The organism is Gracilibacillus saliphilus (assembly GCF_010994085.1).
GTDB classification, from domain to species: Bacteria; Bacillota; Bacilli; order Bacillales; family Amphibacillaceae; genus Gracilibacillus; species Gracilibacillus lacisalsi.
Window position 1 is genome coordinate 115343 of the sequence record NZ_WJEB01000004.1, and the last position, 57671, is coordinate 173013.

The 57671-nt window shown below is 37.7% G+C and carries 50 protein-coding genes (1 of these 50 cut by a window edge); 11 read left to right on the top strand and 39 right to left on the bottom strand.

Translation table 11 applies throughout. From position 1 onward, the window contains the following. The 18 genes from GHT08_RS06905 to GHT08_RS06990 all read right to left on the bottom strand — a co-directional run. Positions 1 to 1112, bottom strand: partial view of a sensor histidine kinase gene (locus tag GHT08_RS06905; RefSeq protein ID WP_163580705.1) — the 5' portion only. The gene continues 682 nt to the left of window position 1, outside the view; only the first 1112 of its 1794 coding nucleotides appear in the window; the start codon lies at positions 1110 to 1112; the stop codon falls past the left edge of the window. A gap of 25 nt (positions 1113 to 1137) precedes the next feature. After that, on the bottom strand, positions 1138 to 1980 hold the full coding sequence (locus GHT08_RS06910; RefSeq protein WP_163580706.1) for a carbohydrate ABC transporter permease: 843 nt from the start codon (positions 1978 to 1980) through the stop codon (positions 1138 to 1140). Further along, a complete protein-coding gene (locus GHT08_RS06915; RefSeq protein WP_163580707.1) occupies positions 1980 to 2918 on the bottom strand; it encodes a carbohydrate ABC transporter permease in 939 nt (312 codons plus the stop codon). Before GHT08_RS06915 ends, GHT08_RS06910 begins: the two co-directional genes overlap by 1 nt. A gap of 544 nt (positions 2919 to 3462) precedes the next feature. After that, positions 3463 to 4815: an ABC transporter substrate-binding protein gene (locus tag GHT08_RS06920; RefSeq protein WP_163580708.1), complete on the bottom strand. Its 1353-nt coding sequence runs from the start codon at positions 4813 to 4815 to the stop codon at positions 3463 to 3465. Between the two features lie 452 nt (positions 4816 to 5267). Further along, positions 5268 to 6404, bottom strand: a complete 1137-nt coding sequence (locus tag GHT08_RS06925; protein ID WP_163580709.1) for a Gfo/Idh/MocA family protein — start codon at positions 6402 to 6404, stop codon at positions 5268 to 5270. 28 nt (positions 6405 to 6432) lie between these two features. Continuing rightward, positions 6433 to 8109 (bottom strand): glycoside hydrolase family 2 protein, encoded by a 1677-nt coding sequence (locus GHT08_RS06930; RefSeq protein WP_163580710.1) that lies wholly within the window; start codon positions 8107 to 8109, stop codon positions 6433 to 6435. After that, entirely contained in the window at positions 8106 to 8729 is a 624-nt protein-coding gene (locus GHT08_RS06935; RefSeq protein ID WP_163580711.1) for a YesL family protein, read from the bottom strand. The genes GHT08_RS06930 and GHT08_RS06935 overlap by 4 nt, the downstream gene beginning before the upstream one ends. Before the next feature lie 16 nt (positions 8730 to 8745). Continuing rightward, entirely contained in the window at positions 8746 to 9636 is an 891-nt protein-coding gene (locus tag GHT08_RS06940) for a carbohydrate ABC transporter permease (RefSeq protein WP_163580712.1), read from the bottom strand. Between the two features lie 18 nt (positions 9637 to 9654). Then, entirely contained in the window at positions 9655 to 10545 is an 891-nt protein-coding gene (locus GHT08_RS06945; protein WP_163580713.1) for an ABC transporter permease, read from the bottom strand. A 114-nt stretch (positions 10546 to 10659) separates the two neighbouring features. Next, a complete protein-coding gene (locus tag GHT08_RS06950; RefSeq protein ID WP_163580714.1) occupies positions 10660 to 12354 on the bottom strand; it encodes an extracellular solute-binding protein in 1695 nt (564 codons plus the stop codon). Positions 12355 to 12507: 153 nt separating this feature from the next. After that, entirely contained in the window at positions 12508 to 13908 is a 1401-nt protein-coding gene (locus GHT08_RS06955) for a response regulator transcription factor (protein WP_163580715.1), read from the bottom strand. Further along, positions 13905 to 15641: a sensor histidine kinase gene (locus GHT08_RS06960; RefSeq protein WP_163580716.1), complete on the bottom strand. Its 1737-nt coding sequence runs from the start codon at positions 15639 to 15641 to the stop codon at positions 13905 to 13907. The genes GHT08_RS06955 and GHT08_RS06960 overlap by 4 nt, the downstream gene beginning before the upstream one ends. 234 nt (positions 15642 to 15875) lie before the next feature. Next, positions 15876 to 17867 (bottom strand): O-antigen ligase family protein, encoded by a 1992-nt coding sequence (locus GHT08_RS06965; RefSeq protein WP_163580717.1) that lies wholly within the window; start codon positions 17865 to 17867, stop codon positions 15876 to 15878. Positions 17868 to 17913: 46 nt separating this feature from the next. Then, positions 17914 to 18771 (bottom strand): D-amino-acid transaminase, encoded by an 858-nt coding sequence (gene dat / locus GHT08_RS06970; protein ID WP_163580718.1) that lies wholly within the window; start codon positions 18769 to 18771, stop codon positions 17914 to 17916. Positions 18772 to 19250: 479 nt separating this feature from the next. Further along, a complete protein-coding gene (locus tag GHT08_RS06975) occupies positions 19251 to 25118 on the bottom strand; it encodes a pullulanase (RefSeq protein WP_238343516.1) in 5868 nt (1955 codons plus the stop codon). Positions 25119 to 25549: 431 nt separating this feature from the next. Next, positions 25550 to 26524, bottom strand: coding sequence for an NAD(P)H-quinone oxidoreductase (locus GHT08_RS06980; protein WP_163580719.1), 975 nt, complete (start codon positions 26522 to 26524; stop codon positions 25550 to 25552). A gap of 302 nt (positions 26525 to 26826) precedes the next feature. Beyond that, on the bottom strand, positions 26827 to 27210 hold the full coding sequence (gene gloA2 / locus GHT08_RS06985; RefSeq protein ID WP_163580720.1) for an SMU1112c/YaeR family gloxylase I-like metalloprotein: 384 nt from the start codon (positions 27208 to 27210) through the stop codon (positions 26827 to 26829). A gap of 129 nt (positions 27211 to 27339) precedes the next feature. Continuing rightward, a complete protein-coding gene (locus GHT08_RS06990) occupies positions 27340 to 28623 on the bottom strand; it encodes a purine/pyrimidine permease (protein ID WP_163580721.1) in 1284 nt (427 codons plus the stop codon). A gap of 240 nt (positions 28624 to 28863) precedes the next feature. On the opposite strand from GHT08_RS06990, the gene GHT08_RS06995 reads away from it, so the two are divergent. From GHT08_RS06995 to htpX, 7 genes are all read left to right on the top strand, one after another. Then, on the top strand, positions 28864 to 29382 hold the full coding sequence (locus GHT08_RS06995) for an HXXEE domain-containing protein (protein ID WP_163580722.1): 519 nt from the start codon (positions 28864 to 28866) through the stop codon (positions 29380 to 29382). Positions 29383 to 29512: 130 nt separating this feature from the next. Next, positions 29513 to 30016 carry an RNA polymerase sigma factor gene (locus GHT08_RS07000; protein WP_163580723.1) on the top strand — a complete coding sequence of 168 codons (504 nt, stop codon included), beginning with the start codon at positions 29513 to 29515 and terminating at the stop codon, positions 30014 to 30016. After that, positions 30006 to 30911 (top strand): hypothetical protein, encoded by a 906-nt coding sequence (locus GHT08_RS07005; RefSeq protein ID WP_163580724.1) that lies wholly within the window; start codon positions 30006 to 30008, stop codon positions 30909 to 30911. The genes GHT08_RS07000 and GHT08_RS07005 overlap by 11 nt, the downstream gene beginning before the upstream one ends. 328 nt (positions 30912 to 31239) lie before the next feature. Next, positions 31240 to 34161: a rhamnogalacturonan lyase family protein gene (locus GHT08_RS22380; RefSeq protein WP_163580859.1), complete on the top strand. Its 2922-nt coding sequence runs from the start codon at positions 31240 to 31242 to the stop codon at positions 34159 to 34161. Between the two features lie 114 nt (positions 34162 to 34275). Next, positions 34276 to 34551: a hypothetical protein gene (locus GHT08_RS07015; protein ID WP_018930402.1), complete on the top strand. Its 276-nt coding sequence runs from the start codon at positions 34276 to 34278 to the stop codon at positions 34549 to 34551. 134 nt (positions 34552 to 34685) lie between these two features. Continuing rightward, positions 34686 to 35471 (top strand): SDR family oxidoreductase, encoded by a 786-nt coding sequence (locus GHT08_RS07020; RefSeq protein WP_163580725.1) that lies wholly within the window; start codon positions 34686 to 34688, stop codon positions 35469 to 35471. Between the two features lie 158 nt (positions 35472 to 35629). After that, complete coding sequence (gene htpX / locus GHT08_RS07025; RefSeq protein WP_163580726.1) at positions 35630 to 36535, top strand: protease HtpX; 906 nt, start codon at positions 35630 to 35632, stop codon at positions 36533 to 36535. 63 nt (positions 36536 to 36598) lie between these two features. On the opposite strand, the gene GHT08_RS07030 is transcribed toward htpX, so the two are convergent. The 3 genes from GHT08_RS07030 to GHT08_RS07040 all read right to left on the bottom strand — a co-directional run bounded on the left by GHT08_RS07030 (position 36599) and on the right by GHT08_RS07040 (position 38659). Then, entirely contained in the window at positions 36599 to 37189 is a 591-nt protein-coding gene (locus GHT08_RS07030; protein WP_163580727.1) for a class I SAM-dependent methyltransferase, read from the bottom strand. 76 nt (positions 37190 to 37265) lie between these two features. Further along, on the bottom strand, positions 37266 to 38162 hold the full coding sequence (locus GHT08_RS07035; protein ID WP_163580728.1) for an NAD(P)/FAD-dependent oxidoreductase: 897 nt from the start codon (positions 38160 to 38162) through the stop codon (positions 37266 to 37268). A gap of 83 nt (positions 38163 to 38245) precedes the next feature. Then, positions 38246 to 38659 carry an Rrf2 family transcriptional regulator gene (locus tag GHT08_RS07040; protein WP_163580729.1) on the bottom strand — a complete coding sequence of 138 codons (414 nt, stop codon included), beginning with the start codon at positions 38657 to 38659 and terminating at the stop codon, positions 38246 to 38248. 163 nt (positions 38660 to 38822) lie between these two features. Here GHT08_RS07040 and GHT08_RS07045 point away from each other — a divergent pair, with 163 nt between their 5' ends. Beyond that, positions 38823 to 39737: a VanW family protein gene (locus tag GHT08_RS07045; protein WP_163580730.1), complete on the top strand. Its 915-nt coding sequence runs from the start codon at positions 38823 to 38825 to the stop codon at positions 39735 to 39737. Positions 39738 to 39911: 174 nt separating this feature from the next. Here the strand turns inward: GHT08_RS07045 and GHT08_RS07050 are convergent, their stop codons facing one another. The 5 genes from GHT08_RS07050 to GHT08_RS07070 all read right to left on the bottom strand — a co-directional run bounded on the left by GHT08_RS07050 (position 39912) and on the right by GHT08_RS07070 (position 42080). Beyond that, entirely contained in the window at positions 39912 to 40088 is a 177-nt protein-coding gene (locus GHT08_RS07050) for a hypothetical protein (protein WP_163580731.1), read from the bottom strand. Positions 40089 to 40297: 209 nt separating this feature from the next. Beyond that, positions 40298 to 40936 (bottom strand): LysE family transporter, encoded by a 639-nt coding sequence (locus tag GHT08_RS07055; protein WP_163580732.1) that lies wholly within the window; start codon positions 40934 to 40936, stop codon positions 40298 to 40300. Between the two features lie 138 nt (positions 40937 to 41074). Further along, a complete protein-coding gene (locus GHT08_RS07060; RefSeq protein WP_163580733.1) occupies positions 41075 to 41482 on the bottom strand; it encodes an NUDIX hydrolase in 408 nt (135 codons plus the stop codon). A gap of 35 nt (positions 41483 to 41517) precedes the next feature. Beyond that, positions 41518 to 41691 (bottom strand): hypothetical protein, encoded by a 174-nt coding sequence (locus GHT08_RS07065; RefSeq protein ID WP_163580734.1) that lies wholly within the window; start codon positions 41689 to 41691, stop codon positions 41518 to 41520. Positions 41692 to 41891: 200 nt separating this feature from the next. Then, complete coding sequence (locus tag GHT08_RS07070; protein WP_163580735.1) at positions 41892 to 42080, bottom strand: hypothetical protein; 189 nt, start codon at positions 42078 to 42080, stop codon at positions 41892 to 41894. 156 nt (positions 42081 to 42236) lie between these two features. Here GHT08_RS07070 and GHT08_RS07075 point away from each other — a divergent pair, with 156 nt between their 5' ends. Next, complete coding sequence (locus GHT08_RS07075; protein WP_163580736.1) at positions 42237 to 42677, top strand: YtoQ family protein; 441 nt, start codon at positions 42237 to 42239, stop codon at positions 42675 to 42677. 190 nt (positions 42678 to 42867) lie between these two features. On the opposite strand, the gene GHT08_RS07080 is transcribed toward GHT08_RS07075, so the two are convergent. From GHT08_RS07080 to GHT08_RS07135, 12 genes are all read right to left on the bottom strand, one after another. Then, on the bottom strand, positions 42868 to 43983 hold the full coding sequence (locus GHT08_RS07080; RefSeq protein ID WP_163580737.1) for an ABC transporter permease: 1116 nt from the start codon (positions 43981 to 43983) through the stop codon (positions 42868 to 42870). After that, positions 43980 to 45248, bottom strand: coding sequence for an ABC transporter permease (locus tag GHT08_RS07085; protein WP_163580738.1), 1269 nt, complete (start codon positions 45246 to 45248; stop codon positions 43980 to 43982). Before GHT08_RS07085 ends, GHT08_RS07080 begins: the two co-directional genes overlap by 4 nt. A gap of 12 nt (positions 45249 to 45260) precedes the next feature. Beyond that, complete coding sequence (locus GHT08_RS07090) at positions 45261 to 46193, bottom strand: ABC transporter ATP-binding protein (RefSeq protein ID WP_163580739.1); 933 nt, start codon at positions 46191 to 46193, stop codon at positions 45261 to 45263. Between the two features lie 119 nt (positions 46194 to 46312). After that, positions 46313 to 46945: a response regulator transcription factor gene (locus GHT08_RS07095; RefSeq protein ID WP_163580740.1), complete on the bottom strand. Its 633-nt coding sequence runs from the start codon at positions 46943 to 46945 to the stop codon at positions 46313 to 46315. After that, entirely contained in the window at positions 46942 to 48078 is a 1137-nt protein-coding gene (locus tag GHT08_RS07100) for a sensor histidine kinase (RefSeq protein WP_163580741.1), read from the bottom strand. Before GHT08_RS07100 ends, GHT08_RS07095 begins: the two co-directional genes overlap by 4 nt. Positions 48079 to 48168: 90 nt before the next feature. After that, positions 48169 to 48672, bottom strand: a complete 504-nt coding sequence (locus GHT08_RS07105) for an RDD family protein (RefSeq protein WP_163580742.1) — start codon at positions 48670 to 48672, stop codon at positions 48169 to 48171. A 718-nt stretch (positions 48673 to 49390) separates the two neighbouring features. Next, the gene (locus tag GHT08_RS07110; protein ID WP_163580743.1) at positions 49391 to 50242 is read right to left on the bottom strand and encodes a class II fructose-bisphosphate aldolase; all 852 of its coding nucleotides are present in this window, start codon (positions 50240 to 50242) and stop codon (positions 49391 to 49393) included. An 11-nt stretch (positions 50243 to 50253) separates the two neighbouring features. Continuing rightward, positions 50254 to 51273, bottom strand: a complete 1020-nt coding sequence (locus GHT08_RS07115; protein ID WP_163580744.1) for a carbohydrate kinase family protein — start codon at positions 51271 to 51273, stop codon at positions 50254 to 50256. A 29-nt stretch (positions 51274 to 51302) separates the two neighbouring features. Continuing rightward, positions 51303 to 52301 (bottom strand): ABC transporter permease, encoded by a 999-nt coding sequence (locus GHT08_RS07120; RefSeq protein ID WP_202882519.1) that lies wholly within the window; start codon positions 52299 to 52301, stop codon positions 51303 to 51305. Beyond that, entirely contained in the window at positions 52298 to 53797 is a 1500-nt protein-coding gene (locus GHT08_RS07125; RefSeq protein ID WP_163580745.1) for a sugar ABC transporter ATP-binding protein, read from the bottom strand. The genes GHT08_RS07120 and GHT08_RS07125 overlap by 4 nt, the downstream gene beginning before the upstream one ends. A 442-nt stretch (positions 53798 to 54239) precedes the next feature. Then, a complete protein-coding gene (locus GHT08_RS07130) occupies positions 54240 to 55223 on the bottom strand; it encodes a sugar ABC transporter substrate-binding protein (RefSeq protein WP_163580746.1) in 984 nt (327 codons plus the stop codon). 65 nt (positions 55224 to 55288) lie between these two features. Next, positions 55289 to 56062, bottom strand: a complete 774-nt coding sequence (locus GHT08_RS07135; protein ID WP_163580747.1) for a DeoR/GlpR family DNA-binding transcription regulator — start codon at positions 56060 to 56062, stop codon at positions 55289 to 55291. Positions 56063 to 56250: 188 nt separating this feature from the next. On the opposite strand from GHT08_RS07135, the gene GHT08_RS07140 reads away from it, so the two are divergent. Further along, positions 56251 to 56487 carry a response regulator transcription factor gene (locus GHT08_RS07140; RefSeq protein ID WP_238343517.1) on the top strand — a complete coding sequence of 79 codons (237 nt, stop codon included), beginning with the start codon at positions 56251 to 56253 and terminating at the stop codon, positions 56485 to 56487. A gap of 90 nt (positions 56488 to 56577) precedes the next feature. After that, positions 56578 to 57027 carry a sensor histidine kinase gene (locus GHT08_RS07145; RefSeq protein ID WP_202882520.1) on the top strand — a complete coding sequence of 150 codons (450 nt, stop codon included), beginning with the start codon at positions 56578 to 56580 and terminating at the stop codon, positions 57025 to 57027. A gap of 183 nt (positions 57028 to 57210) precedes the next feature. Here GHT08_RS07145 and GHT08_RS07150 read toward each other — a convergent pair whose 3' ends face one another. After that, positions 57211 to 57648, bottom strand: a complete 438-nt coding sequence (locus GHT08_RS07150; RefSeq protein ID WP_163580748.1) for a cell wall hydrolase — start codon at positions 57646 to 57648, stop codon at positions 57211 to 57213. Between the last annotated feature and the right edge of the window lie 23 nt (positions 57649 to 57671).

The window sequence follows — 57671 nt, forward strand, 5'->3', positions numbered from 1 at the left end:
GACAATTCGTTCGTCATCTGATTAAAGTTCTTTCCTAAAATATCATACTCTTCAACGAAATGGCTTTTCACCTGAACATCGAATTCTCCCTTTTCCACTTTACGCATGGCCTTCACCATATGACTAATTGGTTTGGTAATCCATTTTCCAATACCGTACACAATCGGTATCGATAACAGAATTGCAATTAACCCAATCACTAACACATGAACACCAAGCTCTTGGGTTTCTGCATACAAATCATCAACTGGAATAACCTGTACAAGTCGCCACTGTTCATAATTCGGGCGGGAAATTAATAATAAGTAATATTCATTGTCTTTTTTAATTAATTGATGGTGGTCCGTTAATTCATCATATTCTGGAATTAACCGTTCATATATTTCACTTTCAACAGAAACGGTAATATCATTTAGAATCGGATACTCTTCCCGTGAGTGTGTTTCCGCAATAATTCTTCCACCAGTATTTAATAAAATAAATGGTTCATTAATTTCATCATATAAATCCATATCCACTAAATATTCCAGAAAGTTTTCCGCAAGCACATTGACTTTAATATATCCGACTGTCTCACTGCGCTGGTTTAAAATCCGGTGAACATAACTAATCATTTCTCTATCCATCAGTTCGTCGGTATGCCTTGGCACCCAGCCATTATCAACATTCTCAATAAAAGGTTCAAACCACTCCTGCTCGGTCAGGTTGGATTGTGGCTGTACATTATAGTCATAAAGATACGAATACTCCTGAAAACGATCCGTATATATTTCAACCGAATAAACCTCTTGTTTTAAAGAAGCAACATTATTAGCCAAATTCTTCAGTTCATTACGTTCCACTAATGCTTCATATGGCGTGGTGCCCGTATTTTCGAACATCTCAACAACAGTACGATCAATGGCAATAAACGTTCCCGCCTCACGAATATTTTGGATTACACCTGATAATTTATTAGCGCTTTCATTTAATAACGTCAGTTTTGCCTCACTAATTTCATCAGAGGTAAAATTAAAAAAATATTGGTAAGAAGAATAGCTGACACCTGCAAGAAAGAGGGCATTGACGAAAACAAAACAGACAACCATTATCGTTTTTAATTTTCGAATCATCGATATCCCTCTTTTCTAACCAATACTAACCTTTTATACCAGTAGTTGCTATGCCTTCCACAATATATCGTTGAAAAATGAAAAATACGGTTGTTATTGGAATTAAGGAAAGCACGGACATTGCAAAGACAGATCCCCAGGAGGATTCCCCTTGTGAATCTAAAAATAATCGTAAACCTAATGGAACTGTAAACGTATCAACGGTATTTAAATATAAAATTTGGCTAAAGAAATCATCCCAAGTCCAGATAAAGGTAAAGATCGCTGTCGTAATTAATACCGGGACCGCTAAAGGCATAATGATCCTCGTATAAATCTGATAAATACCGCAACCATCCATGATCGCGCTTTCATCTAACTCACGAGGAATCCCTCTAAAAAATTGTACCATGAGGAAGATAAAAAAAGCATCTGTCGCTAATAATTTCGGGACAGTTAATGGCAAAATCGTATTAACCCATCCTAAATTATGAAAAATTGTATATTGCGGAATAAGCGTTGCATGTGCTGGTAACATAATCGTCATTAGCATACATGCAAACCAGAGCTTTTTCAATGGGAATTTCAACCTAGCAAAAGCATATGCTGCCATCGAACAAGTAATGAGATTGGCTAGTACCGCAATCATACTTATTAAGAACGAATTTTGAAAAAATTGTCCAAATGTAACATTTCTTACTACATTCCAACCATTCGTATAATTATCCAATGTCCACTCTTTCGAAAAAATACTCGGCGACGAGAAAATAAGTGTTTCCGGCTTAAACGAACTCGCGACCATCCATACCACCGGATATAGCATCAATAAACCGAATACGATAATGAAAACATGTGTTAAAATCTTGCTTGTTTTCGTACTTTGATTCATTACAATTTCCCCCCGTCTTCATAATGCACCCAGTATTTTGATGAGAAGAAGATAACCAGTGTCATCACACCTAAAACAAACACTAACACCCATGCCATTGCAGAGGCATATCCCATCTCAAATTGCGTAAAACCTTTCTGGTATAAATAGAGAGTGTAGAATAACGTGGAGTTAATTGGCCCACCTGTCCCCTCACTTATAATAAAGGCTGAAGTAAACACTTGAATTGATTTAATTAATTCAATTACTAAGTTAAAGAAAATAACTGGTGATAATAATGGCAATGTAACACGGAAAAACACTTGACGTTTCGTTCCTCCGTCAACTGCTGCTGCCTCATAAAGTTCTTTCGGAATTTGTTTTAGCCCTGCCAAGAAAATAACCATGGAAGCACCAAACTGCCATGTTGCTAATATAATGATCGTTCCTAATGCATAATCAGGGTGTGAAATCCATCCTTGTCCTTGTATATTGAAATAGGCCAAAACCTGATTGACTAATCCATCAATTTCAAATAAATTTTTCCAAAGAATCGCAATTGCAACACTTCCGCCAAGTAATGAAGGCAAATAATAGGTCGTTCGATAAAAGCCGATACCTGCCATTTTTTTATTCAATAATACAGCTACTAATAAAGCTGCGATTAACTGTGTTGGTACTGCAATAAATACGAAGGTTAACGTGACTTTTGCAGATGCAATCCACCTTTCATCCTGAAACATTGCTTGAAAGTTGGAAAGACCAATCCATTCCGGTGTATTTAATAAGTCAAAACGTGTAAAAGATAAATATAATGAGCTGATCATGGGTCCTAATATCAACCCAAGAAAACCGATTAACCAAGGTAAAAGAAACACATATGCAGCGATATATTGCTTGCGTTTTTCCTTCGATTTTTTCTTTATCATCGGTGTTTCTAATGCTTCTGTACTTTTCATTGTCACCTCTCCTAAATCTTTCTGTGTGTTGAAGTCTTCATCTCAGCAAACCAATCTCTGTTGATTTTCCTGAAATTGAAAAAAACGAGAAAGCCCACCCGGTCCTGTCCAAAGTAGTTATTTTGACATGAATAATAGGCGTAACAACCGCTGCGGCTTGCCCACTTCGCTAATAACGTTCTACATTGTTTTAGCGTACGAACATTACGTCTTTTATTTCACATTGTATAAAACCTCAAAAAGTTAGCTGTCACATACGTTGTAGAGCTGCTTTATAGCGGAGGCCGCCCACTTTCACTCGAGGGCTACTGAAAAACCCCATGGAAGGGGAAGTGGGCAGCCGAAGCGATGGTTATGCGATTGATATATTTCAAAATGACTATTAAAACAATCGTAGATCCACTTAACATTTAGTCGGAGCTAGACAAATACCTAAATTTTATGCTTTCTTTTCAGGCTAAGACTTCAAAAACATGGATGGAACAAAGTGACTCACTAGGAGTCACTTTGTTATCAAGCTTTTTATAATGGACAGTGTTTCACTTTATTCTTCAACCTCTTCATTTTCGTATTTTTCAATATTGGCAAGTAATTCTTCGTAATAGTCTTCTGCAGCTTCATCTACTGATTTTTGGTCGTAATAAATAATTTGCTCTGTTTCCGTGAATAATTGGGTATTTTCATTGTAACCAGGTAAGTTAGGAACAAATGGTGCATCAGATGTTTCACTTACTAAATCAATGTAAGAGTAAACAGCTTCATCTAATTCTGTAGCTTGATCAATCAAGTTTTCACGCACATCAGAATTAACCGGTGCACCACGATCATTACCTAATATTTCAGTAGCTTCGATGTTATTAACGAAGAAATCCATAAATTTTGCCGCTTCTTCTGGATGCTCTGTATCCTTATACGCCGCAAAATACTGACTTGGTCTTAGGGATACGCCGTTTTTACCCGTTTCTGAATTAGCTGGGTAAGGATATAGTTCAAACTCATCCTCTGTCGCACCTGTGTAAGCACCGAGCTGGTTACTTGCAACAGATTCAATCGCTACGTCACGTTGCACAATCAAGGATTGTTCTGGAGTTTGGGATGCTGACACTTGTACCTCCGGAATAGCAGCGCCGCCACTTTCACGAAGTTCTTTCCATAAGTTGAACCATTCTTTAACATCATCTGCTTCAAAACCAACTTCACCATCTAAATAGGTATACTTATCTGTTTGTGCGAGAAATACACCAAAACCATCTTCACCAAAATCCCCTGCACCATATGTTCCATCCAGATTCTCAGATAATTGAGGTGTTATCTCTTTAAAATCTTCCCATGTCCAGTCTTTACTTGGCATTGAAATACCAGCTTCTTCAAACGCTGTTTTATTTAACAGTAAGCCCCATGCTGTTGTACCAAGTGTCACCCCATACAATTGGTCATTAAATGTTGCCGAATCCAACATACTTTGATCATGTAAGCTTATATCTAATTCATTTCCTACGTAATCATCTAATGGTAAAATTACGTCTCGAGCTACAAAGTCGTTTAAATTACCACCAAATTGTATAACGTCGGGAGCATTTCCAGCTGCCAGTTGTGTATTTAATTTGTCAAAATAACCATCAAAACCAGAATACTCAGCCTCAATCGTTACATGAGGATTTTCCTCTTCGTACATTTCAATCACTTGTAATGTGCGGTCATGTCGCTCCTGACCACCCCACCATGCTACTCGTAAAGTGACCTCTTCACTATCTGATGCCCCTTCGTCATTTTCTGTCTCTGTTGTATCTTCTTCAGATCCTGTATTTTCCTCATTTTCATTAGCAGAATCCGAACTACAGGCAACCACCAATGCAGTAAAAAATGCTAAAACTAAAAATAAATACCACTTTTTCATCACTAATAACCCCTTTCCAATTAAGTTAAGTTCATTTTATATTGTAAGCAGTTTCAATTAAATAAATAAAAGTAAGGGCTTACATAAGAAATCTTAGGTAGATTGAAAAATGGATATGTTTTGATTTCTTGGTTAAATAGAGGAACCTGGAGGGTATAAACAATTTTTCTGCAAACATTCATAAACATTTTGCAGGTGCACATATTAAAAAGGAAACATATCACGGGTTAATAACCGTGACAAATAAGCCATAAGAAGGAGTTGAATACTGTGCCAAAGAGGAAATATAACCTAAAAAATGTTAGAGCAAATACAGAACGTAATTTCTTAGCAACGAATACAACATTGCCACAAAATAAAAATAAATCAAAATAATGTAAGCTTTAAAATGTCGTTTTTCCTGAACTTACCAGCAGATAAATTGCATATAGAAAGAGAAGACCATATCCGGTTCAGCCTTCTCTTTCTTTTTCCATTATGGCATGTAATTTTTCAAGATAAAGCGATTGGTCAAAAGGTATAGATACTTCTCGCTGCAGCCAGTCCGATAAATAAATAGCATTAATCAGCTCCACATTACGTTCACCATCTACTTTTGTCGCAAATAACCGAGTATTTTCTGTTATGCTTTCCATGAAATTTTCCATGATGCTAACATATGGATTTTGCTTAACCTCCCTATAATCCAACATCTTTTCTTGATAATACGGGGGATTTTGCTCCAACGTCTTGAACTCTGCTAAACTTAACTTCTTACTCCAGAGCTGTTCCTCTTGATCAAAAACTTTCATGTTCATCCAATCCCCGTTTTCTATCATAATCTTGCCTTTATCTCCCAGGATCTCAAGCCGATCTGTTCCGAAAAAATCATGAGTACGGGATGTAAAAACACCTGACATACCGTTCGTATAAGTAAAGACAGCTATTACATCATCATCAACTGTAATGTCTCGTTGAGATCCATACTTAAGGTGTGCAAACACTTTTTCAGGCATCCCAAATAACCAAGTGATTAAATCAATGTGATGTGATGCTTGATTGATTAAGACGCCGCCACCTTCTCCATTCCAGGTTGCACGCCACTCATTCTGTTCATAATAGGCTAGCGGACGCCATGTTTTGGCAGCTGTCCATTGCCAGTTTCTAATATTACCGATAATACGTTCCACCAATACATCCTTCAGCTTTTGATAAACTGGCTTTGTCCGTTGATTAAAAATGATACCAAAACGCAAATCCGGTTTTTCTTCGGCTAATCGATTTAGTTCTTCAAGCTCTTTGGTATGTACACTGAGCGGTTTTTCTACCAATACATGTTTGTTATGGGCAAGTGCTTCCATAGCAATTGCGACATGCTGAAAATGAGGAACACAAATGATAACAGCATCAATTGCTTCATTTTTTACTAAATCGTGATAATCCTGATAAAATAACACCTCTTTAAAGTGCTCCTGTACGTAGTCTCTTTTCTCCTCGCTTCGTGAATTGACGGCTGTTAATGCCATTCCTTTTACTTTCCCGTCATGAATGAGTGATGCGTATTTTGTACCTTGGAGACCGAGTCCGATAATTCCTACTTTGATTGACACTGCTTGATGCCTCCTTTCCGACATATTCTTAGCCCCATTTGTTTTTAACAATATGGTAGGCTTGTTTGGGTTGACGGTAGCCATTAACAATACCTTTGTTGTTTTGCGTACCGGCTCTTGTCATAAACCACTCTTCCTCTGTCACTCGACAGTCAGCAAATTGCCAGATGAACATACCAGATAGATAATCTTTTTTCATATAAGCAGCTAAATTAGCCTCGATAATCATTGCCTGCCGTTCTTCTGTTCCTTTGACTGCAGTTGAACAGCGATAACCATATAACCCATCAGCACCAAACTCACTCATTATCATCGGTTTTCCTGCCCCACCTGACTCATCTGCCCACTTTCTGGCCTGGTCAGCTAGATCACTTGGATCTTCATCTGTGTACCATTGTGGATAGAGGTTGAACGATACGATATCTACCAAGTCAAAACATAGTTCTGCCGCTCGATGATGGGAAGCAAAAGTCAGAGGACGACTTTGGTCGAGTGCCCGAATTTGTTCGAGCTGTTCCTGATATATTTCACGTCCTTGTTCGGTATTACTGGCACACTCGTTTAAAATCCCCCAAATAATAATAGAGGGATGATTATAATGATTTTCTACCATTTCCCGATTTACTTGTTCACATTGCTTTCGGAAAAGCGGGTGCTGCATTCGTTCTAAGCTTAGTCCACGGGCATGGTTTTCCTCCCAAACAAGAAATCCCAGTTCATCACATAAATCAAGAAAAAGCTCATCATTCGGGTAATGGCTCGTACGAACGGCATTAGCCCCCATATCCTTCATTAGTTCCAGATCCTTTACCATCAGACTAAGTGGAAAAGAAGCACCGACAATTGCATGATCCTCATGACGGTTAAATCCTTTTAACACGATATCTTCACCGTTCACTTGGATCTTTCCATTTGCTGTTGTGACTTCGCGAAATCCGATTCGTTCGATATAATCGTCTACAGCCACTTCATCCGCTTTTCTTACGATTTGAAGTTCTAACTGATACAAATGAGGACTATTTGGTGACCATGCAGACACATCCAACCCTGTTATTGAATGACTAATTCTCTTGTTTTTGTCTGTTTTCTTAAGATCAATCGTAAATGTTTGGTTAGCAATGATTCCTTTTAGATAATAACTGTCCGGACTATCGTCTAATAATTCCATATCAACTTCTAATTCTAAATTCCAACTTTCTCCTACTTTGACTGGGACGCTTTTCACTTGATTTACCATGATACTATCCATTAATTCGACCGCAACCGGCCTTATGATACCCCCATACGTATAATAGTCATTAGGAATATGCAGAGAAGATTGATCCGTGAAACGATTGTCAACGAGGATCACCAGCTCATGCTCACCCTGTTTTACATGTTTAATGACATGAGAAAAAGGTGTATAAGCATTATAATGAGAAGTAACATAACTTCTGTCAAAATAAATTTCGGCCGTGTGACTAATTCCTTTACAAACTAAATGTACATGCGTGTCATTTTGGATGAAGATCTTTTTTCGATAGGCTGCTTTTCCACGATAATTGGCAAAGGATGGATGTGACTCCCAGCAACTTGGTATAGGAAGTTGATAATCATACTTCTCCACATCCTTTATCGTACAATTCTCATCAATCGGCTGAAAATCCCACAGTCCATCTAATTCTTGATATTTTCTTACTTGATGATTGTTAAACAAACGTATCATAATGCGACTTCCTTTCGCTTTCCTTGTATCGTTGTCACTCTTTCAAACGTTCTCAAACTAAAATACATAACAATCAATACGAGACCACTGAGACCACATAAAGGAATAAATCCCGGTATCGTCTTCATCATCATACAAAAGATTGAAACCGTTATCAACAATAACAATGTATTCACCGGATGAACAAATATCAACAAGAAGGCATGTTTTAGAACAGAAAGAAAAGAAGTCCGAAAATGGATATAAACAGGAATGACAAATAAGCATAGGCAAAGGAACAAGATAAAAACCGTTAAGATTGGATAATAGCTTATTTGTATGAGTGAATGGTTGATCACTTCAGCAATCGTTAAATTAATATACAACAATAAACCAACTATTGTTAACAACCATCCGATCCCGTTACTTCTGAGCAATTCCTTTTTAAAAATGCGATAAAAGTTCTTTGTTATTTTTATATCACTATCACCTGTTAACCATTTGCGAACAATATAAAAAGTAGCAGTCACGGCAGGGAACACCCCAAAAACAACTAAGCCTAGCAAACTAAAGAAAAAAGCAAGTAAATTTAAATAAACAAGTTTTATAATAAAATCTGCAAGATAGTACACGCGCTCCATTCCGTCACTCTCCCTTTTATTCTTTAACTGAACCTAACGTGATACCATGAATAAAGTATCTTTGTAAAAATGGGTACACTACTAATACAGGGATCATCGCAATAAAGATTTTGGCAGCATCTAACGTGCGGTTTGATAACTCACTCAACCGTTTATACTGGTCCTCTGTCATCGTTGATGGATCAACCGACACGACCAGCTGTTGAATATACGTCTGTAATGGATAGAATTCCTCTCTCGTCATAAAAATCAAACCATACAGAAATTCATTCCAGTGATAAACAATACTAAAGAGGGATACGGTAGCAAGAACCGGAATAGATAATGGAATAAATACTTTCGTTAAAATATACCAAGGTCCGGCACCATCTACTAATGCTGCCTCCTCCAAAGAAGAAGGAAGATTTCGAAAGAAGTTAATAGTAAGAATAATATTAAACACAATCGTTTGTGCACCGCCAACTAACACTAATGCCCAAATACTGTTCATTAAACCATAGGCTTTAACTGTTAGATAAAGAGGGATTAAACCACCATTAAATAACATCGTAAAAATGAGCGTCCACATTAATACATTACGACCTTTAAAATCTTTTACTGTCTTAGATAACGGATACGCCATCAAAGGTACAATAATAAAATTCAACCCTGCCCCTAACACTACCCGTTGGACCGATATCCAGAAGGACTTAAAAAATTGACTATCCTGCAATAATTGTTGGTAGGAATTAAAATTAAATTCCACTGGCCATAAAGCAACAGCACCAGCTGCCGCAGCTGTCTTGGAGCTTAAAGATAAAGATAACGTATACCATAAAGGTAAAATACAAGTAATCGCAATCGCTACTAAGATGATAATCAGAACAACATCCGCTATTTTAGAAGATAATGACTTACTTTTTAACATATGCTTTTCCCCCTTCCATTAGAAAATCCGATAATTCGTAAATCGATAAGCAAGATAGTATGACAAACTGATTAAAATAAACCCTGCAACTGATTTTAATAAGCCGACAGCCGTTGCCAATTCATACTGCAGATTTAATAATCCTGCCCGGTAAACCCATGTATCGATAATATCACCTGTTGAATAAACGAGCGGATTATATAAGTTAAATATTTGATCAAATCCTGCATTTAGTACATTTCCTAAACTTAATACGGCTAACAAAACCGCTGTAGTGCGAATCCCAGGTAATGTAACATGCCAAAGCATACGCAGTCTTGATGCACCATCGATACCTGCTGCTTCATATAGCGCTGGATTGATGCCGGTTAATGCTGCTAAATAAATAATCGTGTTAAAGCCGAATTCCTTCCAGACATCACTGCCTACTACTAGAAAAGGAAAAAGGTCTTCTCTACCAAAAAATAAAATAGGATCTATTCCAAATGCAGCTAACATTTGATTAATCGGACCACCATAAGCAAAAATATCGAGCAATACTCCACCCAAAATAACCCATGATAAAAAATGGGGTAAATACACAATCGTTTGGATCGACCTTTTTAGCCCCATATATCTCACTTCATTGAGCATTAAGGCAAAAACTAAAGGAACGATAAGATTTCCAATAATTTTCATGATTGCAATAAAGATTGTATTAAAAAATACGTTTACAGTATCACTCAATTCGAACATATACCGGAATGTTTCTAACCCCACAAACTCTGAACCGAAAACGCCTGCTCCAGGATTGTAGTTTTGAAAGGCAATCATAATACCGAACATCGGTACAATACTGAATAAGGTTAACCAGATAAAACCAGGTATCAGCATGAAATAATAATGTTTAGCAAAACCCTTTGACTTCATGAACAATCTCTCCCTTCTTTAGCCAACCAAAAAATCAGACCGTGGGTTGGCGGACATTTAGTGCGTTATTTGCTTAGAAAGGCGCCGAATCACTTCGCCGCCTTTTCTGTTTCATTATTGGTTTACAACTTCTACAACCTCTTCTGTAATCTGCTCTCCTCCTTGTTTTTTCCAATTTTCCACAAATTGATCAAAGGATTCGAGCGGTTCTGTCCCCATAATGATTTTCAAAAATGTTTCATCTTCTAATTTTTTTAGGTTTACCCATCTGTCCTCCATCGTTTCTGTTTGAGAATATATTAAGCTCATGACACCATTGATTTCCGTATCAACTAATGGAGCAGTTCCAACTAACGCTGAGTATGCTCTCGTCCATTGACCTAGATTTGTTTCAGGATCCCAATATTCAATATCCATATTGTCATATGGTTCTAGCTTCACTTCATGAATCGTGTCTACATCAGATTTCAACAATTTATAGGCGGGCATATCATAAAAATCTTCTGGTTCTTTCGTTCCTGCAAGCACTTCTCTTAGTGCTACCGTTGTTACTTCCATTTCGTCTGCAGGTGCATAGACAAGACGTAATGGATAGTAGCCCGGTCCACCAATACTAGGGTCGAATTCAGATTCATTTGCTAATAGATTATTTAAAATCTTCATCGCAGCTTCCGGATGTTCATAGTCTTTTCGGACAACTACAAATTGAGTGGTTGTCGTACTCAAATGAGGTGTATATTCACCATTAGCATCAAGTGGAAGTGCATATGATTGCCAGTTTGCTTCCGGATTATTTGTTACAGCGTCTGTAATAGGTCCATACGGCATCCAAAACGGCCCGAAGAACATGCCAGTATTTCCGCTTATCACAGATTCACCAGAGTCCTCGCGAACACCCATTTCCGGATCAATAAGCCCTTCGCTGTACATATCCCTTAATACAGATAAAGCCTCTTTCGTTTCTGGTAAAATTGATCCGTAGACTGGCTGTCCATCTTCTCCTTCTAACCAATACCCTGGATAAGCATGTAATGCTGAAAAAATCCCATCAAAACCATATAAATTATTGGTTGACTCTAAAAAGTTAGCATAGAGTTTATTACTGGTGTCTGGTCCGGCTAAACCAATCGTATCATCCTGCCCATTGCCATCAGGATCTTGCTCTACAAAAGCTTTTGCTACTTCTTTAAATTCTTCGATTGTTTTAGGTGGCTCTAAGCCAAGATTATCAAGCCAGTCTTTTCTAATCCATAAATTATGGACACCATCGGCACTAGCTTGTGAATTAGGAATTGCCATCATTTTTCCATCAAATGTAACATTCTCAAGTGCAACTCCATCTGAACTATCAATAATTTCCTTTATGGCCGGAGATGCATAATTCTCATAGACTTCTGTCAGGTCTGCAATTTGATCAGCTTCTACCAACTGCCTTAATTCAACTGGACCTACAACCATCGCATCTGGCAAATCATTACTGGCAATTGCAAGACTTACTTTTTGATCGTAGTTGGAAGGAGAAGCAGTAAATGCATGCTCCACTTTGATGTTTAGATTTTCTTTAACATGTCTCGTGTACTGATTATCGAGTGGTGTATCACCCTCTTGTAAACTAGTATCACTTGGATCCACTTCTTGACCAATAGCAATTGTAAGTGTTTCTTCGTAAGCACCAAACGGATCAGCTGGCTCTGAAGAAGTTTCCGTCTCCGTTTCTTCGCCATCACTAGGATCGGAGCTTGCATCATCATCAGAACATGCGACTAACACCAACGCAAATAATAATAAAAATAAGTACTTTCTTAGCATCCTTTTCCCCTCTTTTCCTTGAATTTTATATTCAATTTAATCATACCAATAATGTAAGCGTATTCAATAAGAGGGTTGTTTCGAAAAAAAGGTGGTATTTGTACTTTCCAAACCTACTCTATTCTCCTTTATAAAGGGGAAACAACATTTCTCTTACAACCTAGAAACATTTGACCCCTTTTTATTTAATTTTCGATACTCACTCGGTAAGAGTTCTGTCTCTTGTCTAAATATTTTACTGAAATATTTCATATCAGCATAGCCAACCTTTTCGGAAATAACTGCTATCTTTTCTCTTGTATACAGTAAGTAATCTTTTGCTTTACTAATTCTGGCCATTCGCACATATTCATTAAAGGTTTCACCGGTTATTTCTTTAAAACAGGTTGAAAAATAACTCCTACTCATATTTACTTGTTGTGCAACATATTGGGCTGTCAAAGGTGAAGAGAGCTCACGTTCTATAATAGCGATCGCATTTAAAATACATTGATTGGTCTCTGGAGAATACACTGGGCTAAATAAAGTGGTATACATAACCCGCTGAAATTGTTTAAACCATTGTTCCACATCAGACCAATACTTTACTTCCATAGGGGCATGGATCTGTTCAGGGAGAATATCTCGATAAATTCGCTTATATTCATTAACGAGCCACGATAATAATCCTTCTATTTGATTAATCGAAAAACCAGTTGTATATAAAGCACTTAATAATTCAGTGACTTGCTGTTTATTTGCTAGCCAATCTGATAAAATGATTCTTTCTTTCCAACTTTCCAGTTCTTGCTTGCTTACTTGTAATGGTTGATAGAGATTGTGAAATGCCTTTATTGCTATTGGTTGATCCTGGCTCACTTCATAAAATAATAACTGTTGGTGATCATTTGCTTTCCATTCCTTCATATCGTTAAAATCTACTTCTGTTTCTGGATAAACTAGAAGTAATGGACGGATATCATACTCCGTATCCAATGTTTGCTGTATAATATTCTCTGGTGTTAGTAAATCGCTCTTTACCAGCAGACAATAATCATTCCATTTACATATATCCTCGCTAGGAAAAAACTTGTTTAATGCTCGTTCTACAGCAGATATTTTTTTCGAAATCAGAGCATATCCACTAGTGATTGTTGTTTTTTCGTGATTTGACATAGAAGTTTGTTTTATTAGTTCTTTTTCAATTCTGTGCTGAATGCGAATGAGAATATCATCCATGTCATTCCCGTCTAATTCAATTTTGGCTATATAATCGATTGCTCCTAATCTCATCGTTTCTTGTATATACTCAAAATCCTGATGCAAGGAAAGTACGACAATAAAGATTTCTGGATATTTTTCTTTAACAATCCGAATAAGTTCTATTCCTGACATTATCGGCATTGCTAAATCGGTAATCATCAAGTCCACCTGATGAGCTTCGATAAACTGCAAAGCTTTTTCTCCATTTTTAGCATCTCCAACTATCTCCATGTCAAATTGTTCCCAATTAAAGGAAGAGATGAAACTCTTTCTGACTAATTTGTCATCTTCCACAATTAATACTTTAATCATTTCAAATCACCCTTTATATATGGTATTCTCAAACGGACGACCGTTCCTTTACCGACCATGCTATCCATTTCAATCTCTGCATAATTTCCATACGTTCTTTCCATCATTCTCTTAACATAATTTAAGCCAATACCCATCCCGTTCCTCGTCTGTTTAAAAGATTGATCGTTTAAAATTTCGTTCATTTTCTCTCTCGACATTCCTCTGCCATCGTCGCGGACTTCGATAACAATAATTTCCTCCTCAAGATGTATGTTAATTGCAATGGTTCCTTCATCGACAAGTCCATGATACAGTGAATTCTCTACTAATGGCTGAAGAATAAACCTTGGAACAGGAGCTTGTAAGACTTCTTCAGAGACATTGATACTGGTTACATATTCAAAATCATACCGGATTTGCTGCAACATTAAATATTGCGTCATCGAATCTAATTCTTCTTCCAATGTCGACAATACCCCTAATTTTCCCATATTGTAATAAAGTAATTTATTCAATGAGGTTAATAAACCGGTAAGCTCCTGCTTGTCTCCGGAGATAGCTAACCATTTAGCTGTATCTAACGTATTCATTAAAAAATGAGGATTGATTTGATGCTTTAATTTCTCCACCTCTAAATCAGCACGTTTTCTTTCTTTTTGTTCTATCTCCTGAATCAAACTGACAATTTGTACCCTCATATTACGAAAACGCTTTATCAAATCAACAAACTCGGGAATTTTGGTATGAACAATTTCCGAATGAAAATTGTTGTTGCCCATTAATTTTATTTCATGACGGAATTCGTTTAAAGGCTTGTAAAGTGTTTTCCATAATAACAGGGAAACGACAAGACTGATAAATACAAAAAGAATCGCAATATAAATCATTAAAATAACCCATTGATTCATTTCCTCGTTATACTCCGAGATAGGTATTAACGCGATAATACTCCATCCTTTTTCCGTTGTCTCCTCAAACCAGTAAAATCCATTATGCTTGCCATAACCCTTTTCATTACCACTGAAAGAACTATTGAATGGGAAAGTGTCATTTTCACTATATATGATATGCCTCGTATCATCTAAAAGTATATAATTAGCGTGATTCAATACATTCTCTACTTCTAAAAGGTCATTTGTTAAATCAAGATTCGATTCCAAATAAATATAAATGTCATCAGCATAATTAACATCCAATTTCCTGGCAACAGAGAGTACATACTTATCTTTGTACTGTTCCATGCTTATGTGAGGTCCATAAGTGTGCATATTATATCCTTCATCCAATAATGGTTCATGGTCTAAGGAGAATTCATCTTTTACTCCATGGTTATAAAAAAGATACTCATCATTTTCTTTTAAATAGAGTAAGGATAAACCGATGCTGGGGTTACTAAACTGAATTACATTCAACTCATTTTTAATATCCTCATAAACTTTGACTCTATCGTAAGACGGAGACGAGTGTAAATAATCATCTAACTTAAAGGTGAGATTCTCCGAAAAGGCAATTTGTTGTGCAACATAGTTTAAATCTTCTATTGTATTCTCCATCGATAAGCGGATTTGTTGTAAATTACTATTGAAGGTAGCATGTAATTTATTCGTTAGAATGTTCGACATCGATTGATAGGAAAACATGATCGTAAACATGAGCAGCAAAAAAGTACTTAAAGCAAACACTAAAGAAATTCTGCTTTTCAAACTTAACTTTTCAAAAAAAGAAATCACTCTACTAAACAATTTTTTCAAATCATACCACCTTCCTTTTAATGATAACGATTACATGAAAAGTATCATTACAATAGCATCTTTTAAATGTTTATTCAAGGTAGTATGGTTTCGAAAAGAATCAAAAATATAAGAGCCTAATTCCCCACTATCACTTAGCAGGAATTAGGCTTCTACAATTACTCTATAACGAAAGGACGTACTAGGTATAACTACTCGATATTTTTAGTTAATCCTACCACAACTGATAACTCGCTATTCATGAGAAAGAAAGGTTTTCGCCTTCGCTATATCTTTTTCTATTACATCCGTCATTTCAAATCCGCGTCTATTGTGGTCTTGTCCAATGGGGTTCTTTTCAAATTGCTCATATTGATTTAACATCCTGTCATAGGTTTCGATCGCAATCTTTGCATACCTATTACTTTCATGTTCCCCAGCCAAGTCAACGGAAAGAGAAATAATCCCTTGATAAATTCTTGAATCAAATGGGTCCAATTCTAATGCATTCCGATATTGATATAATGCATCCCTTTTTTCATTTATTTTTTCTAGTAATACGCCGGATTGATAGACGACTTGCGAATTCATCGGTTCCAATGCCACCATTTGATATATCGCATTTTTTGTCTTCCTTTTGTCCTTTTGATTGGTTAATGTATCACTTAGCTTATACCAGTATTCTGTATCAAACCGATTATAACTTGTTGCCTCCTCCAGATACTGTTCACGTTCTATTAGATTATCAGTATTCATGGCTTTTTGATAAGAAAAATCTGCTTGCATAAAACGATAAGCAAAGGTTAAGGCAAATAACAGAATGACTGCATATATCCCTAATGAAAAGAGCGGCCATTTTTTCAGTCGCTTTGGTTCAGCAAATGTTTTTAAACCCATGGCGATTAACCAGAAAATCATAAAAACAACAAATCCATATGCAAAATTAAAATCGATAAAGCTGTGAGCCAAAATCGTAGCTAAACTTAATAAAATCGCAATATAAAACGATCTATCATCAGCAAAGCGCATCGTTTGCCATATGCGCAGGATAAGATAAACTAAAATACTAATCGTGATTAAAAATCCGGGATAACCTATATCTATGATCATTTCGATATATTCATTATGTATTTTCTTAGCTTGATAAGGTAATTGTTGATAATTACGATAGATAGATTCCCAGGCTTTCCCTCCTTGCCCTATCAAAGGGGCATCCAAACTCGCTTCCATTGCATCTTCTACAATAAGCACTCTTTCTCTTGCCGTCGAACTATCACTAATACTTGCCATTCTTTCTTGCAGATTGGCAGGTAGTTGCTTATATATCAATCCTTGATTAGCTAGATCGAAACCAAACAGAACACCGAAAAATATGACGATTACAGGTAAAATACCTCGATGAAACTTTTTCAGTCTAACGTTTAAATCTAGTTGATAAATCCACCAAATGACCAAAAAGGATAGCAAAGACAGGATAACAATGCAGATACCCGTTAGAAACATATTTCCTTGTTGTGAAAGGGTAAATACCAACATTCCACTCAACATGGTTATCATAGTATATAGAATATAACGTAATTGATGAGGAAACGAGAAACAACAAATTCCGATCAACCAAACAACCGGAAAAATAAGATACATACCTCTTGAATAGGATTCTAAAAAAGCTACGATAAAAGCAGTTAACGGAAAAGCGTAAAAGAATATCCTTCGCCAATTTTGCTTTTTATTGAGCAACATAACTAACCCAAACATATAGAAAGCAACCATCACCATGCCAAATGTATTCGGATATTGAAAGACACCAGCAAATCGATCTTTGATAAATGCCCCTGGAACATTTAATAATCCGAATTGATTAAGTAACATATGGAAAGCAATCAGAACACCAGTAGCATAATAAATATAAGGAGCAAGCTGTCTTATTTTAGGATGTTTGTTGATACTCCAATACAATAAATAGAAAAAACTAATATAAGTAGTCCAACGAAAGACCATGTTAAACGCACCTTCGGGATGCTTAGCTTGAATTAATGAGATGAGATAGCATATTGGAATAATTAAGATAAACATAAGATCATTCCAAGTAGTGAAATCCTGATCATATAACACCCTTAGCAACAACAAAAAGGAAAGCACGTAAATGAAAATATGTACCATATACAAATCCGAATCAAAATACAATCCCTGTTGTAAAGGAGAAAACATAAATAGTAACGAAAGCAAAACAAAGAAGAACCAACGCATCATAAACCTCCATCAATTGAATCAACGGGACAGTGAAAATGTCCCGTTATTCTAGAAAATCATATACTCGTTTTCGATAATATTGTTGTAGTCTTTTCGTTATTTCCCCTATCTGATTATGATCAATAGGTTGATGATCGATTTGTGTGATTGGTACTATTTCTAAAGGAGTTGCCGTAAGAAAACATTCATCAGCCTCTTGCAATTCCTCTACTGTTATTTCTCTTTCTTCAACAGGGATAGCTAATTCTTCAGCAAACTTCAGAACTTTTTTCCTAGTGATACCACCAAGTATATAGTTATTGGTTGGATGTGTATGTATCACTCCATCTTTAATCATATAAAAATTAGAAGCACCACATTCCCGAACAATGCCATCGCGATGAAAAAGCGGTTCATGATAGCCATTGCGCTGTGCTTTTGTTCGTGCAAGCACATTACCTAGTAAATTCAATGACTTAATATCACAACGGAGCCAGCGTATATCCTCTTGCAATGTAACCTTTACCCCTTTTTCCCACATTTCTACTGGCTGTTCAAAACGGTCAACCGTCGCATAGAAAATCGCATCTAATTCTTCCATATAGACATGATCTCGGGGCTGCATGCCTCTTGTTACTTGCAAATAGAGTTTGCCATCAGCCGTAAATTCATTTGTTTCGGTAAGTTGCTTTAATAATTGCTTTATTTCAGATCGGGAAAATGGTGCCCGAATTGCCAACTGTTCCATCGAATAAAACAAACGATCTAAGTGCCAATCCAAAGCATGAAGTTTTCCATCATATATTCGAATAACTTCATAAACACCGTCCCCAAATTGATAGCCACGGTCTTCAAAAGAAACCATTGCATTTTCTGCTTTACGCTCCACAATTTCATGGTTCCACAACATATAATCAGTCATTTTCATTACCTCCTTTGTTGTATTATTTTAACATATGAATACGTTGAAAAAGCGGAAGGAAAACAAGAATTTGAAGTTCTTCTATATGAGGGGAGCATCATTGTTGAGACTTCTCCTGATATTTAAAAACCCGCCCAGACCTTATCACTAAATGCTAAGTTGATCTGCGACTCGTATAGAAGCCATTATGACTTATATAGAACGTATAACCATCGCTCCGGTTGCCCACTATCCTTTCCATGGGGTTTATCCTGTCCTTCAGCTAACTTTTTCAAGCAACAACCGCTCAAAAAAGTGGATCTTCAGTTCAAACGTTTCCCACAGGATGAAGTGGCGGCCTCCGCTGAATTGTTTTCTACGACATTTATCAGAGCTAGTTAAATGCTTTCCTTTTCAAAAAGATGCGAGCTGCCATTCTGGCATTTCTCGCATCCTTTTTTGCTACACTTTTTTAATCTTTTAGCATGTAAATTAACGATCTAGTCTTTTTTCCGTTTATAAATTAGGATCCCTATCGCACACATAAGTAGAATTAGTCCGAAAAGAAGATAGTTATATGTGCTAGTTGCTGTGTCTGGTAATCCCGAGCGATCTACATCACCAGAATCCTCAGCTGATTCCTCACCTCTTTCAGGTTCTGAAGAATTCGACTCACCATTAGATCCATTTCCATCAGCATGATTCCCTTGATCTGTTTCGGTTGGCGGTTCTTCTTGATTGGTAATTCGTATTACTGTTGAAGTTAATGGAGCGAGTTTAATACTATCTTCACTAACAGATACTCCTTCTGGATCAGTAATAGTCGTTGTTCCTGCCTGAGCACGATCGACAATCACTTCACCTGCTGTAAGATCTTCTGCCAATGTAAGGTGTCGATCCTCACTATCTGCATTAACAAAAACATAATACGTTTCTTCCCCACTTGAATCATCGACACGGTATCCAATTACCAAGTCTTCCTCCGCTATTTCCGGAGCTTTGACCAGTGACACATTATCACGAACCTCTTCCATTGTCGCATGACGAAATGCATCTGTTGAACGACGCAATTCGATTAAACCTTTCGTATAAGCTACTGTTGTCGTCTCAATTGGATATGCTTTTTGATTTGTCGCCTTTTCCCATTCGAAATTATTGATCGCATCTGTCGAATCATAGGAATCATGAATAAAATACGGATATTCAAAAGGCTCACCATTTTCACTTGTTAAGAATGTTGATTTGTATGGCGGCTCTTCTACTTCTTTTTGGTAATCTTCATGTCGGAACTGTTTGGTGCGTCCATACTCCTGTCCAGCATGAATGAAAGGTGTCCCCTGTGAAGTTAAAACCATCAGATTCCCCAACCGAATACGACTATGGATCTCTTCGGCATGATCTTTCGGGTCTTTTTTTATCGATTGGGCAATGACATCATGTAAGGTTAAATTATCATGTGCTGCAATATAAGGCACAACATCCCCTGGATCATCAGCGATGAAATTAGCTGGATTTGCTGTTAGATTGTTAAAAATTGTTTGTATCTGTCGTGCTCCGCCAGTGAGAAAACGTGGTTGTCCTTCACTGCCAAAGCCAGATTTCAATTCATTACGGAATTCATCTGAGAAGGATGCCACACTATTGGTATCTTGCATCCAATCTTGATCAGCAGGTTGAACATCCGGGTAGTTTTCGTCTCCAGCAAACGTTCTCCAACCTTCCCCAATCATCAAAATATTCGGGTTAAGTGCTTGAGCTTCATCATATGCGATTTGAATACTCTCTGCATCATGATCCCCCATCATGTCGAAACGGAAGCCATCTACTTTAAATTCTTCCACCCAATAGCTGATCGAATCAACTAAAATTCGTCTAGCCATTTTATGGGTGGTACCTAAGCGGCCGCCACCAAAGCTTTCCCGCGGTGTTCCATCTGCATTCATAAAATGATAATAATTTGGTTCTAAATCTTCGAATATATGAACTTGTGCTGTATGGTTGTAAACGACATCTAGTATAACTCCCATTCCACGGCTATGAATCTCGTCAATGAGCAGCTTGAATTCTTCTATTCTCTTTTCCGGGTCTGCCGGGTCTTCAGAATACATACCAGACAAAGAGAAATAGCTGTGCGGGTCATATCCCCAGTTATAGTTATTATTTTCTGAAGAATAGTCTAGTAGTCGTTGATCTTTATCTAATTCATTAGCAAAGTAATAATTCATGACAGGCAGGAGTTGAATATGAGTGACACCGAGTTCTTCGATATAATCCAGCTTTTCGACAAAGGAAGCAAATGTTCCGAACTTAGACTCTAGTTCTTCATCGATACTTGGATCGGAAGTAAAGTCACGGACATGGATTTCATAAATGATTGCATCTTCCCTTTTCTCATATCCTTCAATATCCGCATAGTCCAATTCTGGTCCGATAGCGCTTGGATCTACAATGGCAGCTTTACCAACACCACTATCCGAATCGCTGCTATTCCATGCTGCCATGGACTTTGCATATGGATCCAATGTTAAAACAGTTTCATCATCTCGTTCGATAGCAAAATGGTAATAGTAACCGATTAAGTTACCTAAATGTGTATTGTCTTGGTTTAACTCTACTTCCCATATTCCTTTTTCACCACGTGTCATCTCGATATCATCTTTTACAATTTGCTTCGGATCGTCTTTATCGTAAAGGACAACAGAGACTTGATCTGCACTCGGTGACCAAACTCTCAAACTCACATTGGTTTGATCATGAACTTCTAAGCCTAACTCACCATCATAACCATACATTTCATCTTTTAAGCGCCAGCCGATCGATGCAATGACACTATCGTTCTGATGTGTGATCGTAAAAGGTGCCTTTCCCAGATCAAAATCCCCGTTGACGGTCACAAGGTTGTCCTCTTCAGCAATATTGATCGACTCTACCGGTACCTCGGAATTCTCTATGTCTTTCACTTCTAAATTCTCAGCTAGAACTTCTTCTGATAACCCAGCTAAAGATGTAAATCTGAGTTCTATTTTTTGGTCTGACAATACCTCTGCATGTACCAATCCTTCTTCTTTAACAAAGTAAGGATTCGTATAGACGGTATTATCGCCTTTTCGGACAAAGATCTGACTATGATCAGCCAAATCTTCAAACGTAAAATCTTCAGACTGCCAATCGGTTTCTTTATTTAAGAAAAGGAAGCTGATTTGACTCGGCTTCTCTATTAAGGGAAGATCTACATAAGATCCTTTCATTCCTATTTGTTGATCGGATAAAGAATGGGCAACATCTGGCCAATTATCTGTAGGCTGGGTAACATCTCCCCACGTCCAAAGGCCAAGATCCTGATAAGAACCTTCCTCCTGATAGAAATTCACACGAATCTCCCCTTGATTATCAAGAGGTTCATAATAAAAAACTTGATAATCCTCTGTAATCCAAACCTGGTTCATATCCGGTGAAAGAATGTCAACCATGATATCACCAGATAGATTGTCACCATTTGTATGATTAATAAGCATTCCTACTTGTTCTGCGTTCTCTGCTAATTCCACATCCACAAATCGACCATATTTTGTTTGCTTTTCCTCTTCAAATGGAAAAGCTCCATTAGGCCATGCTCCTCTATCTTCTGATGTGGTTGCTACATCTTCCCAAACCCATAATCCTAATTCGGCAAAACTTTCGTTATTTCCCGGGAAATGGACACGTAAATGCCCCTCTGGTATTTCCTCCGTTTCTGGCTGTCCGCTTGGTTCTTCCGCTGCTTCACCAGAAAGAATATTGCCATTGTTGACAGTTAGCAAAATCGTGCCGCCATCATCGATAGGAGGGATATCTACTGTAATCACAAATTCGCCTGCATTGTTTTCTGTCGTTTGATATGTTTTATCTTGATAATGATCTGTTATGGTTGTTGATGCTTGATCTACTTTTAGGGTTACGCTTTGTGATTTATCCGCAACATTTAAACCGACATAGATATTGTCACCTTGGTAAGCACGTTCAAAAACGAGGAATTGTTCCTGATCAGAACCCGTTACTTTCTGTCGTGTTCCTTTTGCAAAAATATCAGAATAATCCTCCCGGAAGGATAAAAGCGATTGATAGTGAGCTAATATTTGATTGCCTTCGACACTTTCCCAATTTAAATTATACCTATTGTCATATTCCGGCCAGTTATTCGCACCTGATTGACCTAATTCTTCACCATAATAGATAACTGGCTGTCCTTTTGCTGTCATCTGTAAAGATGCTGCAACCTTGAATTTCCCTTCGTCACCTCCAAGGTTGTATAAGAAGCCGTCTTCATCATGACTACCCAGAAATTGACCAAGCATCGCAGTGTTATCAATCGTTTGATTTCTTGCGATAAGTGTTTCGTTGGCACTTTCCAGATTACCATTAACAAAATCGGTAGCTGTTCCTTTGAATTCAAAGTCTAATAGGGAATCCATCATTCCGGAACGAAGATAACCTTGATCATCGTGTTGACCCGCTCCCCACGCTTCGCCTATCAGTTGAAAATCCGGCTTTTCCTTGGTTAATTCATTACGGAAATGCTGCCATGTTGTACCATCGACATGCTTCACCGTATCAACACGATAATAGGCTAATGAATTCCCGTTTGCTGTTGTAGATTTTGAAATCCAATTCTTTTGCCATTCGACAAGCTGTTCACGAACTTGCACTTCTTCTGTTTTGAAATCCGGTAATCCAGATAACTCCATTTTTTCATCACCGGAACCGGAACGATCACGTAACATTCCATCAAAACGAGCTCGGTCATCATCAGTTGGATAGCCAGGAGGCGCATTTGTTAACGATTCTTTTAAGCCATAACCAGGATGGTTTAATACAACATCTGCCATAATCTTCATATCTCGATCAGCAGCTGCGTCTATAAGTGCATGAAATTCTTCTATTGTTCCAAGATGTGGATTTAATTCCTCAAAGTTTTTCGCCCAGTAACCGTGGTATCCGAAATAGGATCCTTCAGACGTATTATAATTCACATCATATCCAATATTTTCTACAATCGGTGTAATCCAAATGGTATTAACACCTAAATCCTCTAAGTAATCTAACTTATCCATAACTCCTTTAAAGTCGCCACCCTGATAGGTCCCACGATCATTATCATAACTGTCATAGTTTAAACCATAAGGGTCATTATTGGCTTGATTACCGTCATAAAAACGATCTGTTAACATAAAATAGATGACTGATTCATCCCAATCGAGATTACTTGTTGAAACATCTCGTTCATTAACTGTAGCAGTTACTTCTGTTTGATAAACACCACCATCTTCGTCCACTACTGTTACTGGGATTATTTTTTCACCAGGTTCGACATCGTGCCGGACAGATAAAGTGACCTCGTTTAACGCTGGTGAAATCGTAAGACGTTCCTCACCACCTAAAGCTGTTGTATCTGCATATATAGAGTCGATTTCTTTCTCTGAATGATTGGTTATGTCTAGCGAAAGCACCGCATGTTCATTATACGTAAAATCACGATTTACCGAGCCTTCTACGCTGATATCATGTTCCCCCTCACTTTCTTCCGGTTCCTCTTCCACCTCTTCTGTCGAGGCATAATAAGGATTAGTAAAATATCCTTCGACACCTTCTTTTAAGAAAATTTGACGATGATTGTCCAGATCATCAAAGCTCATATCGGTAGTCTGCTCACCCGAATCATTCCTTTTCACAAGCAGAAAGCCAATAGAACCAGGGTCTTCTATCAGTGGAATATCAACATATGCTCCATATGGTCCGATTTGTTGATCTAAAAAAGGCTGAGCATCCGTTGGCCATGTTTCCGACGCATCGATTACGCCCCCCCAAGTCCATACTCCCCATGGTTCATGGGAGTCTGCATCTGTAGCAAAATGAACCCTTAATACATTTTCTTCTAAATCTTCCGGCTCATAAAAGTACACTTGACCATCAGTTGTAAGCCATACCTCGTTCATTTGCTCGGATAAAATATCAATCGAGATATCATCTGTCAGGTTTTCACCTGCTCGGTTATTCACGACAAGTCCAATGTTGGCTGCATCTTGTTTGATTTCAACATCTACATACGCACCATATTCATCTGTTCCACCATCTGCAAACCAAGTCCCATTCGGCCATTCATTTGCCTTGTCTGATGGAGTTGTTACATCTCCCCATAACCAAACACCAATGTTGTTAAGTTCATAATCAGCATAATCATAATGAATACGCAAGTGACCATCCTCAATGGAGTCTGAATCATTTCCCTCTGCTTGAAGTGACTGACTCGGAGCAAATCCAGTAAATAAACTAAAAAACATAACTACCACCATCAAAAGCACTAACGGTTTTCTTGTTCTTTTATTAGCCAACCAATCATTCCTCCTCTTTTTCGTGCATTATCCGCGCAAAACTAATGCCACTTTGCGAAAACGTTTGCGTAATTGTTCCAAAAAATATTGCACTTATTTTTAATAAAGATAGTGCAATCGTTTTCTTTATTAGAATACAACACTAAAAATGAAAACGCAACCATTGATACTGAGATATAAATATAAAATCAAAAAACAGTTACATGAAACTGTCAGGGAAATGCATATATAAAATAATGCTAGGTTTCCCTGATAAACATTTATCGAAGCCAATGATTACAATTTTGATCTTTCTGACCTAATACAAAAAAGTTCCGATAATCGGAACTTTTTTATCTGTCATTCACTTCACTAATCTATTTTTCACATTTTTCCATGATATGCAAGCACAAATAATAAAAAATACTTGTGGCTCAAATTCGTCCTATAACTCAGACTTTCAAAGTGATTTTACCAATATTTTTGTTCGCCTCCATATATTGATGAGCCTCAGCAGCTTCAGTAATTGGAAAAGTAATGTCGACTACTGGTCGGACTTTTCCCTGTTCAAAATAGGTGAATGCCTTGCTAATAAAATCTTTGCTTAGTTCTGCTTTATATTCGTCACTTCTTGGCGTCAGTAATGTCCCTGTTAATTGAATTCTTTTTGCCATTATATCCATCAGGCTCACCTGATTTACTGTACTACCGCCCAGTACACCAATCAATACCCATCTGCCATCGACAGCAATACTCTTGTAATTTTTCTCCCAATAGCTTGCTCCCACAAAATCAAGGATTACATCGACACCCTTTTGGTTAGTTGCTTGTAATACTTCCTCAGCAAAATCCTGTTCCTTATAATTAATCACTGTATCAGCACCTAATTTGTGGCAATAGTCCAATTTCTCTTTTGAACCTGCCGTTGTAATTATTTGTGCATTGGACATCACTTTAGCTAATTGAATGGCAGCTGTGCCTACTCCACTTGCTCCTGCATGAATCAAAACAGTTTCAGCTTCTTGTAAATTAGCGATCCAATATAAGGTTTGATAAGCTGTTAAAAATACTTCTGGAATTGCAGCTGCCTCTTCAAAACTTAAGGCATCAGGCATCTTCATAGCTCGGTCTGCTGGCATAGCTACTTTCTCAGCATATCCGCCACCATTCACTAATCCCATGACTCTGTCACCTTTTTTAAAATCTGGATGACCGTTAGATTCTGCAACTTCACCAGCTACCTCTACACCTATAATCGGATTATTAGCATAACCTAATCTGCCTTCACGATTTAAAATATCTGTTCGATTTACCGCTGTAGCGCGGACATCAATTAATAAGTCACCAGGTTCTAATGTCGGCTCAGGCATTTCTACATAAATTAATTGTTCTGCTCCACCTGGTTTTTCTGCTATAATTCCTTTCATATTAATCCTCCTTGTAAAGGTTACTTTAAAAACGTTGAGCAGCTTACTCTACGCTTTTCGATATGCTCTTCGTTCTGCATATTCTACACATTTATAACAAACCGGGATTTTTTCATCCTTGTCATTGTAGTAAAAACTTGGTTTAACAGGCTTCTTCCCACAAACACCACAATTTTTCCTGCGAAATATTCGTGAAAGAAACTTCATATGACCGCTCCTTATTATCCAGTTTGTATCTTTACGAGATACATTATATATTATACCTCATCCACCTCACATCACTAAAGCAATGCGTTTTCTCGCTAACATTCATAAATCTCAATAGGTAACTGATCCGGATCTTGAAAAAAAGTGAAGCGTTTATTTGTGATTGGATCTACTCTTATTTTTTCTACTGGTATCCCCTTTTCTTCGAGAACTGCTGCAGTCTCTTCTACATCCTCCACCGAAAAAGCGAGATGTCTTAATCCACATGCCTCTGGAAAGCTAGGGCGCTCCGGTGGATCCGGAAAAGAAAAGAGCTCCATCACATATCTATCATGTAAAGCCAAATCTAGTTTATAAGAATTACGTTCTTCCCTGTATACCTCTTTTATGATCGATAGTCCTAACTTATTAACATAGAAATCTTTCGAAACCTGGTAATCAGAGCAGATTACCGCAATATGATGAATGTCTCTAAACATAACAACACGCTCCCTGTTAAAGTAAGAATTCTCTCAGTGGATTTTATCAACGTTTGGTACCCCAACACTTTCACGAAACAATTAGCAATAAAAAACAAATACATAGAGGTAGTCCCGTCCTTTTCCCTTCTACTCGCGCCATAATTGCTCAAGAATGATAACAAGTGCTGTCCCTACTAGGAGACCATTACTCATAATGTTCTGTATAAGTAACGGAAATTCAGAAAACACCTCTGGTGGTAGAAACATGGTCCCCATTCCGATCAGATAAGCAACTCCTAAGATTGTCATTCTTCTGTTATCCAATGGCTGGATCGTGACATTGCGTATCGCCAAGCCAACAAGCTGGACAAAGGAGGCCATTAACGCTGCATTTGCAATAGGTGCCGGAATCGCCGAGATAAAAGCAACTATAGGAGGGAAAAAGGCAAACAACATTAACAAAAAAGATGCATAGATAAACGGTGCTTTTCGTTTTTGCCCTGTTAATCCAATAAATCCAGCAGAAGTGGACAACGGCACATTAGCAATCGAGGAGAAAACTCCTGATAAGCCGTGATTGATTCCAAAAACCGCAGTCCCATGATTAATTTCCTTACGGCGGTCCTTCCCTTCATTTCCTAATACTTGATCAACCGCAACTACCGATGCAATCATATTCGAAAGTAAGATCACTGCGATTAGCAATGAAATCGGAATCACGCTAATATTAAAGCTTGGCATACCAAAAGCGAACACGTCTGGCAATGCAAATAGCTGTACATCCCCAATAGCGGGTGCTTCTCCTTCGACGAGAATAAAAATGATCCATCCAATCAATATCCCAATGAACATTGAATAATTTTTCAACCATCCTTTAGCAAAAAAGGATAGACCTAAAACTACTAAGAAGATAAACGTAGCAATCAATGCTTCTTTAACTTGAATATTGCTCGATTCACCTTGCAAACCGAGCATTCCTTCCAAAAAGGTGCCACTTAACTGCACCGTTAACAGGAAGAAAAAAGTTCCTGTAACAAGTGGTGTAAAGATAGGTAAAATGAATTGAGAAATCTTAAAGATACCGAATATAAACAAAAATATGCCAGTCAATATCATCGTTGTTTGTAATAACTGAAGCGTTCCATCAAGTGATCTACCATTTTGCAAGCCGGTAACGGCCATTACCGAAAAAATACTAATCCAAATCCCGGCTGGTCCTTCCATGATCGGCATTTTATGTCCAATGATACTTTGCAGAAATGATGCAAGTCCTACTACAAAAAAAGTCCGTTGCATCAGTCCAGCTATTTCAGCAAAGCTCATTTCAAATATGCCACCTATTACAATTGGTAAAGCAACTGAACTCGCTAGAAGAAAGATAAACCACTGGATTGTTTCCATTGACGTTTTAACTATTTTTTGTGTATTCAAGATAAACGCTCCTACTCTATCTATTTCGCTTCACATATCATATCACGGGTGTGAATTTTTAACAAAATGCTGATACCACTCTTGAACGATCTAAACAACCAACTTTTTATAGGAAGGCTAGATAAGTAATATTATTCACTGGAATTTTGTGTAAATAGCTAGTATAATTAAAATATTAACTCATATAAGACTGACATGAGACATGTCATAAAGTATTAAAAATGATGTAGGGGGAAAAGGATGGATATCCAAACATGGATCGTGTCTTTTTTAATCATATTTATGCTTCATAATCTGGAAGAAATTATCATGATCGAAAGCTGGTTTAAAAAAACTTACCCTCGGGTTAAAAAGAAGATTCCAGCATTTGCTCAAGCGGAGCTCAACCGGTATAAAGACATTACATCCTCTCAGTTTTCTGTCGTTGTTTTTGTGTTTTCTGTTATTATCTCTATCTTTATATTAATCTCTGTCATAACAGAACATTATTTTATATTTTTAGGGGTAAACCTCTTTTTTGCTTTAAATATGTTTACTCACCCATTACAATCATTGTTTTTAAGGTGTTACACTCCAGGTGTCTGGACAACAATATTGCTGATTCTTCCCTATAATATTCTGCTTTTCTACCATTACTACATGGGCGGTATTTTAACGGTCAACACGATTGCTGGCTCATTAGTTGTGATGATTCTTTTAGTACCTGGATTTCTCATCAGCCATAAAATTACCGAGAAGTGGATTAAACCGGCACATTAAATATTCCTTACAAGAAAGGTTCTTTACATAAGAACCTTTCTTTTTTAATGCGCAAAGTGTAATGTTTTCGTATAAACGTCGTCTAATAAGTAAAGAACAACCAAAGACAGACAAACAGGGAGGTCACGAAATGGATGAAGAGTTAATTACCGATTGGTTTGATGCCTATGCTGATGATATCTATCGATTTCTGGTCTACTATACGTCCACGTCAGATGTCGAAGATTTAGTACAAGAGGTCTTCATTAAAGCAATCAATCGATATGATTCTTTCAAGGGAGATTCCAGTCCTAAAACCTGGTTATTTTCCATTGCACGTAATTTAGCGATAGATGAAGCAAGAAAACAAAACCGACAAGATTGGCGCAAACTGATTAAAACCTATGAATATAAAATCGACATATCTCCTGAGGATAAACACCTTTTGACTGAAAAAAAGCTGGAACTGCACAAGGCAATCACAAAACTCAAGCAGGATTACCGGGATGTTGTTATCCTTCGCGGAATCGAGGAGCTATCTGTAACCGAAACTGCAAATATTTTAAAATGGTCTGATTCGAAGGTAAGGGTGACATTCCACCGTGCTTTGAAGGCTTTAAAACTGCAAGTGAAGGAGGTTTATTATGAGTCATAACGAAGACGAATTAATAAAGGAGCTTAAAGAATTGAAAACAAATGCCCAGTTAGATCCAGAAAAGAAAGATTCGATGAAAAAGGCTCTTCAACAACATGCCAAGAAAAAGCGTTCACGATCAAAGGCAAAGCACACCTTCATCTGGCTATCTACTGCTGCTGCTTTGTTGGCTTGCAGTGTTACAGTATATACACTGATCAATAATAATCAAATCACGCTCCCTGCTGGTGATAACGAGCAAAACGAAGAAATTGGTAATGCTGGAGAGGGTGCAAAAGACCCTAATGATATGGAAGGATTAGGTGTCGAAGATCCGGATGCCGATATTTCAGGACGAGTAGAGGAGGAAACACCCGAACAAGATGACCATAGTGGTGAAGGAGTTAGTCAACAGGAATTTAAAGTAGATCAATTAGGTGAAGAAGCGCGAACGATCTCGGTCGAGGGAACGGAAGAAGAAACAACTGTATACAATTATCGCATGGAGCCATATGGTATTGAATATCAGGTTGACGAATTATATAATAAGTATGTTATCGAAAAGAATACAGTAAGATACCATGACGAAGAGGATAAATATGTATCTATTCAAATATACGTGGAAGAACAAGAAACAATAGAAAGTATGGCTAATGAACTTCAAGAACAGTATCTAGAAGAATTAGAAGATGTAAGTGAAATCAGTGAGTCAACAGAAGACGGTAATCCATATCCCGGCTTAACACAGCACGGCTCCCATCCTGTTTCCAATTTGGCACAAGGTTATTATGTTTATCAAATCGAAGACAATGTACTTGTTATACAGTACGAACACACGCCAGATGCCGGAGATGGCTTTTCATCAAGACTTCAGCTGCTAATTGAGTCGATTCGATATAATAAAACTCCAACATAAACAAAATATGTTGGAGTTTTATTATACCCTTTTATAAATAATCACCAAATATCAGAGGTTTTTATATAAAAATCAGAGGTTCGCTTGACGAATCTATTCTACTTCTCTAATCTAAAACGTAATCAAGAAATCCGGATACTTGATTGAAGTTCACGCACTAATTTATTTCTGCAGAAAAATGTAAGCGTTGTCATTAATTAGACCTATGACTTATGGACCCACTAAAAATCCAATAAAGGTGGTGATAAGTACTTTTTCCTCACTAACGCATAGAACCCAACATAAAGTAATCTAAACCAATCCAAAAAATAGGAGGTTTTTTCTTTTGATGAAGAAAATTTCCATCGTCCTGATTACAGTATTAGTGATTAGTCTACTTCCAACCAATCTAACAAATTCTCTTGAGGCAGAAACAACTGATGGTTACTTATTTGACTTTGGCTCAGCCGATAGCCCTGTTGCGGATGGCTACACACAGGTGGCCAATACCTTACTTTATGAGGAAGAAAGAGGTTATGGATTAAGTGATACGGTTGATAACCGTGATCGTGGTAACCCGGATGACATGCGCCGTGATTTCGTAATTGGCTCTGATTACTCTTTTATCCTCGACATACCAAACGGAGACTATTTCGTACGTATTATTGCCGGTGATGATATCGCCTTCAACCGTTCTAGTTTTATCATTAATGGTGAGGATTATGGCAATATAACATCAAATGGTGGTGAATATGCCGAGTTAACAACCGATGTAACGATTACCGATGGAAAACTAACCATTGATATCGGAGAAAATGGGCGAATTAATGGTTTGGAGATTGTTTCTATGACTCAGATTGACAGTCTGACAGTAGACTCTATTTCCTATGCTGCAAATAGTGAAGTAGCTTTGTCATGGCAAAGTGATCCAAACGCTAATCATTATAATATTTATCGCAAAGGAGAAAATGAGGAAGACTTCGAGAAAATAGATGAAACCACAGAGGCAAGCTATACCGATACTACTGTAGAATTAGGCTACAGTTACACGTATGCCGTAACACTTGTGCATTCATCAGGTATCGAATCAGAGAAAAGTAATGAAGTATCTGCTCCGATTGTCAATGAGGATGCGGAAAAACCACAGCCTCCAAGTAATTTGTCTGTAAGCAATGCTGAGCTTGATAACATCACATTAAACTGGGATGCTGTCGATAATGCTAGCCTGTATTATGTGTATCGTGCTAATTTTAACCCAGATGATTATCCAGATGGTGCTGTCGAATTTGAAAGAATCGGCATTACTTCAGATACCAACTTTACCGATGACACGATTTTAACGTATAACAACTACTATTATCAGGTTCGTGCTGTAAATGAAGGTGGTATTTCAAATCCATCGAACACCACAGAATCCCCGGTAACTGAAGTCAAAAAACGTCAGATGGAACAACTGGATCGCGCATTAGTGGCAGTTGAATCAGACGATGGTGTTTATGTCGGATGGAGGATGCTTGGCACCGACCCGAAAGACGTCAAATTCAATTTGTTCCGAGACGGCAAAAAAGTAAACAAGAAACCAATTGAAAACAGTACCAACTTTTTGGATGAGGATGGAACGGCAGATTCTACCTATCAAGTGAAAATCATTAAAGGCAGTGGTGATAAAATTACCAAAGAAGTTAACGTATGGTCTGAGAACTATTTAAGTATTGCATTAGATAAGCCTGAAGGTGGTACAACACCAGATGGAGTCGATTATACGTATAGTGCCAATGATGCTAGTGTTGGTGACCTTGACGGAGACGGTGAATATGAAATTATTTTAAAATGGGACCCGTCCAATTCACAAGACAATTCCCGTTCTGGTTATACCGGCAATGTCTACCTTGACGCTTATAAATTAGATGGCACCAAACTATGGCGACTAGATCTTGGACATAACATTCGAGCTGGTGCTCATTATACCCAGTTCCTTGTATACGACTTTGATGGCAATGGCAAATCAGAAGTTGTGTTAAAAACTGGTGATGGTACCGTCGATGGCGAAGGGAATGTGATTGGAGATCCTGAGGCTGATTGGCGAAATAGCAGTGGCTATATTTTAGAAGGTCCTGAATATCTCACCGTATTTGAAGGGGAAACAGGCAAAGAATTGACAACTACTGACTATACTCCTGCTCGTGGCAACCTTAATGATTGGGGAGATAACTATGGAAACCGTGCTGACCGCTTCCTTGCAGGTGTTGCCTATCTTGATGGGGAACGTCCAAGCATTGTAATGGCACGTGGTTACTATACCCGTTCCGTACTTGTTGCTTACAACTGGCGTGATGGTGAACTAACCCAAGAATGGATTTTTGATAGTGATGATGAAGGTAATCAAGACTATGCCGGACAAGGAAATCACAGCCTTTCGGTAGCAGATGTTGATCAAGACGGAAATGACGAAATTATCTACGGTGCAGCCGTTATTGATCACGATGGTACCGGCCTTCATACAACTGGCTGGGGACATGGTGATGCGCTACATGTTAGTGATTTAAATCCAAATCGCCCAGGACTTGAAATCTTTCAGGTTCATGAAGATAGTTCCATTCCGATTGGTTACGGCATACGGGATGCAGCAAGTGGGGAAAAACTGTTTGGTGTAGACCTTCGAACAGACGTAGGTCGAGGACTTGCAGCAGATATCGATCCTCGCTATGATGGTGCGGAATTCTGGGCATCTGGTGCTTGGGATGGAAGTGCCGGTAATGGACTTCATGCAGCAGATGGTGAATTAATTTCTGAAAACACACCAAGATCAGTTAACCATGCTATCTGGTGGGATGGTGACCTTGGCCGTGAATTGCTAGATCATGATTTCGACTCAAACACTGATCCACACGGAGTCGGTCGAATTGATAAGTGGGATTATGAAAAGGAAGAGCTCGTTAATTTATTAACCCCAGAAGGAACACGCACAAACAACTGGACAAAAGGGAATCCAACTTTACAAGCAGATTTAGTTGGTGACTGGCGTGAAGAAGTGATCTGGCCATCAGCTGACAGCGAAGAATTACGCCTATACACGACGACTGATATAACAGAAGAAAAAATATATACGTTAATGCATGACCCTGTTTACCGTCTTTCAATCGCATGGCAAAATGTTGCCTATAATCAGCCACCACATACCGGCTTTTTCCTAGGTTACAATATGGAAGAGCCTCCACGCCCTGCGATTGAAACTGGTGATGAATTGTTTGGTCCAGAAAAAAATAAGTAATTACCATTAAGGTGAGAGTATATGCTCTCACCTTTTTCAATGTCTTCCCCATGCATAATTACAGAGGTATTTCTGCAAATTATAACTGTGAGGAATTACAGAGGAGGCGTAACATTGAAAAAAGGGAACAATATCTCCAGTTTGCAAGATCAAAATCAGCTTGCGCAAGCTCAACAGTCCATTCTCCATTTACAGCGAGCAATTAATCAGGCTAAAAGTCATATGAATGAAGATATTCTGGAGCAAATCAAACATTCTATGGACAGAGCAGAGCGTTCATTAACTCAAGCAGAGAACGTTACAGATGATCAAAATGCGCTCAACTTAGTGCGCCAAGAATTAGTGCAACAACAACAAGTTTTTCAAGACTTAACACAACAAAACAGGTAAGTGCTGTGACAGAACCATTAACAAAGCTACAGACAATCTTACTGTCTGTAGCTTTCCTCTTTTACCAATCGTATGTGTAAGGAAGATATAAATAGGGAAAGTTTAGGTAAAAGGAACATAAGGAGGCAGTACCCTTGAATCAGCGATTTAAAGATAAAGTAGCTGTAGTAACGGGTGGGAGTTCGGGTATTGGTCGTGCTTCTGCCATCCAGCTTGCAAAAGAAGGTGCAAAAATATGCTTAATGGATTTAAAGGAGGAACAAGCAGAAAAGGTAAAAAAAGAAATAGAAAGAGACCGTGGTGAAGCACTCATTACCGATGTTGATTTATCCGATCCTGTAAGAGTCGAAAAAGGCATGCAAGAAGTAGTTGATGCCTGGGGAAGAATCGATATCATTTTTGCAAATGGTGGTATAAACGGTGTACTTGCACCGATAGAGGATTTAACTCCCGAGGATTGGGACAAAACGATTCATACCAACTTAAAAGGAACCTTCCATACGGTTAAATATGCAATACCTTTTATGAAAGAGAAAGGCGGTAGTGTGATCATCACAAGCTCTGTCAATGGTAATCGCGTTTTTTCTAATTTCGGGATGTCGGCTTACAGTACATCAAAAGCAGGACAAATGGCTTTTGGTAAAATGGCTGCATTAGAATTAGCCAAATATAAAATAAGAGTCAATATTATTTGTCCTGGTGCGATTGAAACTAATATCGGTAAAAACACGGAGAAAACACCTGAACTAGATAAGATTAATATCCCCGTTGAGTACCCTGAAGGAGATAAACCATTAGAACATCAACCAGGAAAGCCAGAGCAAGTCGCAGACCTAGTGGCCTTCCTCGCTTCCGATCAATCGAATCATATCACTGGGACAGAACTATTTATTGACGGTGCAGAATCATTACTGAGATAATCTATTTAGGCTTATCGTTATTGTTATATGGCGATAAGCCTTCGTTCTATGAAAAAAGTGAACTCTCTTATGTTATATAATATCATCAAAATTGTTTCCTAGAGGCAAAAATATGATATGATATAAGATGAAGATTTCACCGAATTGGAGGTTAGGAAATGGGGAAGCGTTTGTTTTTGTTTATCTTGACAAATATCTTGGTGATGACGACGATAGTTATTGTATGGTCAGTAATCACTAGATACACAAATCTTGGTGGTTCCTATTATAATGGCGTAACTATCAATTATACAACTCTCATGGTCTTTAGTTTGGTGGTTGGTTTTACGGGCGCATTCATCTCATTAGCTATGTCCCGTTGGATGGCCAAAATGATGATGAAAGTAAAAGTAATTGACCCAAGCCGCCCAGCATCAGCTCAAGAACGTGCCGTTTATGAAAAGGTAGAGAGATTATCCCGTGCTGCTGGACTGGCACACACACCGGAAGTTGGAATTTACCAATCAAGAGAAGTAAATGCTTTTGCGACTGGCCCAACGAAGAAGCGTTCACTGGTTGCTGTTTCTCAAGGACTGTTAGACACAATGGATGATGATGCCGTAGAAGGTGTTATCGCACACGAAGTAGCACACGTTGCAAATGGCGACATGGTGACAATGACACTTTTACAAGGTATTGTTAACACATTTGTTGTGTTCTTCTCCCGAATCGCAGCCATTATCGTATCGCGATTTGTCCGTTCAGAAATTCAATGGATCGTACAATTTGCGGCGATTATTGTCTTCCAAATTTTATTCTCTATTCTTGGAAGCTTTGTCGTCAGTGCCTACTCACGACACCGAGAGTATCACGCTGACCGTGGTGGAGCCGATCTAGCGGGACGTGACAAAATGGCGCATGCATTACGCTCACTAAAAATGTATGTTGATCGCGCAAAAATTGATGATCGTACCGACGATTCTGCGATCCAAACGATGAAAATCAGTGGAAAAAGCGGCATGATGGCATTAATGTCTTCTCACCCACCACTAGAAGATCGTATTGCAAAACTGGAACAACGATAATACGAGACAAACAAGGAGCTGTCCGGTAAGTTTTAATAACTTATATGGGCAGCTCCTTTTTTTTTACTTCTTAGCAATAATAATGTACAGATCATCAGTCGGTTGCAATTGCTGTATCACTCTAAATCCTACCTTCTTAATTTCTTGTTCCATGAGTGATGAAGAAATTCTCGGATGGTTATCAGGATCTTTTTCTTTCTTTTCAAATTCAACACAAACGAAATATCCACCAGATTTAAGCACTCGCTTCATTTCGTTTAATGAAGCAGACAAATCTTTCACCTCATGTAAAACAATTGAAGCTAATGCGATGTCAACGGAATGAGTAAGGAGCGGTATATTATTGATACTCCCTTTCATCGTTTTGATATTTGTTATATTTTCTTTCTTTGCTTTGGTATGGACATAGTCTAACATTTTAGCATCGATATCTAATGCATATACCAATCCTTCCACCATTCTAGCTGCTGGAATAGTAATATATCCTGTACCTGCTCCTAAATCTAAAATATTATCCTTTTTATCAAGAGGAACCATACGCAGCAGCTGTTCTGGTGGTATATCCCCTCTTTTCTCAGGGTTATCAAGAAATTCAACTTTTTTTGCGAAATGTTCCATTCCTTCAGAATCATACTCTTTTTTATCCACATCCATCAATCTCCTTTTTAAATAATATGTTACTTGAAACTTGTAAAAGAGGCTTACAAACAGTTAGCACGTGATGAAGGTATTAAAAATCTTCGTTAATTAAATCACTTACTACCCCAGCTGCAACTTTACTACCTTCACTTGCCGCGATAATTAATTGAGGCATGGAAAAGGTAGTATCTCCACTAGCATAGATTCCATCAATATTCGTCCTTCCAAAATCATCTGTTTCAATGCCACCCATTTCGGTGATACTACATCCTAATGACTCTGCTAAAGTTGATGTTTGTTTTAATTCGCTAACTACAAACCCTCCTTCCCTCTCTATTTCCATTCCATTTATAAACTTCACTTTTTGTAAGTAGCCTTTTTCTCCATGCAAAGCTTCTATTTCACTTTCCACGATTTGGATATTTTTGTTTTGAAGTAATTGTTTTTCTTCCTCAGAGAAAACCTGCTTTCCGTTTGTACATACCACAAGATCACTACTCCAATTAGAAACCATTTTTGTCAAATGCATAGCACGATCGTTTTCTGCAATAACAACTAGTCGGCGATCTTTTAATTCCCATCCATCACAAAATGGGCAAATGAATAAACTCGTGCCATAAAATTCATGAATTCCGGCTATTTCTGGTAATACATCTTGAAGTCCAGTTGCAAGAATAACCTTTCTCGAACGATAGGAACTTCCATCATCTGTATAAATAATAAAGGATTCATTTTCTTTTTTTATATTTATTACTCGTTGGTTTTCCACCGACAGATTAGGGTATTTCGCCAAGTCCTGCTTAGCAATTCGTTTGAATTCTGAAGGTTTGATCCCATCTCTTGTGATAAAACCATGCGATTTATGAGTTACAGCATTTCTAGGTTTATTTTCATCAAACAAGATGATATTCTTCTTAGCCCTTGCAAGTACTAGAGCAGCATTGAGTCCTGAAGGTCCTCCACCAATAATGACACAATCTAATAACATATATTTTCCTCCTAAAAATAAGTACATTAGAGACTCTTAATATCTATAATTAAGGTAAAAAAATTATGATGACTGTTCGTTTACTATTTTTGCTGTTCGATTTGTTTTGCAATATCAACAATATATTTCTTATCTAAGTCATCTTTCATCTTTCTTTCTGCTTCAATCATGACATTTTCAATTAAACATTCGCCATTTTTACTTTCTTCATGTTCCAGCGAACAGCTAAATAAGGTTGTTTCCCCTTCAATAGCATGGATAACATCTAAAAAGGAAATTTCTTGCGACCGCCTGATAACACTATACCCTCCATTAACACCAGGAGTTGATTCAATCAATCCTGCTTTGACAAGCTTCGTTAAAATTTTGGAAAGGTATGTTGGTGAAAGATTTTGTATTTTTGCTAATTGATCTACTCCAAGAGATTTTCCTTTTGGTGCTAACGTTAAATAAGCCATTGTGTGTAGTGCATAGTTTGTGGCTCTGGAATATTTCATTACTTTTTCACCTCATAGATATATTAGAGACTCTTTTTGTCTGTAATTGATGTTAAACTAAACTGACATAAAACACAAGCTATTTACTCATTTTTTTATTTTTGCAATTTATCACATGAAATCATGCCTCTGAAACATACTAAGGTTAGGAGGCAACTAGCAGATGAAAATGACCTATTTAACAATCTTTTTTTTACTTTTCACTCAAACCAGTGTTTCGCATGACTTGGTGGTAACGTACAAAGGGGAACCAATAGCGAGTATCAATCGAACTGATTTGATGATTCCCTATTTGGACGATCCGCTAATCGATGATTCTAAGTTTAGCCAGTTTACAAAAGAACTTGGTGAAAAAATCTCCCAAGAACCTGTAGATGCAACAATCGACAATGATGGAATAATTGTCCCTGGTCAGGAGGGATATACATTACACCGCCAAAAATTCAAAGAACTGTTTTACACCAATTTTTTAGAAAAGGATGCTATCCGAATAGAAGCACCAATACTTAAATTGCACCCCAGAGTGGACAGTGAATTACTCGCCGATATTCGAACACAACAAATAGGACAATATATTACCTATTTTAATGCAAATAACGAAGAAAGATCTCATAATATTTCTCTTTCAGCGGAAGCGATTAATAACCATGTTGTATTTCCCGGTAAAACCTTTTCTTTTAACGAAGTGGTTGGAAAAAGAACGAAAGAAAAAGGATATTTGCCTGCTCCCGAGATAGTAAAAGGGGAATTAACAGAAGGTATCGGTGGGGGAATTTGCCAAGTGTCCTCCACTCTATTTAATGCTGTTGACCGGGCTGGAGTAGAAATTATCGAGCGATATTCTCATAGTAGGAAAGTTCCTTATGTTCCACCTGGACGTGATGCAACAGTTAGCTGGTACGGACCTGATTTCACATTCAAAAATAATTATAATCAACCTTTGCTTATTCGTTCTAAGGCCATTGATGGTAAAGTAATCATCAATATATACTCTTCTGAATTAGTGGAATACACTCCACGCAAAGTACCTAACGCATCAGACCAACTTCCAAAAGAAATAAAGATATTCAGCAATTAGCTACAGTTGGAATCAGATATTATTAGAATGCGTCCGTAATCAACTGAGATACTATTAGTTTTACGAGAAAAACTGCAAAATAAAACTGTAAGATTTCCCTGTAAAACGGAATTAACAGGGAAATCTGTCCAAGCAAATGAACAGATTTCCGCGTAAGGAGTTAGCTTTTTATTATTATTGCAATTGTTTATTGCGAAATTCAGCTTCTTTATTGCGAAATTGCAATTGTTTATTGTGAAATCCCGATCCTTTATTGCGAAATTCAGCTTCTTTATTGCGAAATTGCAATTGTTTATTGTGAAATCCCGATCCTTTATTGCGAAATTCAGCTTCTTTATTGCGAAATTGCAATTGTTTATTGTGAAATCCCGATCCTTTATTGCGAAATTCAGCTTCTTTATTGCGAAACCTATATCTCTACTTATGTTATTTCTTTTTTGACTTTCCAAATACTCCTATCGCAATAGCTACAGCAACAGCTAAGGCAACCCAAGAACCTACTCCCATTACCATCACCACCTTTAATATATCCATACGTTTCATGGATAAGGAAGTTTCATTTAGTAAATATCCATAAAAGTGATGATAGCTTGATAACCAAAGTTTAATCCGAATATCCATAATACAATGCCAGCTATGATAGAAATCCATTTGATGATTGTCTTATTAATTCTTTTACGGCTAAAATGGGCTATTGCCGCCATGGAAACATCCCAAATCATGATTCCAATAAATATAGCACTGCTGTACAGAAGTGCCTGTTGCTTTCCAATTGTATGTACTGCCTCTGTCAAAACCGATCCATATATACCAATCCAGAAAATAATATTTAATGGATTCGAAGCTGCCAGTAAAAAGCCCGTTACAAATGACTTTATCGGAGGTTCATATTGATTACTCTCAGCAAGGGTTATCTTCTTTTTGGAATCACGAATACTCTCATATCCCAAATAACTAAGAACTAAGCAACCTAAAGTCCACATTAATAATTTGGGAATAGGAGTCGTCAAATAGTCCGCAAGACCATAGTAAATGATGAACATAAACAGGACATCAGCTAACATCCCACCAATGCCAACAAGCCATGCATTTAGAAAGCCATGGTGAATTCCTTTGTTAAATTGCGCAATATTAATTGGACCAACCGGCGCAGAAAGTGATATACCTAAAAAAATATATGAGATGATGATACTTATCATTGCGTTTTCTCCTAATTAATTTGATTGACTTATTAGTCGATAATTTCTACATCCTTTATTTTATTTTTATTGCAATTCCATGCGTCTTCATCACTTCTTGGTATCGCAAACCAAACCTTTCAAGACGACTCACCTCATTCAACATTCCACAAAAAATGGATGCAGATGATCATTTAAACAATACTCCATTCGATTTCTGAAAGTATGCCATGTAACCATCTCAAGTGCTTGGTTAATAGGAAAGAAACCTACCTCTAAACTTTCAAGACTAGTTGTTAATTCTCCACCGATCACTTTTCCTAAAAACAATGCATTACAAATACAACGACTTACATTTTGATACATGCCACAAAATTTTTCTATTTCAATATCTATACCTGACTCTTCCTTTGTCTCCCTAATTGCGGCGCTTTTTATTGATTCTCCCTCTTCTACTTGACCTCCAGGCATTTCCCAACCTCTTTTTGGGCTTTTCACTAACAAAATCTCATTTTTATCATTTAAAACACAGGCAGAAGCCGAAACGATATGTTTTGGTGTCACCATCATCCACACTCCTCGATCTTGAAAATGAATCCTTTTTAAAATATAAAATTGGCAATCATGCCTAATACGATCATAATCGCCATTCCACCGAATAGGAAATACCCGATTATTTTAATGGGAAGTGGTAGGCGACCACCTCTAGTGATAGGAGCACCTTCGACCTTCTGATTATGCTCTATGACATCGTTAAAAGATTGATTTGGAGACATTATGACCTTCTCCCTTCATTCTAAAAATCACCTATTCTTATAACTGTTATAAACTACAAATGAAAATAATAATAATAAAACAACACCGACTCCAAGTACTATATTCATTATCATTTTTCCATAACCACCTTCAATATCATTTCCTAGTGAGGGACCAGGAGCTATCTCCTTTACGAGAGCAATATCTCGCAGGGGAATTATCAAGAACTCGGTTTCTTCATTAAGATTATTCCGTTCGCAACAGCTCCAATTAATCCAGTAAAAACAAAGATATATGCTACAACTAAGGGTGTTGATTCAAGTGACTCGGTCAGTAGTCTAAATAAACCTGCTGCAAAAATAAGCAAACTACTTACAAGGGTAATAATGACCCTGATTTTACCTTTCACATCTAGTTCCTCCTAATTATTTCCTAATAAAATGTTAACATATACATTAACAAATGTTAACAATCACTTAGTAGACATACACTAGTATTCTATTTTTGAAAATGGAACCGTTTTTTTATATCATGAAAGTAATAATAATGAGAGAGGGGATTACATATGCAGCTAACTGTTTATTTAGCGGGACAGATTCATGATGATTGGAGAAAAGAGGTAGAGCAAAAAGCCAAAGAAAAAGGACTTCCTTTAACTTTTGTAGGTCCTCAGACAAATCATGATCGTTCAGACAATGTTGGTGAGGATATTCTAGGTGAACAACCTGGTAAGCTTTATAAAGACGATGCAGCATCAGATATAAACAATTTTAGAACACAAGTCTTAATGAAAAAATCTGATATCGTGATTGCTCTTTTCGGAGATAAATATAAACAATGGAATACCGCAATGGACGCAAGTACTGCGATTGCAATGAACATACCTACCATTATTGTCAGACCAGATTCACTTATACATCCATTAAAAGAGCTTTCCAACAAAGCGAATGTAACCGTTGAAACTAGCGATCAAGCCATTGAGGTCATCTCCTATATTTACGAATGAAACAGTATTTCTCTTCCTTGGATAAATGATTATTTCCAGGGAAGAGAAGTGGATATCCTCGGAAGAGATTCTTTGTTCCAGGGATAAATAATTATTTCCAGGGAAGAAATGGAGATATCCAGGGAAGACAGATGGATATCCTCGGAAGAGATCCTCTGGTCCCTGGATAAAAGCTTCTGCGTTAGTTCATTTACTTTGCAGCTGTACTCCCCCCACGCCTCTCGATAAGATTTACTCCAATACCCATGGCTATTATCCCAATAAGGAGCATGATTAATAACGGCATTAAAATCTCGTTGAAGTTGGCGTCATAGAAGATAACTGACATCGTTGCATCCATTGCGTGTGCCATTGGAAATAAATCTCCGATAAACAACAACACTTTGTTTGTGATCGTACCCGGCATCATATACGCTCCACTAATTAATGGAATAAGCGGGATGATGGATGGATAGATAGCATAGAATTGCTCTGGTGATTTTACAAGGCCAGTTAACAACATCGCAATACTGATCATGCTGAAGGTAAAGAGTGCAGAAATGATGATAAGTATCCACAAGTTATCACCCAACTCATAATTCATCACGTACTTAAAGCCAAGCAGAACTACGACAATTTGAAACATCGTCACCAAAAAGCTGTACAAAATATAGCCGATATACATACTCGATTTACTGATCGGCGACAAAATCATCCGATTCCACACACCTGAAACTTTATCATTTGTGACATTATTAACTTTAAATCCTGCAAGAAACATGGAGATCAGAAAGGTGAAAGCAAACATAAGCTGAATACTCATGTTATAGTTTGGCACCTCTTCACTATCCAATCCTTGTGCTTCGATTTGTACAGGCGCATCTGCTAGATAATTTTCGATCTCACTTCGGATGTTCTCATCTCCAGTAGCATCAATCAGTGAGCTAATTTGTGCTTCCTGTTGAAATACTTTATCCACATGTTGCCTTACCATAGAAACTGTCGGAAGCTCAGAAATAACTAACAATCGATAGTCCATCTCCATTAATTGAACCGCCACATCGATATTACCATCACGAACTTGCTCACGTGCCTGATCAGGGTCTGTGACAACAAAATCTAAGGAATTATCTATATTTAAGCGTTCTTCCCATTTTTTTTCGATCGCCTCCGCATTATCTTCCTCACTGAAAATAACCACCTTTGTAGGCGATTGTATCCCCCCCGAAAAAAAGAGGGTCGCAAGGATACTTCCCATAATCAATGCAAGAACTAAGATTGGATTTCGTTTATCTTTAGAAAATTGTGCCCACAAAACAGACTTCATTTTGCTCCCCCCCTTTTAGGATACATCACCAATCCAACTAACGTACATAATACAAAAAAGCCAACCAGCATTAAACTAGGCATTATTAAAGACGATACTTGTTCGTATTGTAGCCACTCCATCATCATTGATAGAGTTAAGCCATTTGGTGTCCATTCGCTAACCTTTTGCATCCAATCCGGAAATACATAAATAGGCACGAAGTTACCTCCAAGCACTGCTAATACCATTGCTATTACATTAAACACACCGTTGGCAGCATCTATATTGTGCATTTGTAAAGCAATAGAAGTGAATACCGCCGCTAAACCTGCAACTGCTAAAGCAAACAGTAAAGTAATCACAGCAACTCCTAGCCAAAAGTCGATGGAACGACCAGGAAATACATCTAATATCAAATGCGCTAAAACAAAGACGATACTGATTTGCAACCATGCTAAAATCAATGTTGATACCATTTTCCCGATCAAAAATAACATAGGATGACTATTCGTTACTAAAATTCGATCAAAAACTTGTTGTCTGATTTCTTCACCAGTTTTAGCCGCTACTGTAATGGCAAGGAATAATGCAAACAGGATTCCCATTGCAAGTGTGAAATACTGGGACATTGTAAAAGTTTCTCCTTCACCTAACTGCTCCTCACCACCTTGTGGTTGTACTACTTCCACTTCATTACTACCAGCGATCTGCTGCATGGCAAATTGATAATTCAAATTATCAATAAATCCGTTAATGATGTCATACATTGTCCCGTTGTTAGCCGTTTCTTCTTCCATTTTATAAGCAAGTGAAACTGCCGGCGATTCACCCGTGAAAGCCGCATATAAACTTTCAACTGTAAAGCTATTCGGGATTACTAACATTCCATCGATTTCACCTTGTTCGACTTGTTCTTTTGCTTCCGTTTCATCTAATTCGTGTACGGTAACCCAATCCTGTATGTCTTCACTCTCAAGAAAATTAGCTAAAGCTTCTACCGGATTTGCATAGCTAGCTTGTTCTGCAATCGCAGCAGCTTCCATCTCGTCAAAAGATCCCTCTTCAATCAACTTCTCCTGTAATGATTCCGTTACATTCTCCTGATTATCTTGATTAACCAATGCCAAGTGTATATCGATTATTGCTTCCTCATCACTGTCAAACAACCCATCAAAGGCAAGATTGAGGACAAAAATGATCACTATCGGAAGCAAAAGCGCGACTACAAGTTCTTTACGATCACGTAAAAATAAAAATAAATCCTTTTTGATAAAACTTCCCACAATTACACCTCCTTAATCTCTCAATGTCCTACCAGTTAGATGGAGGAAAACATCCTCCAGACTAGGTGACTCTGTTTGAAAATTGAGCAATTGAATTTGATGACTGTCAGCTAGATAGACAAGCTCGCTGATTAAATTGCTTCCTTTCTTTGCTATGACCTTAAGCTGCGAACTAGCTGCTTCTACCTTGCGAACACCTTCCAGCTTTTTTATCTTTTCCACAAAAAGTTCATCGATCATGCTTAATTCCAACTTAATAGTATCTTCAGACGATAAAATACTGAGCAGCTCCGCTTTACTACCAGCTGCAATCACCTCGCCATGATCCATAATGTAAACTCGATCGCAAAGCTGTTCAACTTCCTCCATATAATGACTCGTATATAAAATCGTTGTACCGTCTGTTTCATTTAATGATCGTACCGTTTCTAAAATATGATTTCTTGATTGTGGATCAATGCCGACTGTCGGCTCATCAAGAATTAATATTTGTGGTTTATGCAACAATGCAGCAGCAATGTTGACTCTTCGCTTCATCCCTCCGGAAAAAGTTTTCACTAAATCCTTTTGACGATCCTTCAACCCGACAATTTCCAGTGCATGTTGAATCCTGTTCTCTAATTCCTTGCCTTTCAATTTATAAATCGAGCCAAAAAATTTTAAATTTTCATAAGCAGAAAGCTCTTGATAGAGAGCTAATTCCTGAGGCACCACTCCTAATACTCTTCTTATATCTGCTGGTTTGTTTACGGTATTGACTCCATTCAGCTTTATTTCACCAGAAGTCGGCTTGATCAAAGTCGATATCATGGAAATCGTTGTAGATTTACCGGCACCATTCGGACCTAGCAAACCAACTGATTCCCCTCTATCCAGATATAAATTAACGTCTTGTACCGCCTTTTTCCCCTTAAATGACTTACTAACATTTATCGTTTCAAGCATGTGATTTCCTCCTTTTTTCCCTTTCTTACTATCTATCGTAAATGAAAAAGACCAAAGTCACTACTGACCCTGGTCATTAACTCTTCTTGCATATATTACTTTAGTCATTTTTTCTGCAATCATACTAGACGGTGGCGAATAGCATATATTGCTAATTGAGTCCGATCTCGTAATGCTAGTTTATCTAATATTTGACTAGTTTGATTTTTTACTGTACCTACTGAAAGTCCCAATCGTTCTGCAATCTCTCTGTTATTCAGCCCTTCTCCAATACATTTCAGGATTGCTCTTTCTCTCGGTGTTAACGTTGGATCAATGGACTCTTGTTCTTCGGCTTTCAGTAATTCCGGCACCACTTTTGCCGCCACCTGATCTTGGAGGGAAAGCCCTCCTTTTAATGCACTCTTAATCGAACGTATCAGTGATTCGGTATCTCCATCCTTCAACATATAACCGCTAACCCCCACTTTTAACGCATCCATAATATATTGATTATCATCAAACGTTGTCAACATTAATATTTTCAAATGAGGGAAACGGGAGCGTAATACTTTTGCCGCTTCTATTCCATCCATCTCAGGCATGCGAATATCTAACACCGCAACATCGAATAACTGTTTTTCACACAACGCTACAGCTTGCCTACCATTATCCGCTTCCCCGGTTACTTCGATTTCTTTATCCGTTTCGATCATTGCCTTTAACCCTTGTCGTACCATCACCTGGTCCTCTGCTAACAAAACCTTTATCATTCTATCCTCTCCGTTTTCGTTAATCGAATACTGCCACTTACTACAAACTGCCGCTCATCATGATGTATATCTAGGGAACCGCCCACTTTTTCCAATCGTTCTCGCATCGCTTTTAACCCATACCCTTCTTCAAAAAAAGGACTCGTTTTGCCAGGATTCATCACTTCAAAGCGAAAAATACTTTGACCCGGTGCTTCAAAAGAAATGTGAGCCTCTCTCGTAGAACTATGCTTCATAATATTGGTTAGTGCCTCTTGTACAGCACGGTAAATTGCAAATGACTGTTCGCCTGTCAATGATGCCGCAAATGCTCCGTGCTTTACCGAAAAATTGATTTTCATAAATCTTTCCACTTCTAACTTACGAATTAATCGGATGAGGCCTTGTAAACCACCGACTTCAGTTTGTTTAAAGGATTTTACAGCTCGCCTTGTTTCTTCCAAACTTTGTTCGGCAAGTTCTTTCAATTTTTTGACCTTTTCTTGATCTTTTTGATTTACAGTTATACGAAAGGCTTCTAATTGCATTAACAAAGCAGTTAGTTTATGACCAATAGAGTCATGAATTTCATGCCCTATCAACATCCGTTCATCCTGCCTGGCATGCTCTTCCTCCGTAACCAGCTGCCTTTTCATCCTTCTATATTCATCTAATAAGGCATCGTTCTTTTCCCTGACCTCTATTTCACGTCTTTTTACAAGCTGAAAGTACAATAATCCAATTATAATTAATAGGTAAAACAATACGACCCATGCTAATTGGTTCGTGGAGAGACTAGTTTGCAGCAGGATTAAGCATAGCCCGACAAACTGAACCAGTATTACAACTATACCTTGTAACAACGATAATCTAAAAACTGCTTCTGCAAGTACCAACGCTTGTACAAGTAACAAATATGGATTGAATTCCTGATTTACAGGGTAAAATATATGTAACAGTGTCAGTGTCTGTGTGCTGAATAATATCGTTTGTAAAAGCGATTTGTCAGCAAATAGCGGGAATAGGAACAAGATAATCAAAAACAAACAAAAACTGGTCAACTGTTGTAAAGATAAAGACAAATCCGATCCCCAAAAAGCTAATGGCCATACAAAGCAATGAATAGCGATCCACATAAAATATGTTTTATTCATATAGAAATACTCCTTCGAACATAACGATCATCCTTTGTGCCCTCATTATACTATGATTGATCATGCACCGCATCCGCGATTTAGAGGTCTTTACTGTTTTATTACCGTTGTTCCTGCTAATAAATCTGCTAAATGACGATGATCCTGACGTACAAGGACCATGATAATATAAAGAAATGCTAAAAACATCGAGATAGTAATATAAACCATGGCTAGCCAATTGAAATCATGATACATTCCATGAATAACTCCCATATGGCCTAGCTGCCACGGTAGAAATTTCGCAATATTGCGTACCGCGCTTCTTATTTTAGGATGATCAGGATAGAATACTTTTATCTTTTTGACTCTTTTACCAAAAGTGGAAGCACGAGATCCGCCTTCAAGAATCGAAAGTAGAATAATGACTGGAAGCACAGAGGCTAACGTTGCAATAAGTTGTGTTTGCCAATTTGAAAATGCAGGAATTCCATTAAAAGCGACCAGGTAGACTAATTGCATGATGCCGAAGAGTAAGATGAGATATGTACTGATACATAACCAATCAATCAATAGTGCAATAAACCGTTGTTTCCTTGTAGCAACAGCTTGCATATAAATCCTCCTTATTAATGTGTGAATCTGTTAGTGAAATATTTGAAGCTATCTCGCGGACATACAATGTTTTATCCATTATACTATTAATATGAGTACTATAGGGGAATTTTTCACAATAAGAAAATCTGAGCAAAAAACGCTCTTTCCTTATAACTAAAAGCTAAAGATTTATCCTTTCTCTAGCATCCATTATGAAATATTTAAACAGCTTAACCACCGCTTCGGCTACCCACTTCCCTTTCCGTGGGGTTTGTCCTTCTAACTTTTCCGAGCAAAACTCGCTCGAAAAAATGGATCTTCAGGTCAAACAATTCCCACAGGAGTGAAAGTGGGCGACCTTCGCTAAGTATTGTCCTCCAACGCTAGCATGAAGTAACACACAGCAGCTGTTATACAGATAACGAGTTTTCACTCTGTTCATTATAAAAAGTCAACCTATTACTTATGACAAGAGTTGTTGCACCTCCTCATAGCGGAGACTAATTACGGAGACTCCTGCGGGAATAGCACGAGCCGAAAATCCACTTTGCAAAGTTAGGTGAGGCCGTGCCCGTGGAAAGCGAAGTAATTAGTCGGAGCGTTGGCAAATAAACATAAAACATTTCAAAATAACTAGTTCGCTTAACGCAGTCATTGCACTGATTTTATAACTTCTTAACTTATAAAAAGAAAGCTTGCAACACCCTGTTTAGGAGTGCTTGCAAGCTTTCTACTATTAATTCATAAATATTTCAATAGCGCGTTGATAATTTTGTTTCATCGCTTTTTTGGCAACGGCCGTTATATCATGATAAAAAATATGTTCCTTGTGGTTAACATAATGCTTTACTGCTTCTGCGCCTGCTTTTGCTGCATAGCTATAATAATTGATTTTCCTTACTCCTGCATTGATCACTTGAGTATAGTCCTCTTCTTTAAGGCCGGAACCACCATGCATGACGACTGGTTTACCTGTCCCTTGATAGATTTGTTGCAAACGGTGAAAGTCAAGCTTAGGCTCCTCTAAATAAATGCCATGTACAGTGCCAAACGCGGCAGCTAGTGCATCAATATCTGTTTCTGCTACAAATACTTTGGCAGTTTCCGGGTCGGTATAAATTCCATCGCCTTTGTCGGAATCGTCATAGCTTTCACCGCCACCTATTGTCGAATCTGTCATCACTCCAAGTTCTGCCTCGACCGAAACATTTCGTTTCCTTGTATATTCTACCACTTTCTTCACTTCTCTAACATTAGCTTCAAAAGGTAAATGGGATGCATCAATCATGACAGAGGTGAAACCAATATCAATTGCTTGTTTGATTAAGTCGAATTGAGAGCCATGATCCAGATGGACCGTAATCGGTACACTTGCTTTTTTTGCTAATTCTACTAAAATAGGCCCAATAAACTCTAGCGGCATTAGCTCATTATGAACCTCGGCATGCGCCAAAATAATCGGACTTTTTAACTCCTCCGCTGCCTCCAGTGCTGCTCGGGCAGCTTCCAAAGTAGGAACATTAAAAGCACCAACTGCATAATTCCCTTTCTCCGCCATTTCCAGATTTTCTTTTAATGTAACTAACATCGTTTACCCCCTTATAGAAGAAAAGCATCTTCGCGTTTCTTCCCGTTATCATACATCCCTTTTAATGTTTGTATATCTTTCACACCGGAAGCACTATCTTCTTCTAACAAGGAGGAAGCAGCACTAGCGGTAGCGATTTTCATTGACTCATATAATGAATAACCTTTCTCCGCACCATAGAGAATCCCAGCTGCATACGCGTCACCTGCTCCAACTGTTCCTTTTATGCTATCTTTATTAATCGATAAAGATGGTAAACGATAAAATTCCTCCCCGTTATACCCAAAGCTAGCTTCAGGTGCGTGGATGACTACCCAATCTTGTACACCCATGCTTTTCATCTTAGTTAATGCTTTTTTTATATTGTTCACTAGTAATCTATCATTCTGTCCACGCAATGTTGTTCCGGTACTTTTCCCAGCTTCATATTCATTCACAATGCAGTAGTTCGTATATTTTAATGCAGGTGGTACTAGCTTTTCATATCTATCTTTATTTTCACTTACAATATCAATGGAAGTTTGAATCCCTTCTTTTTGGGCGAGATATAATAGTTTAGCAAGCTTTGTCCCGTACTGCTCATCCTCTTGATCTAAAGCATCTAACAACAGGACATAAGCAACATGCAAAATTTTCGCATGAATATTTAAAAATGGAAAAGCATCTTCATTAAAAGAGGTAGAGTTCCCTTTATAGGTATAAAAGGTTCTTGTTTTATCGGATTCATCAAAGATAACATCAGTAAATGGCGTCTCTCCCGTAAACTGAACCTTACTCAAATCGATATTGTTATATTTTGAAAAGCCTTCATACAAATATTGTCCTTTCTCGTCTTCTCCAAAATAAGCAATGATTTCAATTGGAAGAGTCGGATCGATATGAGCCAAAGATAGTGAACAGTTGGAAACAGATCCCCCCATTGACCGTTTCCTTTGCTCAATCGTCGTTAATTCTGATTTAGCTGGGTATCCATTTACTGATTTAATTTCATCAACCATTACCGTACCAGCAATTGCAATTCCCTTGCGCAAAAATATCCCCCCTTTCGTTATGAACAAACTTACAATTGATTCCGCTTCTTAATAACATCAGCGTATACCGCGATTAGGATCACCGTACCTTTTACGATATATTGCCAAAAGGAGCTGACTCCCATTAAATTGAGACCGTTGCTTAAAACACCGATGATAAGTGCACCGATTACTGTTCCACCGATCTTACCTGAGCCACCTGTCATACTTGTTCCACCCAATACAACAGCGGCAATCGCATCTAACTCCGCCATATCACCTGCTGTCGGCTGGCCAGAGAACATTCTTGAAGATAAAACTATCCCTGCAACACCTGCCATCAGACCGCTAAAAGTATAAGCGAGGATCTTGATCTTCTTAATGTTTATTCCGGCAAATTTAGCTGCTTCCGGATTACCACCAACCGCATACATGTATCTTCCTAATTTCGTTTTATTCATTATGATATAAGCAATGATAAGAATAATGACTAAATAAAGGACAGGAGCTGGCAGAAATCCACCAATATAACCAGAACCAATGTTATTGAAAGAATCTGACATCACTCTTACCGGTTTTCCATCACTAAAAACATAGGCTGCTCCTCTGGCGATGTTCATTGTTGCTAAGGTGACAATAAAAGGAGGAATAATCGTAGTGGCAACTACATAGCCGTTAAATGCACCAAAAAGCATCCCTACTAATAACCCTACAGCAACTGCCGCCCAGACAGGAAAGCCCAATGTTGCAATAAATAGTGTTGTCACAACACCTGTGACCGCTATAATAGAGCCGACCGATAAATCGATCCCACCTAAAATAATGACCATTGTCATCGCTATCGCTAAATACATGTTGGTAGAGGTTTGTCTTAATACATTCATGAGATTGTTAGAAGACAAAAAGTCAGGATTTATGATTGAAATAAAGGCACATAATACGATTAATCCAATTAAAATCCCCATATTTTCTCTAACAAAACTCATAACAGCATGGCTGATTTTAAACCAGATCGATTCTTTACCATCTTCATAGGTTAATGGAGTCATCTTTTTCCACCTCCTGTAGCGTAATACATAATTTGCTCTTGTTTGATTTCGTTTCCTTCTAAAATATTTCCGACTTTTCCTTTATACATCACCACTACTCGGTCACTCATGTTAATAACTTCTGGTAATTCCGATGAAATCATAATGATCGAAACACCTTCTTCAACTAGCTTTTGCATGATAGAGTAAATTTCAAACTTAGCGCCAACATCTACCCCTCTTGTTGGCTCATCTAAAATTAATACATCAGGTTTCGTTGAAAGCCATCTCGATATTAATACCTTCTGCTGATTTCCACCACTTAAATTCCTTACCGTCTGCTTCGCATGGGGTGTCTTGATATTTAATTCATTAATATAGTAATCTACCTGCTGCTTTTCGACTTTATTGTTTACACGCAAGCCTTTTATAAATTTATCAAGGATTTTTATCGACATATTATAATCCACTGCTTTAGACAGGAATAAACCCTGATCCTTTCTGCTTTCCGGTACATATGCTAATCCTTGATTCATCGCATCATTAGGCTGTTCAATTTTTACATGCTTGCCATTCAGTAGAATTTCCCCGCTATCATAGTCATCAATACCAAATATACATCTCATTAACTCTGACCTACCTGCCCCTACTAAACCTGAAAAACCTAAAATTTCACCTTTCTTCAAATCAAAGCTAATATCTTCGATGACACCTTGCTTGGATAGATGATGCACCTCTAATATTGTTTCACTAGTCTTCCAACCTTTTTCTCGATAATAGATATTACTTAAGCTTCTCCCTACCATCATCGCTACTAATTCATCATGAGTTGTTTCCTTCGTCTTAACGGTTCCAACATATTCACCATCCCTCATGACAGTAATGCGATCGGTAATCTCAAACAACTCTTCCATTCGGTGGGAAATATAGATGATGCCTACCTGTTGCTTTTTTAAACTGCGAATAGTCTGAAATAATGCCTTTACTTCTTTATCTGTTAAGGATGATGTTGGTTCATCCATGACAATAATTTTCGCTTCGAATGATACCGCTTTAATAATCTCAATCATCTGTTGTTGTGCTACCGTCAATTCTTTAATGGTCGTTCTTGGATTCAAATCCAGACCAAATTCTGCTAAATATTTTTTTGAATCCTCTATCATTTTCTCCATATCAATAAAACCACTTCTAGTTAACGGTTCTCTTCCTAAATAAATATTCTCTGCAATCGACAAATAAGGAACGAGCACAATTTCTTGATGAATAATACTGATTCCATTTTCTTGAGCATCGGTAACCTTCCCTATTGTTACTTTCTTTCCATTAACAAAAATTTCACCATCATCCGGATGATAGATTCCACCTAAAACTTTAATCAATGTTGATTTCCCAGCACCATTCTCTCCTAACAGAGCATGTACTTCACCAGCCTCCAGCTGTAATCCAACTTCTTTTAAAGCGTTTACTCCCGGAAATGACTTAGTAATTCGATTCATACTTAATAGCTCTGCACTCATACCATCACCTCTTTTCTCGATCTTGATTAAAATAAACTAGGCAAAATCAGTCCCGATTCTTATCTCTAAATACTAAGTAGAAGTGCGATTACTTTAGCAATAATGATGAAATATATGGACAGTTTTACTACCACTCCGGCTGCCCACTTCCCTTTCCGTGGGGTTTGTCCTTCAGCTAACTCATTTCGAGCAGAACCCGCTAAAAAAGTGAATCTTCAGGCCAAACAATTCCCGTAGGAGTTGAAGTGGGCTGCCTTCGCTTTATACCTGTGCTACAACATTTGTAAGACCTAGCAACTTGGTTTATTATCCCAGTGTAAATGCCAATAGCTATAACATGAGAAATCACTAATAATGGTTAAAACCAAGTTCGTGAAGTCGCCTAGCTTCTGGCGCTTGGAGGTAGACAAGAATACAATTGCTTGGTAGACTCCTAATTTATTTATTGCCAGCTGTCCACCCCATATTCCTCCACATTCTCTTCGTTAATTAAAAACGTATCTACTGGTGTTCTCTCTTCGTAATCTTCACCATTTAAGATTTGATAGGCTACATCGACAGACATTTCTCCGATTGAAATCGGAGATTGAGCACCCGTACCTACAAATGGACCACCTTCTGCGATGGCTGCTTTTGCATCTGGTGAACCGTCTACACCGTAGATCGCAATATCCTGTATGTTATTGGACTTTGCAGCTGCTAAGGCACCTAGTGCAGTTGGATCATTCCCACCCATTATCGCAATAATGTCAGGGTGTGCCTGTAGAATATCTTCCGTAATATCAAGCGCAGTTTCCAAATCACCCTTGGCGTCCTGTTGGGCAACAATTTCAAAGTCATGCCCTTCAATTGCTTCCATAAAGCCTTCAATACGATCATTAATCGAGTTCATTGTCGGACTGTCTAAAACCGCTATTTCTCCACCCTCTGGAAACCTTTCTACTAAATCTTCACCCGCTACTTTTCCTGCATTCTTATTGTCAGATCCTACATAGGCAGTCACATATTCAAAATCTTTCACTTCGGTATCATAATTAATAATCGGAATACCTGCTTCTTCTAGCATCACTAATGCAGGTCTGATTCCTTCCCAGTCAACTGGATTTAGAAAAATGGCATCAATATCTTGGGCAATCATGTCCTCAATCTGGTTAATTTGTAACTCAACCTCCATCGCTGGATTGGTTGTAATTAACTCATCACCGTTTGCCTCCACTTTTTCTCTAATGGCTTCTTCTAAAACTTGAAAGAAAGGATTGTTTTGTGTCATCGATGTATAACCAAAAGTATAGCCATCCGTATTCTCTCCGCCAGCGGCATTTCCCGAATCATTCTCTCCATCACTTTCTGTGTCCCCATTACAAGCAGCTAACAACAAAACGAATGAGACCGATATTAACAACAATAAGAAACCTTTCTTTTTCATAGCTTGACCTCTCCCTTATCCATTTTTTAATGAATCACATCATGTGATTATTAACGTTATCCATCCTATAATAAGAAGGTGTCACATATGACAAGTTCTACCCCTGCTTGCTCAATCTCTTTTTTCTGATTGTCTGGTGGCATTTTCTCTGTAAAAATACGGTGAATATCATGCAAATTACCGATTTTGTGAAGATAATTTTTTTCAAATTTAGAACTATCTATGAGAAGATTGACTTCATTCGATTGTTTGATCACTTTTTGTTTAATTTGAACTTCTAAACTGTTCGAGTTTGTAAATCCCTTCTCTACTGAAAAGCCTGAAGCAGATAAAAAAGCTTTATCAAAATATAAATGATCTAAGTGAGATTGGCTAATTGGCCCAACTAAAGACCTCGTAGATTCTCGATAGATACCGCCTAACAAAATCTTTTCTTTGTTCGAATCATAAATGGTTGAAACAATATTCACTCCATTTGTAACAAGTGAAATCGCCAAACTACTTGATAAATAACGAGAGAAATGCGAAGTTGTTGTGCCAGCATCTATAAAAATAGAATCACCATTTTGAACATATTGTGCTGCAACATAGCCAATCGATTGTTTTTCTTTCACATGTAATACATTACGGCGATTAAAGGTAATATCCGTATTAGCAGATAAGATAGCGCCTCCAAATGTACGTTTTGCTAAGCCGTAATCTTCTAATTTCTCTAAATCTCTTCTAATTGTCATTTCTGCTACGTTAAATTTTTGGGATAACTCATTTACTTTTACATCATCTTCTGTTTTTAATAAGTTATAAATCTTGTATTGCCTTCGATTCAAGGATTTTTCCATTTTTTATTCCCCGCTTTGTTCGTTATTGTTTAAATCGAACATTTGTAAAACATTATGTATGAGGAAGAAAAAATATACTTGAAGGATATAAAAAATCATTCTCTGTTTCGGATTGGCAATGTAGTGAGAGCAATTAACAATAGGAATCTTTCTATTTAAACGAACGGACATAAAGTAGGTCGATAAGTATGGCTACAATATTAATTATGGAAGACGATAGTGCCATTCATTCACTGATGAAAGACGCACTAGATTTACATGGTTTTACAACATTAAGTGCTAATTCAGGTACGGAAGGGAAGTTACTTTTTTCGCAAAATCAAGTGAATCTAGTTCTTTTGGATTTGATGCTTTCGGGGATGAACGGCGAAGAATTTCTTCAAGAGATTGATGGAATTGATCGACGAATGGAACCAAATAATTGATGCTTTCGAAGAGAATGTGAAGTTATCCATCGTAGGTCTTTCACATGATTTACGTACACCTCTTATTAAAGGGGATGTGCAACTTTTCTTTTGGATGCAACCACAGACCAAACCGAGAGAGCACGCTATTTATCGATTATCGAAAACTCTGTCAAACGATTGATCGAAATGGCTGACCATTTTTATAATTTAGCACGGATTGAAACAAATCAAAAAGAAATCACCCTAACTTCCGTTTCTCTAGCCAGTTTAGTGGAAGAAAACTACTTGTCTTATTATGAACAATTGGAAGAAAAGAACATTGAACTGCATTTTCCTGAACAAATAATGGACCGACAAATTATTGCCGATCCATTAATGCTTACTCGCGTTATTCAAAATATCGTACAAAACATCATTCGTTATGCCAAAACTAAAGCGGTTATCCATTATAGAAACGAAGATGACTATATCGTCTTTATTGTAAAAAATGACATCAAACCAGATAGCAAAGTTGCCGTGGAAAAAGTATTTATGCGCGATTGGTCTGCATCTGTCTAAAAAGCTGGTGGAAAAAATGGAAGGAAAAATGGATGTAGAGATTAATAATGATTGGTTTATTCTTCAAATCCATCTTCCCATTAATCGAATGGAAACTTAATTATTTGGGCGAATGTGTTCGAGATTATTTCAAAAGTGTCTAAATGTGCTGGGGGGGTAATTGATTATTTTGTGATTTTTTCATCATCGATAAGCGCCTTCACAAGTATTAGCCTGTGGTTCATAATAACAATGTTGTTTGTATTGCCCTGTAAATGGTTGACCATACCATGAAGAAGGACATTCACCATATGGATTAAAATACCAAAGAGAATATTTGGAAGGATGCTCTCTCCAGTAGTCTAACGTTTGTTTGGCCAATCTCTTTTCTGCACTTCTTGCTCTATTATAAAATACATTTCCTTTTTGCACTGCTTCAAATGAATAATTTCCACCTTGTACTTGATAAATGACATTTGGTATGGTCCTTAAACCTTCAAAATCTAAACAGTTAGCTTTTAGTCGATTTACAATGACATTACCTACCATAAGCATCCCTAGTTTTCCTTCACCTTCTGCTTCTGCTCTCATCATCCTCGCCATTAAAGCTACGTCACTGTCAGTATATTTTACTCTTGCCATTTTCATCACCTCTAAGAGAAGTG

Excerpts from the sequence above, each read along its gene's own strand:
- GHT08_RS06910 (WP_163580706.1), bottom strand. The coding sequence starts at position 1,980 with ATGAATCAAAGTACGAAAACAAGCAAGATTTTAACACATGTTTTCATT.
- GHT08_RS06915 (WP_163580707.1), bottom strand. The coding sequence starts at position 2,918 with ATGAAAAGTACAGAAGCATTAGAAACACCGATGATAAAGAAAAAATCG.
- GHT08_RS06920 (WP_163580708.1), bottom strand. The coding sequence starts at position 4,815 with ATGAAAAAGTGGTATTTATTTTTAGTTTTAGCATTTTTTACTGCATTG.
- GHT08_RS06930 (WP_163580710.1), bottom strand. The coding sequence starts at position 8,109 with ATGATACGTTTGTTTAACAATCATCAAGTAAGAAAATATCAAGAATTA.
- GHT08_RS06935 (WP_163580711.1), bottom strand. The coding sequence starts at position 8,729 with ATGGAGCGCGTGTACTATCTTGCAGATTTTATTATAAAACTTGTTTAT.
- GHT08_RS06940 (WP_163580712.1), bottom strand. The coding sequence starts at position 9,636 with ATGTTAAAAAGTAAGTCATTATCTTCTAAAATAGCGGATGTTGTTCTG.
- GHT08_RS06945 (WP_163580713.1), bottom strand. The coding sequence starts at position 10,545 with ATGAAGTCAAAGGGTTTTGCTAAACATTATTATTTCATGCTGATACCT.
- GHT08_RS06950 (WP_163580714.1), bottom strand. The coding sequence starts at position 12,354 with ATGCTAAGAAAGTACTTATTTTTATTATTATTTGCGTTGGTGTTAGTC.
- GHT08_RS06955 (WP_163580715.1), bottom strand. The coding sequence starts at position 13,908 with ATGATTAAAGTATTAATTGTGGAAGATGACAAATTAGTCAGAAAGAGT.
- GHT08_RS06965 (WP_163580717.1), bottom strand. The coding sequence starts at position 17,867 with ATGCGTTGGTTCTTCTTTGTTTTGCTTTCGTTACTATTTATGTTTTCT.
- dat (WP_163580718.1), bottom strand. The coding sequence starts at position 18,771 with ATGACTGATTATATGTTGTGGAACCATGAAATTGTGGAGCGTAAAGCA.
- GHT08_RS06980 (WP_163580719.1), bottom strand. The coding sequence starts at position 26,524 with ATGAAAGGAATTATAGCAGAAAAACCAGGTGGAGCAGAACAATTAATT.
- gloA2 (WP_163580720.1), bottom strand. The coding sequence starts at position 27,210 with ATGTTTAGAGACATTCATCATATTGCGGTAATCTGCTCTGATTACCAG.
- GHT08_RS06995 (WP_163580722.1), top strand. The coding sequence starts at position 28,864 with ATGGATATCCAAACATGGATCGTGTCTTTTTTAATCATATTTATGCTT.
- GHT08_RS07000 (WP_163580723.1), top strand. The coding sequence starts at position 29,513 with ATGGATGAAGAGTTAATTACCGATTGGTTTGATGCCTATGCTGATGAT.
- GHT08_RS07005 (WP_163580724.1), top strand. The coding sequence starts at position 30,006 with ATGAGTCATAACGAAGACGAATTAATAAAGGAGCTTAAAGAATTGAAA.
- GHT08_RS22380 (WP_163580859.1), top strand. The coding sequence starts at position 31,240 with ATGAAGAAAATTTCCATCGTCCTGATTACAGTATTAGTGATTAGTCTA.
- htpX (WP_163580726.1), top strand. The coding sequence starts at position 35,630 with ATGGGGAAGCGTTTGTTTTTGTTTATCTTGACAAATATCTTGGTGATG.
- GHT08_RS07030 (WP_163580727.1), bottom strand. The coding sequence starts at position 37,189 with ATGGATGTGGATAAAAAAGAGTATGATTCTGAAGGAATGGAACATTTC.
- GHT08_RS07035 (WP_163580728.1), bottom strand. The coding sequence starts at position 38,162 with ATGTTATTAGATTGTGTCATTATTGGTGGAGGACCTTCAGGACTCAAT.
- GHT08_RS07040 (WP_163580729.1), bottom strand. The coding sequence starts at position 38,659 with ATGAAATATTCCAGAGCCACAAACTATGCACTACACACAATGGCTTAT.
- GHT08_RS07045 (WP_163580730.1), top strand. The coding sequence starts at position 38,823 with ATGAAAATGACCTATTTAACAATCTTTTTTTTACTTTTCACTCAAACC.
- GHT08_RS07055 (WP_163580732.1), bottom strand. The coding sequence starts at position 40,936 with ATGATAAGTATCATCATCTCATATATTTTTTTAGGTATATCACTTTCT.
- GHT08_RS07060 (WP_163580733.1), bottom strand. The coding sequence starts at position 41,482 with ATGGTGACACCAAAACATATCGTTTCGGCTTCTGCCTGTGTTTTAAAT.
- GHT08_RS07065 (WP_163580734.1), bottom strand. The coding sequence starts at position 41,691 with ATGTCTCCAAATCAATCTTTTAACGATGTCATAGAGCATAATCAGAAG.
- GHT08_RS07075 (WP_163580736.1), top strand. The coding sequence starts at position 42,237 with ATGCAGCTAACTGTTTATTTAGCGGGACAGATTCATGATGATTGGAGA.
- GHT08_RS07080 (WP_163580737.1), bottom strand. The coding sequence starts at position 43,983 with ATGAAGTCTGTTTTGTGGGCACAATTTTCTAAAGATAAACGAAATCCA.
- GHT08_RS07090 (WP_163580739.1), bottom strand. The coding sequence starts at position 46,193 with ATGCTTGAAACGATAAATGTTAGTAAGTCATTTAAGGGGAAAAAGGCG.
- GHT08_RS07095 (WP_163580740.1), bottom strand. The coding sequence starts at position 46,945 with ATGATAAAGGTTTTGTTAGCAGAGGACCAGGTGATGGTACGACAAGGG.
- GHT08_RS07100 (WP_163580741.1), bottom strand. The coding sequence starts at position 48,078 with ATGAATAAAACATATTTTATGTGGATCGCTATTCATTGCTTTGTATGG.
- GHT08_RS07105 (WP_163580742.1), bottom strand. The coding sequence starts at position 48,672 with ATGCAAGCTGTTGCTACAAGGAAACAACGGTTTATTGCACTATTGATT.
- GHT08_RS07110 (WP_163580743.1), bottom strand. The coding sequence starts at position 50,242 with ATGTTAGTTACATTAAAAGAAAATCTGGAAATGGCGGAGAAAGGGAAT.
- GHT08_RS07120 (WP_202882519.1), bottom strand. The coding sequence starts at position 52,301 with ATGACTCCATTAACCTATGAAGATGGTAAAGAATCGATCTGGTTTAAA.
- GHT08_RS07125 (WP_163580745.1), bottom strand. The coding sequence starts at position 53,797 with ATGAGTGCAGAGCTATTAAGTATGAATCGAATTACTAAGTCATTTCCG.
- GHT08_RS07130 (WP_163580746.1), bottom strand. The coding sequence starts at position 55,223 with ATGAAAAAGAAAGGTTTCTTATTGTTGTTAATATCGGTCTCATTCGTT.
- GHT08_RS07135 (WP_163580747.1), bottom strand. The coding sequence starts at position 56,062 with ATGGAAAAATCCTTGAATCGAAGGCAATACAAGATTTATAACTTATTA.
- GHT08_RS07140 (WP_238343517.1), top strand. The coding sequence starts at position 56,251 with ATGGCTACAATATTAATTATGGAAGACGATAGTGCCATTCATTCACTG.
- GHT08_RS07150 (WP_163580748.1), bottom strand. The coding sequence starts at position 57,648 with ATGGCAAGAGTAAAATATACTGACAGTGACGTAGCTTTAATGGCGAGG.